This window comes from Shewanella sp. BF02_Schw (assembly GCF_014596695.2).
Taxonomy (GTDB): Bacteria; Pseudomonadota; Gammaproteobacteria; order Enterobacterales; family Shewanellaceae; genus Shewanella.
In genome coordinates this window covers 115344-173014 of sequence record NZ_JABKAW020000002.1, presented here as the reverse complement: position 1 = coordinate 173014, position 57671 = coordinate 115344, and the positions used below count along the sequence as shown (strand labels likewise).

Here is a 57671-nt window from a genome sequence, read left to right as displayed (position 1 = left end):
ATCGGCTGCTTTTGCCAAAAATGGCATCACTAGTTCGCTCATTGGCGCAACATCAACTCGGCCATAACTGAGCATTTTGAGCGATTGTAATTGGGATTTATCAGTACTGAGGTTAGTGAATCCTTGGGAATCCAAATAGGTGTGATCAGCATTACCAAGTACTACACCAACATTTCGGACACGTTTTAAGTCTTCTAAATATGCTAATGAGAGTCCGGAATTACGTTTTTGGTAAAAATACACTCCGCTGCTAATAATGGGACCTACCCATTTCATGTTTACTTCTCTTTCTGGCCTTTTAGCAATGACAAACAACGCAGTGTTTGGTTGTGATTTCAATATCTGAAATGCTCTATTAAAGGGATACATTTCAATGTTGGCTGTGTGCTGGGTATGTTGCATCATCGCTTGAACAATATCGATAGAAAAACCGCTTAAAAGATCATTGTCAAGATAACTAAATGGGGGTAAAGGATGGGTGATAAATCGAACTTGCGGATGGTCTTTTGCAAATAGATCGCCCGTTGGCGTGAGTGCAAAGCAAACGCTGAGGAAGATGATATAAAGCGTTAAAGGCAAGCGTTTCATTTATTGGTTTGCCAACGCTAATGACATTATCAAGCGGTTGTGTTGTGTCATTCAATCCATTCCTTGTGATTGTTAATTTTATGATTAATTGGAACATTAAATTGTTCAATAAATAACCTAGCATATGATGAAGTTATAGACAAATTTATAACCTCATCATATAAGGCGTTATTTTATCGCCAGACCACGGTTACTGGTCATTTTTAGTTGAGGCTTGAGATAATCTTGCTGGATCAGGAAAGGTAAAATTCTGATGTATTTGTGCCCAAGAATCATGGCTTTTAATTATGTGGCCAACGGCAACCAATACTGAACAGGCCAGAATTCCCCAACCAATAGCGTTATCACCCGCACTTGCCCAAATTGCCACCAGACTTGATGCCCCAAAAGAGATAGTAATCTGCAAAAAGTTTTGTAATCCTGCAGCTTTAGCCGCGTTATTGCTGAACTCTTGCAGAGCATTATTGACCACAATAGGATAAATTGCGCCATTGCTTCCTGCTAGCAAAGAGAATGCAATGAGCAGTGGCAATATTGTTTCTGTATCGAGGATCACACTGGAGGTGAAAATGGCCGCAACACACAAACCAAACAATATCAGTAAACAGTTTAGGCTGACTTTTGTGCCAAATTTGCGGATCAGTAATTTACTTGAGTAGCCACCGACAATAAACATGATGGTTTGGGGAATAAAACTTAAGCCAATTTCTGTCGCGGCGTAACCATACTGTTCCATCACAGCAGGCCACAACGTTAAGTAAGCAAAAAAAGCCCCAGAACACGCACCAAAAATTACTACATTACCTAGATATTGGGTATTGGCCAGTAGTTGCTTATAGCGGATATGAGTTTTGCTTTTGTGTACGCTAGCTTTTTCTTTTGGCACAAAAAAATACGTCATGGCAATGAGTAATACTGCAATGATACATAAGCTAATAAACACCGCACGCCAACCAAAACTATTCAGTATTAGTGCGCCAGCAATGGGCGCTAATGCTGGAGACAATGCCACTAAAGGCATAATATTAGAGAAAATATTTTGAGCTTTATCGGCTGGGTATTGTTCTATCACAATCGCTTGCCAAATGACGGCTGCACTACAAGCGCCAATGGCTTGGAAGAAGCGGGCAATATTCATCATCAACATGCTGTCACTGAACGCAATGAGTGCACTTGCCAGCATAAACAGGCTTAGACCCGCAAACAGTGAATTCCGTTTACCTATTTTATGCACTAACGGCCCATACAATAACTGTCCGATAGCGAGGCCAGCCAAAAAGCTGGTTAACGAGATGGCCACTTCTGAGGTACTTGCATTAAAAGTCCCTTCAATAGATTTGAATGATGGCAGGTACATGTCGGTAGCGACAAAACCTAACATACTCAGTAAGGCTAAATAAAACAGAAACAAATAGAATGTTATATTTGTTTTTTTTGTGTTGATTAATATATTGTTATTGTTCAAATTAGGCATATCTATTTTCGTCAGTTCAATAAAGGCCGCTAGCTTAATGGTTTACTAAATTAGCTGGAAACGTTTATTTTTGACAGCTGCTATCAAAAGTATTGATGCCACGATGTAATTAAAGGATCCTAGAGTTATGGCTTAAGTTCAATATTAAACCTCGAATGCGTTATTCATCTTGTGCTGTTACCGTACATTTTCTAGCGAGTTAAATTGATATGCTTTCACAGCAAGTTTTTGAGCTAATAGACGTTGTCGCCCAAACGGGCAGTTTTACCGCAGCTGCGAAAAAATTGCACAAAGTACCGTCAGCGATAAGTTATTCAGTCAAACAAATTGAAACTGAACTGGGGGTCGAGTTATTTATTCGTCATCATCGCAGTGTCAGCCTAACCCCAGCAGGAAGGCATTTCGCTGTCAAAGCTCGTCAGTTTCTTAACGAAATGGAGTTAATGAAACGAGATACTCAACGAGTGGCTAATGGCTGGAAGCCTACGCTCTCTATTGCATTGGATAATATTGTGAGAACGGATAGCGTTCATGCGTTAATTGCAGATTTTTATAGACAGTTTCAAGATGTTGAGCTGATTATTCGGATTGAAGTATTTAATGGCGTATGGGAAGCACTTGCCGCAGGAAGAAGTGATATTGCCATTGGTGCGACAACCGCAAATCCAGTCGGTGGGGCATTTAAATTCACTAATATGGGCAATATTGATTGGCTGTTTGTGGTCAGCCCTGATCATCCATTGGCAAATATTATGGGTCCACTTCATGATGATGAGTTGCGTGTTTTTCCGTCTATTTGTCTTGAAGATACCTCTCGTGATATTCCTAAACGGATTACGTGGTTGTTAAACAGTCAACGACGCTTAGTGGTGCCCGACTGGCACAGTGCCATTAACTGTTTTGTCGAAGGTTTAGGGATAGGCTACATGCCGCAGCATTTGGCTGGACCGTTAATTGAGTCAGGTAAGTTAGTCTGTAAAACGCTCCATAGAGTTAAACAACCTAGCGCCTGCTGTTTGGCGTGGAATGATGAACAAATGTCACCCGCACTAGCTTGGGTATTGGATTATTTAGGCGATGAAGAGCAGTTACATCGTCAATGGTTAGCCTAGTACAGATGGTTTTGAGAGTTTACTTTACAGGCTAATGTATTGACGTCTTCGACAATAAAAAAAGGGTAAAGCCTTAAGCTTTACCCTTTAATATGCGCCAAAGTTAATACTTATTCGCTAATTTCAACACCAGCACGATTAATTAAGAACTGGCTTAAAATGGGTACCGGACGACCAGTAGAGCCTTTGTTTGCACCGCTGTTCCAAGCTGTACCTGCGACATCTAAATGCGCCCAGTTGTACTTTTTAGTAAAGCGAGACAAGAAACACGCTGCAGTAATCGAACCTGCAGGACGACCACCTAAGTTAGTCATGTCAGCAAATGGGCTGTCTAGCATGTCTTGGTATTCATCCCATAACGGCATGCGCCATGCGCGGTCACCACTTTGCTCACCAGCATTTAGCATTTCGTGTGCAAGCGGGTTATGCGAACTGAATAAACCAGAAGCGTGCTTACCTAATGCAATAACACAAGCACCGGTTAAGGTAGCAGTATCAATCACTAATTCAGGGTCAAAGCGTTCAACGTAGGTTAATACATCACACAACACTAAACGACCTTCGGCATCGGTATTAAGCACTTCAACCGTTTGGCCCGACATAGTGGTTAAAATGTCGCCTGGACGATATGCGTTACCAGCAGGCATGTTTTCACAACCAGCTAATACACCAATAACGTTGATAGGCAATTTCATTTCACACAATGCTTTCATGGTGCCAATAACACCAGCAGCGCCACCCATGTCATATTTCATTTCATCCATGGCTTCGCCAGGTTTTAATGAAATCCCGCCAGAGTCAAAGGTTAACCCTTTACCGACAAGGACAATTGGCTTTTCAGTACTGTCAACGGCGCCCTGATATTCCATCACAGTCATGATAGATTCATTGGCACTAGCACGACCCACAGCAAGGTAAGCGTTCATGCCCAACTTGGCCATTTGCTCTTCGCCTATCGTCGTGACTTTAAGGTTTTCATACACTTCAGCCATTTGACGCGCTTGAGATGCCAAATACGCAGGGTTACAAATGTTAGGCGGCATGTTGGCCACGTCACGACATAAATGCATACCTGCAGATACGGCTGTTCCGTGTTCAATTGCGCGCTCACCAATGGTGAGTTCACGGCGTGTAGGCACGTTGAATACCATTTTACGTAATGGACGACGAGTTTCGCCTTTACGGGTTTTTAATGCATCAAACGAATACAGACTATTTTGGGTGCTCTCAATGGCTTGGCGAACTTTCCAGTAGGTGTCGCGGCCTTTGACATGCAGTTCAGTTAAGAAGCACACAGCTTCCATTGAACCGGTTTCGTTTAGGGTACTGATGGTTTTTGTGATAATTTGTTTGTATTGGCGCTCGTCTAACTCACGCTCTTTGCCACAACCAACCAGTAAAACTCGTTCGCTTAGTACGTTTGGTACGTGATGCAATAGCAACATTTGCCCTGGTTTACCTTCAAGGTCACCCCGACGAAGTAGGTTACTAATGTAACCTTCACTGATTTTATCCAATTGCTCTGCGATACCAGACAGACGGCGAGGTTCGTACACGCCGACAACGATACAGGCTGAACGTTGTTTTTCTGGGCTGCCGCTCTTTACGCTAAACTCCATGAGCACTCCTAGATTCTTAAAGACAAATTTTTATATTTATTAGATAATGTTTGCATTAGGCCATCTGGCATATAATCAACGAAAAGGTGATAACTGTTTGGGATTATTAACGAAAAAGAGGCGTAAATTGACAGCCAAAATAGATGTTAACCATGACCCCAAAGCACCTTCCGCGCTGGTCAGAAAACTAGCAAAACTGCTGAAAGTAGACAGTTTACATGAAAGTTGCTCTGATACCAGTAAAAAGATAAGTTTAGCCACCGGATCCTACTTGTGATTGTATTTAGATATCTTATTAGTGAAGTTTTAAAAGCACAATTTGCGGTACTTTTGGTGCTGTTAACTATTTTTATTAGTCAACAATTTGTGCGCGTTTTAGCCGATGCATCTGATGGTGAATTCCCCGCTTCGTTAGTGATGACATTATTAGGGCTAAATCTGCCTCAATTGACGGTGTTAGTGTTACCGCTGAGCTTCTTTTTAGCGATATTATTAGCTCATGGGCGAATGTATGCTGAAAATGAAATGGTGGTATTGCATGGCGTCGGCGTGAGTGAATGGTATGTCACTCGAGTAACCCTGTTGCTTGCTTTTGCCAATTTATTATTCACAGCTTATTTGTCGGTTTATGTCGGACCTTGGGCCGAAGAACGTCAGAATCAGGTATTAGAAAAAGCCCAATCTGAAGCTGGATTAGCAGCCTTAACACAAGGTCGTTTTCAAGCTAGTCCGAATGGTCGAGCCGTTTTGTTTGTTGAAAAAATAAATAAAGACAATAGCTTAGATAAAGTTTTTGTGGCGCAGCTTCCTGATCCTGAAGATGAAAATGGCCTGACAAATATTGTCGTCGCTAATAAAGGCCGTGTGATTGAAGATAATATTGGCAGCCAACAGTTACAACTTGAAAAAGGCTTCCGTTATCAGGGCAGTCCTAAATCACTCGAACTGCAAGTGATTGAGTTTGGTGGTTATAAAATGGAGATTAAAGAACAGGAAGTGGATGAGCGGCGACGTAAATTATCTGCAATGCCAGTTGATCAATTATTGGATACTCCAGGACCTGAAGCTGCAGCTGAATTTCAATGGCGCTTAGCTATCCCTATCGCGATCCCATTATTGACCTTGATTGCGGTGCCGTTAGCGCGGGTTAATGTTCGCCAGGGTAAGTTTGCTAAAATGGGTCCCGCTATTTTGCTGTATTTAGGTTACTTTGGATTAATGATTGCAGGCCGAAAAGCCCTGCAAGATGAGGTGGTGCCGCAGTATTTAGGCATGTGGTGGATCCATGGCTTTGCGCTGTTATTAGGATTGTTGTTACTTATTAAAGAGCGCCCGACAGGGATGAAGTTCTTAGGCTTATTTAAACGTAAGCAGGTGACGGCATGAAAATATTAGACCTTTATATCGCCCGTATGATCGTGAGTACATCAGGCTTGTGTTTACTTATTTTGACTGGGTTATCAGGCATCATTAAGTGGGTTGATCAATTACGTTTGGTCGGGCGCGGTGCTTATACCATGCTAGATGCCGGTATTTACGTGCTGTTTTTAGTGCCACGTGATATTGAAATGTTTTTCCCAATGGCGGTACTGCTTGGTGCGTTAATTGGTATGGGCATGCTGGCATCAAACTCTGAATTAGTGGTGATGCAAGTTTCTGGAATGTCACGTTTACAAATCACTCAATCTGCGATGAAAACGGCTATTCCGTTGATGATTATGGTCATGGCGCTGGGAGAGTGGGGCGCACCCATTGCGGAGAAAAGCGCAAAAGAGCTTCAAGCGACTAAAATATCCGGTGGCAGTTTGATTAAGTCTCATCGTGGTATTTGGGCAAAAGATGGTGATTTATTCGTTAATATTGGTGAGGTTCAAGACGTTAATACGCTCAGTAACATCAGTTTATATGAGTTTAACGATCAACAAGAATTAACCCGAGTGACCCATGCGAATACCGCGGTATTTATTGACGATGCTTGGCAGTTATCTGTGGTTGAAAATACCACGGTTAAAGATGATCGGGTTATTCGTGATCACCTTGATACTGATGTGTGGCAATCTTCGTTAACACCAGATAAGTTGAGTGTAGTGTCGGTTAAGCCAGAGGCATTATCCATTAGCGGCTTAATTGACTACCTCGATTATTTGAAGGTTAACCAACAAGATCCTAGTCGTTATGAACTGGCTTTATGGCGCAAGGTTATGCAGCCGGTAACGGTAGCTGTGATGATGCTGGTGGCATTATCGTTTGTGTTTGGACCGTTACGCACGGTGACCATGGGAGCTCGTGTACTACTGGGTGTTGTGGCAGGATTTAGCTTTTATATCAGTAATGAGATATTTGGCCCGATGAGCATAGTATATGAATTGCCAGCGGCGGTGGGTGCAATTGCGCCCAGCATGTTATTTACTGGTTTAGCTTTGTATTATATTCGTAAATAATCACTTGGTTGTTTAGTCTATATTGAAAGTGAAAGTGAAAGTGTAATAAAAATGGCAACCCAAGGGTTGCCATTTTTATTACTTGTTTGATGCGTGTTGATTCGTTTTGCAGGTAAGTTAGTTTGGTATGTGGCTTATTTATGCACCACGCCAGTTACGCATTTGATTGGCTTCTACTGATAACACGACAACCTCAGAACGAGTCATCATGTCTTGTAGTGCTAACTTATCAGCATTGATGATAATCCACAGATTACCAACACCTAATAAAGACCAAATGACGCGAGCACAGGCCGTAATAAAACTTAAGTTCTGACCATTAGGGTGTTGAACCTTAAGTCGCCAAGCTCGCATACCTAAAGTTTGTCCACCTCTGCTCCAAAACATGGCGTAAAACCCACCAACACAAATGGCTATCCAGAATTGATATATACCATGGTAAAGCGGGGTGTTGTTGAGCAAGTCTGACACATGCTCGTACTCACCCATCGCGATAAGTCCGGTGCTCTGCAGACCAAAGAAAAACCCAAAACCTAACGCACCAGCAAACATATAAACGGCAATAGCAAGCATTGAGTCATATGCCATTGCACCTAAACGTCGAACAAAACTCGCTCGTGGGAAATTAGCATGATCTGAATTCAACATAGTTAGCCCTTACGTAAACCAAAACGATTAAATCTCATCATCTTCACGAACAAATTTGATACTCGTAAAACCAAAACGTGCAAACTCGGTTTTACGAAATTCTTTCTCTGCTTTAGCGCCTTTTTTGGACGTTAACGCAATTTGCTTTTCTAAGATTAGAAACTTTTTTAAATCAATCCCTTCAGCTTCAGCTGCTGCTTCATAAAGATCATGATGTACGTCATAGCTAAAGGCGATAGTTTTGGTTTGGCCTTTAAAGGTATAGATCACTTGGCGCGCCATGGAGAACTCCTGAAATTAATGTAATTCACTTTTAAATATAAATAATACGGCACCTAAAAGGCATAACCCAGCCTATAAACAGTTAAGCTTTAAGGGGTGTTTGAGATATCTAACGGCAAAAGGGATAAATACACATAAGGTGATGACCTCTTGCACAATCTTTAATTGTCCCACGTTAATCACGGTATAACCAAGACGATTCGCAGGAACTTGCAATAAATATTCAAATAAGACGATACCTCTGCTCACTAAAGCCGCGATAATCCAGGGTTTGCTATTTAAGGTTTTTAAATGACCATACCAAGCAAAAGTCATGAAGATATAACTAATACCAATCTCATTAAATATCTGCTCAGTTCAGAGTCTCTCAGGTTTTTCAATTCAAGGCGCATTGATGTAGAAATGGTTGTTGCCTTTTAAATCGATGCAACACAGAAGTGGAATACCTGAGAGACTCCATTCTGGCGGGTTTCAAAGTACTTTATGCTGCGTTAGATGTTTTCAAAATACGACGGCATGGTCTATTTTTTTTCCATAAAAAATAAGATATTCCCACCATCCATGGCAGTCAGATGCTGGAGGTAGAGTAACGCAGGAGCTCGTTACCGAGAATCACTATTCGCTTCAATCATCTGCCTTGCCTACAGCACTTTGAACTCCCGCTGAAAGAGCACATATTTAATAGGATTGGTATAACACAATAAACCAATGGTGATGACAGATGGGCATGAGATAGACCTTATGATAAGGATAAATACAGGTAACATGCACCAGCAGGATAACTGTCGAGTGACTTTGTCAGTTTTGCTGAGGTGGTGCTTGGTGTAAACCCTTGTTGCTGCCAATAAGTTTGTGCACCTTGCACAGCCACTAGTCCAATGCCATTAACCGCCGCTGATTTAGCCTGATTGACGATATGATTAAACAGCTTTTTACCTATGCCTAAACCTTGAGCGTTGGGTGAGATGGCCATGTCATGTAAATACCAGCTATCGGCATTAATCTGGCCACTTATCTCGGTATCCAGCGATGGGGCATCGCCTTGCAACCAAGGATGAACAAGCGCGTAGGCTAGCATGTTACCTTGTTGTTCAAACACCACACAGCTAGCGGGCGAAGATCGCCATTTACTCTGCATGACAGATAGCGATTCTGGCGTGAGTTCGACATAGCATAGTGCTTGTATCGCCATAATAGCGGGCCAGTCTGTAGCGGTAATTGGGCGGATTGACATATCACTCAGTGTTCATATTATTTAAGTGACAATTATACTCAGAAACAGCCTAAAACCTAAGCGTTAATCTGTGCTAGAGTAAGTATAAAAAATAGATATAAGGAATATCAACATAATGAAACTCGGTTTACGTTCAATGAGTAAAAACCTGTTTACATCGACAATAGTGACGTTAATTGCATGTTCATCATTTACGGCAACAGCGGGTATTGATGCATTTAAATCGGGTTCTGTGATTAAAGACTATGGCAAAGTGGCTGAAGTAAATAGCGGCTTAGTCATACCAGCCGGTATGAAGTTTAAAGTCGCTTTTGATTTAAGTAGTGCATCTAAACCAGCAGAATTAAATCGTAGTATCGATACCCTGGCGCGCTTTATTAATATGCACGTCGCTGCTGGGGTTAAGCTTGAGGACATTTCTGTTGCGATGGTGGTGCATGGTAAAGCGGCTAATGATATGACTAAGGACAGTTTTTATCAGCAACTTAATGCAGGGCAAAAGAATGCTAATAAAGATTTAATTGCGCAGCTGATTAATAATCAAGTTAGGTTTTATGTGTGTGGTCAAACAGCTGCATATTACGGCATTACACCACAAGACTTATTACCAGGCGTTACCATGGCATTATCCGCGTTAACTGCACATGCAGTATTAGCCCACGAAGGCTACAGCGTAAACCCGTTTTAGCGTAATTGTCTTATTGAATTATCGATTAAATATATCTTGCTTGGTGTATTTGTCGATAATGCTTTGAGTTGTACCATTTAGTTCAAGTTCTGCTATAGCGGCATTAATTTGTGGCAGTAAGGCCGCATGCTCTTTACGAAGGCGCATAACTAAGTGGCCTTTTGAATGAATAGCAGCGAGGGTAATTGGGTTGTTGAGTTTTTTGGCCCAATACAACGCTGGTAAATCACCAGATATAGCAGCACCAACGCGATTTTTATAAAGTGCTCTTATGAGGTCGCGTTCAGAAGTAAAATCGACTCGAATAAATTCAGCATCATCATGGTACAAATAACCACGTACTGTGCCTATTTCTTTACCTTTAATGTTATCAATACTTTGCCAATCGTTGGCTTTTTCTTCTAAGGTAATAATGTTTTCTTGGATAGCGATAATTGGGTTTGACTGGACAAAAAGAGTGCCTAATTCTTGATTAGGAAACCAACCAGGGCTCACAAAGTCAAAGTCTAATAAGCCATTATCGAGTGCATAGTTTGTTCTTTTCGGCGGAAAATTGTGTTTTTCAATTTCAATATTAGCTTTGGCAAGCAGTAACGGAACCAACTCCCCTAATATTCCAGGCTCTTTTGGCGATTCTGTAATGTAGTAGGGCACCCAACTGCTTGAAGCGTTGACGTTGTACTTCAGCGCTGTGTTCGCTTGAACGGTGGGACCACAAAAAAACATCACAAGGCAGGTGAGTGCAATAAAGCATTTTTTCATGGTGTTTCCTTATTCTTACCGTTGTATTAATACTACACCAACTTTTAATACTTAATATAGATCAAGACACAGTAAGCATAAACTCTGGTGTAAATTGCTTGGCATTAATACGTAAGTTTTATGGTGTTTGATTAATGAGGTTTTTTTATTGCCTGGACTGAGTAATATACCTTGCTCTAGCGCTACACGAGCCACCAGCTTTTCATCACCACGAATGTACATTGAGATGGGTTTTACTATTTTGTCATCTACAATGTGTTGATTAAAATCTTTTGCTGAGATAATTAAACTGGATTTACCATCACTGTCGAGTTTCAGTTTTGCATCAATATCGGTATCGGTGATCACTACCCATTCTTGTGCTGTGAGCTCCGCTAACATGTTCTTAAGCCCAACACCTGTAGCGATGTCACTGTTGTTAGCCTGTTGGTATTGATCGGCAATACAGATTAATAATCGTTTTAGTTGAGCCCCAGCTCCTTGACTACGCGCTTGACGGATCCAGGCCGTTAAGTCGTCGGCCATTAGTTTTGAAAAACGTTTTGTTTTTAACGACTCAACCATCCAGTTACATAAAAAATGGCTTTCTTGTGCTGGCGTTCTGACCGCTTTGTGCTGTGACGCGGAGGTGTTTATGGCTTCTATTCCAGCTAGCGCAAGTGTTAATAAAGCTTGGTTATATGTTTCTGTCGTCATTTCAACTGGGTCAATAAAGTAGTGTGATGGCTAGTTTACCGTGTAGTGGCAAATTGCTAAATAGATATTTGTGTTTGGTCGCTTAGCTGAGCGGTAGTCTCTATTTGAATAAGCCGCAATTCACTTATGAGTAAGTTGCGGCTAAATCGATGGTAGATTATTTTTTGGGTGGAAATTGCGCCAAAATAGCAGCAACCGTTTGATTAATACCTTTGGCTTTATCTTCACCGCCCTCGTCAAAGTGGTACTGACCATTACCACGCCAAATGAGGCGTTTATCTGTGGGATCGATAATATCAATTTGAATGGTTTGAGTTTTAGCGGTGTCACTGCCTAGCGGGATACCAATACTGGTGCCAAGACTAATACCGCCACCAGACCCCCAAGTACCCGAACCTAAGCCAATAGATAATCCTGAATCTTTTTCTTTGTTTTCAGTCACAAAAGCATAGTTCACTACAAAGTCGGCATTATCGGCTTTAAATACATAACCTTGGCTAAGTAATGATTGTTTAATATCATCATTAATGCGATCTGCAGTTAACGGATCATCTGTTTGCTTTACAGTGAGTTGGTTGAATGTTTTGAGTGTTGAAAAATCATAATTAACATCATAATCTTGCTTTGGTTTTGTTGCACAAGATGCAAGTAGTACTAAGCCACTTAACAGTAAAATAGTTTTAATCCACATTGGTTTACGTGTTGAATCTTGCCCTGAACGTCTTAAATTTATCATGAGACCCTCCTTATTAACTTGCAATAATGTACAAAATTAGCTCAATTAGTATAACCTTAATATAACAATGTTTAATGCTGGCTTTGGTTGATATGGCAAGCGATGGCTTTCTATCTCAGTTACAAATAACTATATCGTGTATTTAAATGTTAAGTACCAAATTCAATATTAGCTGAGGTTAAGTATTCTAATGATGGAACAGTTAAGTTTTTTTGCGGTGCCCAGTCCATGTATCGGCGTTTGTCAGTCAGACAGTCGTGGGTATTGTATGGGCTGTCTTCGAAGCCGTGATGAACGTTTTAACTGGATGAGTTACAGCGAATTGCAAAAACAAGATGTGATCCGTTTGTGCACACAGCGCAAACGTCGCCGTCAATATGCCTTACATAAAGCTAAGCAGCTGGAGTTACAAACCCAGCAAACGTCACACACTCCACAATTAGATTTTGATAGTGCGTCAACACCTTCTGATGATGTTGATTTAACCAACTTTAGTTTAGATTAATACTTTCTATCACGCTTTCATTGCTTGCCAAAATAGTCTGAAACTGGCGTGTCTGTATATTTCGTCATCACCTAAATGCGGGTTGTCAGTAAAAAAGCGGATGGCAGCTAGGTATTGACCATGGCAATTTTCGAGCAATAAGGCGTTGGGAATGTCAGCGATAATTTGCTGTTGTTTACCTTGAGTAATCAATTCGACGACAAATCCAAGAATGCTGTTCATTGCTTGCTTTCTGACCTCAGCATCAATGTCTGCTGACATCGAGTATTGTAGAAAAAAAAGTTGCTTTAAGGGTTGTGCAATGGCCCAGTCGATGGCTTTTTGCCATAACGTATTGGCATCTTGTTCGATATCGCCACTAAAATCGGTACTGCTCACCATGTTGGTAGCAAACTCTTGTTTAATCGATAAAAAAAGCTGATTCATGATGTCTTTTTTTGTCGGGAAATGATGAAACAACGTGCCTGTTGCCACGCTCGCCGCTTTGGCTATGGATGCCGTCGATGTCGCATTGAAGCCTTTGTTAACAAACAGCTGTAAAGCCGCGTTTAAAATGGCTTGTTTTTTATCGGTGTTCACAATCGATTTACTGCTCATGGAGTCAACATACCTACTTTATCTATGGAGCTATTAATCTTTGGTCTATTTATCTATGGATCTATTAGGTTATGGATAATTTATCTAGTCTATTTTATGACAAACTTTGCTCAGCAAGTATCGCTAACAACAGCAATACTTGCAGTCGCGACTATGAGAGAGTTAACGTAAGAAAAACTTCATCAATAATTTTTGAATCACGCCGCCATAAGGAGGGTGAACAAAAATGCCGGTATTGATTTTGCCACTGTTCAATATGGTCTTAGCATGACTAAAGGTTAAGAAACCTTCCTTGCCATGATAGTGCCCCATGCCAGACGGACCAATACCGCCAAAGGGCGCGTCATCCGCGGCCACATGGAATACTGTGTCATTAATACAAACGCCACCAGAATGAGTTTGCTGCAATACTTGTTGCTGCGTTTGTTGTTCAAAACTCATGAGATACAAGGCTAATGGTCGGTCATTTCGGTTGATATAACCTATTGCTTCATCTATCGACTGATAGCTAATAATGGGTAATAAAGGGCCAAAAATTTCATCCTGCATAATGAGCATATCGTCTGTGGTATGTGTGACTAGTTGAGTGGCTATTTTTCGCTGAGTTGTCGATATTGGACCATCAATTGCGGAGGTGACTGTTGCACCTTTGGCTTTGGCATCTTCTAGCACCGCTAGCAGACGCTGGTATTGGCGATCATTAATGATATTGCCGTAATCTTGGTTGGTGTCGAATTTAGGGTACATTTTATTAAAGCGACGTTGATAAGCAGCAATAAACGCGTCAACTTTTTCCGCAGGGCACAACACATAGTCAGGCGCGACACAAATTTGGCCAGCATTTAAACATTTACCAAAAATAAGTCGTTCTACAGCGGTGTCGATTGGCATGTCGGGAGCGATGATGGCTGGAGATTTACCACCTAATTCTAATGTTACAGGTGTCAGGTTATCAGCTGCTGCACGCATAACATGGCGGCCAACAACGGTTGAGCCGGTAAACAGAATATGGTCAAACGGTAATGCTGAAAATGCAGCGGCTACATCAGCTTCACCTTCCACTAGCTCGACTTCAGTAGGGGCAAAAATAGTTGCTAACATTTTGCGTAATACGGTGTTGGTCGCCGGCGTAAATTCTGACATTTTCAACATTGCCCCGTTACCAGCAGCAATGGCGGTGGTTAACGGACCCATAGATAACATTACCGGGAAGTTCCACGGCACAATAATACCGATTACGCCCAGGGGCTGATATTGCACCGACACTTTGGCAGGGGAGAGTAATAAACCGGCATGACGACGACTGGGTTTCATCCATGTTTTAAGATGCTTGATAGTGTAATTGATGTTATTTACACAAGGCATAATATCCGAAATGATGGTGTCGTTTGGCGATCGGTGACCGTAATCACTAATTAATGCATCGATGATGGGTTGTTGGTAATCAAGTAAAGCTTGTTTTAGCTTGGTTAATTTATCTACCCGTGATTGGTAATCAGGTGCCGGATTGGACTGAAAACGTGCTCGTTGATCAGTCAGTAACTGTCGTAATTGAGTTTGATTATTATCAACGGCCATATTCATATTAAAGCTCCAGCAAAAATAACGATGTTGATTTGATAAACCCTACATGAATCGAGCTAACAAACCGACTGATTAGTCGGTCTGATATTATGCTTGTTTATGATCCAAAGCAAGTTTTCGCATTTGATTTGATTTTGATCACTAAGTAAGTTTTTAATACTGACTATACTTAATTTGTTGAGATGGATCCGAGTGTGTTCTAGTAAAGGGTGTCATGTCGTTGCAAAAGCACACTTTGCATTGTGGAGGATAATAATATGCGAACACGTAATATTTTATGGCCTACAGATTTTTCTGATACAGCGGCACATGCTTTACGATATGCCATTGAAATGGCGAATTTATATCAAGTGGGCATTCGTATTTTACACGTTGTAGATCAACCTTTCGGTGATGAGAATTATATGATTCTTGCGATAACGCCCGAAGAGTTGGCTAAAAGTATGGAAGATGCAGCGGCGAGTAAAATGCACGAGTTATTAGGTCAGTTGAATACTAATTTAAAGATTGAAACGGTTATTCGACGTGGTGATGCCATTGATGAAATTTTGGCCGAGGCCAACAGCGGTGACATTGGTATGGTGGTTATTGCCAGCCATGGTCGAAGCGGACTGTCTCATTTTTTGCATGATAATGTGGCTGAAGCGATTGCCAATAAAGCTGATTGCCCGGTGTTAGTGGTTAAATAAAATCGACATTTATCGTTTATGTCGTGGTGATTTTCGTCTGCTTAAAAGCGAGAACCGGGTTGAGTTAAAAATGTGAGTTCGGCAGCCGTAGACTCGCGGCCTAATAAGGCATTGTGGTGTGGATAGCGATTAAATTGAGCAATAATCGCTTGGTGTTGTCGCTGGCTGCGTAAATTGTCGGGTGCATATTGTTCAAATAAAGGCAACGCTTGCTGGTGGATCACTATTGATTCGCTATGCATGTAGGGCATGATTAAAAATGCAGCCTGTTGAATGGGTAACTCTGCTAAACAACCTAGTGCAACGGCTTGTTGCGCAAGCTCTAACGCGATATTGTCAGCGGCAAACGCGGTTGGAGTATCGCGATAAATGTTTCGCGAAAATTGGTCTAATACGATTATTTCGGCCAATCGGCCTTGGGCATCTTTACGCCAATGTTGTAACTCACCCTTGATGGCCGCCTGTATCGTGGCGCCATATGTGTTTTTTATGTGCAAATCTAACTCGATATCTTTTACCCACCATTGTTTAGGGGATATTTGAACAAACCAAAAGTCGATAACATCGTCGACGCTGACATTTGTTGTGTGTATTTCATTCATTATATTAAATCCAATTGTGATTATTATGGACCGTGGCATTGAGCGACTGGGCCACTATTTGTTGTGCAACCGATATGGGAATATACGGGAATATCACACTGCCACTGGCTAATCCGATTTCAACATAGGCTAGCTGAGCATGTTTTTGGCCTTTAGTTTGGGTAATTTTAACATGTTGAACTTTGTCAAATGCGACCCGTTTCCATTGTTGACCGAAAAAGCCGCTATGCTGCCAAATAACCTTATCTGCTAATACATATCCCCATTGTTTATAACGAATATAAATCGCTAACATCATCATTGTTGTAGCAAACCAAGTAAACTCAAAAAACTCATGGCTATGATGACCACTGTAACCCACAATGGTAAGTACGATGGCTACAAACAGCGGTAAAACGATTCGCTTTGTGAGCCAATTAATATGGATAGGCTTATAACTACTGTGTAATGCACTTGCACCGCCACTAATATTTGGAATGCTAGCCAAGAGTGATGCTATTTCAGCTGACTTTACACTAGGAACTAGCATGTGCTGCTTGGTTTTTTGTTCAACCTCATGGCCTTTGACTTGTTTAAAGTATAAGGTCCAGCGGTTAAATAAACGTGCAATAGCAGGTTGTTGAACCTGGATTAGTTGAATGCGTTTTATGGCCAACGCATCTTGTTGATGTGAAATGACACCGCCACTTCGCTGTATGGTTTCATCATGTTTGTCGAGCTGATATGGATGATATTTTAAAATGGCTGCCACAATTGAAATTAACGAAAACAAGCTGTAAATCGCAAATAACCCCACGATGACCATGATGGTTTGTAAACCAATGTTTTGATGGGTTTGCTGCTGGACCCATAACCAAAACTGCTGCGCGAGCGGTGAGTCGAATATTTTATCCCAATCTATTTGGCCAGCAATGGGACCAGCGATAACCGCAAACCAAATAAAATTGTTTTGATAAAAACCAAATAAGACTAAATCAGCTAAACTTTTACGCACAATGGGTTGGGTGTTATCAACGTTTTGTTGACTGTTTACGTTTGGAAGCTCATCTGTCGAGGTTGCTTTTGTATGGCTTAAATTTAACAGTAAACGTTTTAACGTTTGTGCCTGTAATGTATCTAAGGCTGCTAAATGAGCTTCGTCTTTTTTAGAACCAGCGGTTTCAATCACTAGAGTGCCGAGTGACAGCGGCTTAAAGTAAAACGGCTGTTCATAACGAATATTTTGTATTCGGCTTAGCGGTATTTCATCCTTTTTGATAAATATTAAACCACGTTTAACTTCAAGCTGATGGTTATGAAGACGAAAACGAAATTTACGCCATTCTATTATCGCGAAAATTGTCACCAGTAATAATAAAACACTCGACGCCAATATGCCCCACTGCATATCAAAACCTTGCTGCCATCCGGTATAGGCAATTGGCACGATAGCGAAACCATTACTAAGAATGTTTTTCAAGGTACTGAAAATATTGCTGACAATGGACCAAGCCGACAGTGCTTGCCATTGTTGTAAATCACTTATTGAATTGCTGTTCTGCTCCCTTGTATCGGCGCTATTGTTTTCTATTGTCGTATCAAGGGTATTGGCCACCTCGGCAATATTGGCATCGGATGAACTATTCGTTGCGATGCCATTGGTATCAACAGGCTGGGCATCATCTGATGATGTTGATGACTTATCCATTGTGATTATCCTGTTGAGGAGGTTGAATGGATAACGGATCCGTTTCAGCGTCAGATGGCGTTGGATCAACAATTTCTGTTTCGGTGCTGAGTAATTGATGACTTGCTGCTGCTTGGCTCAATAAATGTTGACGTAAATGTTCAGCTAAATCGGCATTAAGACCTGGCAGATCTATCTCAGCTAATCCGCTGCCGGCACTGAAGCATTTTAAGGTGACTAAGTTGTATTTTCGCTCGAGCGGCCCTTGAGACAAATTAACATGTTGCAGCCGAGTGTAAGGTAGTGCCGTTGTTGATACCCAAAATAAACCCTCACGAAACACCATTTCATGTTTAAACAATCCGTAAGCAATTTTATGTGCTTTAAGGTGGATAAGTTTAATCATCACAACGGCCAATAACATGGCTGAAACCAAACCAACTGAAGCTATCATCAATGGCAGCGGTTTAGTGATTAATAGAAATGCGCTTAAAACAGTTATGATTATCACCGCCACGACACTGCTAATGATCAATAATAGTTTAGGGTAATTAGGATCAGTATTGCTCAGTGGTAACTCGGTAAGTTGAATATACTCATCTTGGGATAAACGTGGCCCATGGTCATAAACGTGCGCTAATGTGTCTCCTGCAGAGGACGTAGCTGAGTTTGTATCACTTACCGCTGACGGATCAGTTGATTGCGGTTGTGCTATTGGGCTCTTTGACTGCGGCGGGGTATCCATGTCTATTGGTTTTCCATCTTTGATGCTATCGATTGTTAAAAACTATAACCAGATTGTCTCTACTTAGGTAGCGTTAATCATAATGGGTTATTGATAAATCAATCAATTATCCTTTGATCCATGATTAATTCAGTCGCAATGCTGCGATTAATTCAGTCACAATCGACTGACACTGGCAATAGTGCTTGCGTGATTGGCTACAGATGCAGTAATTTCTATTAAGTGATGAAGAGGTAATAGGGCGTGTGAAGGATGTTTTCGAATAATTACGTGATCAATAAATCGCAAAAAGCATTTTTACGAAAATTGTATTTAGCGCACCTGCTGGATGAAGAACAACACAACTTATTAAGCTTACATAAACTGACTTTTATGCCAAGAAGGACATTGCAAGATGCGATAGCTGCATTTGCTGATATTGGTATTGAAGTGGATTTTGTGCAGCAAGGTCAGCGTCATAATGAAGGTTATTATCGCATTTCAACTTGGGGCCCAATCAGTAGTGCTTGGGTCAATAGTCATTTTGAGCAGATTAAACAACACATTGAAACGGCTGGCGAGTCAGAGATGATCAGTTAGGCCATATATAGAGTAATAATGGGTTGTTGAAAGGGTTTTCATGGCGATACAAATACTATTATTTAATGGGCAAGGTCAGTTGATATCACAAGGTGATGAGACTCTCATGAGCCAGTATGACCCGCAACAGCAGCTAATATGGGTCGATATTTCAGGCCAGCACAGCCAAGCGTTTTTCAAGCAATATCCTTTGTTTGGGATTGACCACCTCGATTTTGAAGAAGCACAACGGGAGCGTCATCCCCCTCAGTTTGAAGAATATGATTCACATTCATATTTGTTAACCCACGAGCTTATGGCTAGAGATGAGTATCTTCTGCTCGAGCGCAGCCAGTTGTTATTGCATGTAAATGACCGTTTTTTAGTCACTCAGCACCTGAAACCTTCTATCAGTGTGAACAAAGTTATCCAACGCATTAGTGCACAAGGTAGCCTCGAAAGTTCAGAGATGAGCCGAGTCAGTTTTGAATTGATGCGCCAAATTGTGATTGATTATCTGGCGGTGATGTTGGCATTAGAAGAGCGTTTAGGGGAAATAGAAGATGAAATTTTTGATGTGTCTACAGATGATTTATTAGCAGAGCTAATCGCTTATAGCAGTAAGCTACAAAAAGCCAAACGTTCGTTTAGTTACCACGAAGAAATCTTGCAACAATTATTAGGCGATGACACCCATCTGCATATTAAGATGGACTATGAACAGTTGAGCTATTTATATAATCAGTTTGAACGCCTATCGAGTCGCGCCAGCCTTTACCAAGGTTTAGTGGACAGTTTAATCAATGGTTATATTTCGGTGAGTGCCCATAAAACTAACCGCGTGATGATGACATTAACAATGGTCACCGCGATTTTTTTACCATTAACATTAGTCGCCGGCATTTACGGAATGAACTTTGACAATATGCCTGAGTTAAAATGGCATTTTGGCTATTTTTCGGTATTAATCTTAATGGCAGTCATTGTGGTTTCAGGTTTATGGATTGCGAGAATCAAACGTTGGTATTAATTAAGGTAAACGAGATAAAAGGGTGATCGGGTGACAGGATTTCAACATGGATTAGATTTTGGTGAGCCACAAAGCGGCTTCACTCAAGATACCGTTGTTGTGCCAACAGCGATGAACCAAATCAGTCCACCAGTTACTTGGATTAAAGGTTTTTTGTCACCCAAGCAGCAACAGTTGTTAATGATGGAAGTAGAACAATACCCATTAGATCGCGTGGCGATTGAAGTCTATGGCAAGCAGCATTTTATTCCTCGCACCCAAGCTTGGTTTGGCGATCTGGGTTGCGATTATCACTATTCCAAATTGCACATCACCGCGCTCGCTTGGCCAAAAGTATTAAGTCGATTACGTGCAAAATTACGTAACGATCATCAAATAGACAGTAATTCAGTGTTAGTTAATCGCTATGCCGATGGCCGTGACTGTATGGGCTGGCACAGTGACGATGAACCTGAAATCGTCACGGGTTCGGCGATTGCGTCTATCACGTTAGGCGCCTGTAGAGATTTTGTTGTGCGCCATAAACCGACGCAAACCAAAGTTACTTTTCCCTTGGCATCCGGCGACTTACTGATTATGCATCCCGGTATGCAGCAACACTGGCAACATGCGTTACCTAAGCGTCTTAAGGTAACTGAACCGCGTATTAATTTTACTTTTCGACACATTATCCCTAATTACTATGGTTAACAAATCTCGTTAATGGCCATAGCTAAAAGCTAAAAGCTAAAAGCGAAAGGCCTAGAGGCTAGGACGCTGCGCGGCTAGATGCTATAAAACCTTAGCAGCCAAGCGGTTCCTATCCTATAAATGACAAGCGATAATAAGCGAAAAGCTAAGCACCTAGGATGCTGCGCGATTAGGTGCTATAAAATCTTAGCAGCGAAGCTGTTCCTAGAAGCGAAGCGCTCTATCCGCGAAGCGACTCTAGGACCTCGAAGACCGAAGGTCTAGCTAGTTTGGGGATATCGCTAAAATGGATCATTATTGAACCGTTAACCGCTATGTATACGTACTCATTAGCATTAGTACAAGCTGTGGTAATGAATAGATGAATAATGCTGATGGGCAAACTTTCGAAGAAACGAATTTACAATCGACATCACACTCTACTGTCAATGCACTTTATTGGTTAGGTGATGATCTGCGGGTAGCAGATAATGCCATCTTTGCAGATATAGCCCTGCATGCACAACAGTTGATGGTGGTGTACTGCATCGACCCTAACTGGTTTCGCCAAGCTCAATATCAGGCTGAGTATGTCGGTAAGTACCGACTGCGGTTTTTATTAGAATCATTGCGGGCTTTAGATGAAACGCTTAATCAATATGGTCAACAAGTGCATATTGTTTATGCCTCAGCGCAAAAATCGTTACCTTATATAATTCAAGCCCATAATATTTCAAGGGTATATCGTAGTAACCATAGTGGTGTTGATGAGCAATCGGCTTGGCAAGTCATTCAGCAGCAGTGCCCCAATGTTGAATATTCGACGATTACCACCCAAACTCTGTTTGATCTGCAGCAACTGCCTTTTGAATTAGCCGATCTGGCTCCGACATTTAGTCAGTTCCGTAAAAAGGTCGACAACGTTAATATCAGCCCTGCCATTGATGCAGTATCTTGGCTCCCGTCTACGGTCGCACTTAAGCCACAAGACAAACAACTTCAGTCTTGGCTGGCTTATCCTAGCTGGTTGCCACAAACTCAAACGATGAATAATGTCTTTTGCGGTGGTGAAGCACAAGGAAAATTGCAACTAGACAGTTACTTTTCGTCAAATTTAGCCCATAACTATAAAGCCGTACGAAACGAACTTGATGGCTGGGAATGTTCAACAAAGTTTTCGCCTTGGTTAGCCAATGGTTGTCTATCGGCAAGACAAGTCGTCGCAGCATTAAAGCAATTTGAGTTACAACAAGGTGCTAACGAATCGACCGAGTGTATTTTGTATGAGCTGCTTTGGCGTGAGTATTTCCATTTTTACGCGCATAAATTCAATACGTTGGTGTTTAGATTTTCAGGCATTAATGGACGTAAACCATTAACCAGTTTTTACGCCCAACGCATTCGAGCTTGGAAAACCGCCACTACACCTTATCCGTTTGTGAATGCATTGATGAAGCAGTTAAATGACACTGGCTATATGTCAAACCGCGGCAGGCAAATTGTAGCAAGTTGCTTGGTCAATGAACTGCAATGTGATTGGCGTTATGGGGCGGCGTATTTTCAACAGCAATTAATTGATTATGATTCAGCTGTGAATTGGGGTAATTGGCAGTATCTAGCCGGTGTTGGTGCCGATCCACGCGGTTCGAGACGTTTTAATCTGCAAAAACAGCAGCAGACATACGACCCACAAGGATTATTTATTAATGCATGGTTGGGACGTGAGGCATTACAGCAACACAATGAGAGTCATGCGTCATATTGTATCGATAGTGTTGATATAACCGATTGGCCAAGGAGTTAATTTCAGATCGACTTGAGAAAGTTGTGCTCAAACGTTAACTTTTACCCTGCTTGTTTGACCTTTATTCGGCAAACCAGTACCCTTTGATTTAATCGATATGGATTAATAAGAGTATCACTATGTCTGTCGAACAAATCATTACCGATAAATTGAATCACGCCTTTTCGCCTTTGCATCTTGAAGTGATTAATGAGAGTAATCGTCATCATGTGCCGCCTAACTCAGAAACCCATTTTAAAGTGGTTGTAGTTAGCGATCAATTTAGCGAACAGCGCTTACTTGCCCGTCACCGGTTGGTAAACCAAGCGCTAGCAGATGAATTAGCCAATGGCGTTCATGCGCTTTCCATAAATGCTTATAGCCAGCCAGAATGGCAAGCTTTGGATGAAGTGCCTAGGACTCCTAATTGTAAGGGATAACGATAAAGGTTAATTGTTATTAACTTGCTGACAGAACTATACAAAAAACCTCACATGTCCTGTGAGGTTTTTTATTTTGTATTGTAGTGAGGTGATGTTTGTCACTGGTTATGATTATGTTACAGTTATGAAAATAAGCGTGCGATTGAGATAGGATATTTACATGAGCAAGGTGATACAAACCTGCTGGTTGCTGGGCTTAACGTTATTGTTAGGCTGTCAACAAGATACGCCTTCGAAGACAAGTTCTGTTGCGCAAAATGATTATATTCCTCATCAAGTGATTGAATGGCGTTTAGCCACCTCATGGCCAAAAAACTTGCCCGGTTTAGGCATGGCTCCAGAAAGATTTGCTCAATTGGTCGAGCAAATGTCTAACGGTCGCTTAGTGATTTCCGTTTATGGTGCCGGCGAATTAATGCCAGCGTTGTCGGTTTTTGACGGTGTGAGTAATGGCACGATTGAAATGGCTCATAGCGCGTCATATTATTGGAAAGGTAAAGCGCCTGCCGCTCAGTTTTTTTCATCAATACCATTTGGATTAAATGCACAGCAAATGAATGCGTGGCTTCATTATGGCGGTGGCATGGAATTATGGGAGGAAGTTTATCAGCCTTTTGGCGTATTGCCGCTTGCTGGTGGAAATACTGGCATGCAAATGGGCGGCTGGTTTAATAAAATCATTGCAACCCCAGAAGATTTTAAAGGCCTCAAGATGCGCTTACCAGGCATAGGAGGTGAAGTGCTCAAGAAGCTCGGCGGCGTTCCCGTTGATGCACTCGCTGGCAGAGAATTATATGGCGCACTGCAAACTGGCGCGATTGATGCTGCTGAGTGGGTAGGGCCTTATAATGATTTGCCGCTCGGGTTGGATCAGGTGGCTAAATATTATTATTACCCTGGCTGGCACGAGCCGGGTTCGACGATGGAGTTTTTGATTAACAAACAGGCATTTTCCACTCTGCCCAATGATTTGAAAATGATTGTTAAAGTTGCAGCCAGAGCCATTAATCAAGATATGTTAGATGATTATACTCAAGGCCATATTGCTGCAATGGACGTATTGCTTAACGAGCATAATGTGCAAGTTAAACCTTTTCCCGACACTGTGATACGCGCATTAAAATATGCAAAAGATGATGTGCTTAACAGTGAAGCGGCTAAAGACCCGTTATTTAATAAAGTACTGAAGTCTTACATGGCAAACGAGAAGTCAGTAAAGCGCTACTTTAGTTACACAGAAGACGCCTTAAGTCGCTTTGAGTTAGATGGCAAACATCAACCGTAAACTCTCACTGTGACCATGCATAAATAGTGATATTATCGTGTTATTAGGCTTTATATTGTCAGATTATTATTTACTTTGGAGAAAGCAATGCCTTTATTAGACAGTTTTACCGTAGATCATACACGTATGAATGCTCCAGCGGTTCGCGTTGCCAAGCACATGAGCACCCCTAGTGGCGATGCCATTACGGTATTCGATTTACGTTTCTGTGCACCCAATAAAGATATCCTCAGCGAACGTGGCATCCATACACTTGAACATTTGTTTGCAGGTTTTATGCGTGAACATCTAAACGGTGATGGTATAGAGATTATTGATATTTCTCCGATGGGATGCCGTACCGGTTTTTACATGAGCTTAATTGGTCAACCGACAGAAAGTAAAGTTGCAGATTCCTGGCTAGCGGCAATGGTTGATGTAACCAATGTGATTGATCAGAAAGATATTCCTGAGTTAAATGAATATCAATGTGGTACTTACGAAATGCATTCATTAGAACAAGCGCAAGATATTGCTCGGATGATCATTGCTGCAGGCGTGAGCGTCAACCAAAACGATGATTTGAAACTGAGTGACGAAATTTTAGGGAATCTTTAATCTAATCGATTAACTGATATCTTGATAAAAAAGCGGCTTTAGCCGCTTTTTTTTGCGAAGCAACGATTAATATGTCGAGTAAACGTTAACAGTACGCTATTTTTATGTAACTGAAACCGTTATTGTAATGAACGATTTTTACTAAGTGATTCGCCATTTTAGCGATTTTTTGCGTGAACAGACACATATACGGAGATTAATATGTCTAACCACCCATTTAGCCTGTCAGTGATAGCAGCCGCAGTGCTTTATGTTTGCCATTCTACCAATGCCGTTGCAGAAACGGTGACCGAGTCTATTGATAACCTTAATAATCAACTCGATTTACAACAGTTATCGATAAGCCAATTTCATTATCGCCAAAGTGATATTGCACTAGGGTTGACGGGCGCGACAGTGTTACCTACCGGACCACATCAGGATGTGACGATCACACATGCAGGTGCCACTGACGGTGTTGCCATTTTACAAGATGGTATATTCTTTTCTCCAGCGCCGTATTCTGGACAACATTTAGTATTGCAGCCCAATTTATTGCACCAGCAAAAAGTGTCTTTTTCAAGCATGACCAGTGTGACTGAAAGTTCACAAGCTGCTTTTGGTAAGCTTGATTATCAGTCTGTACAAATTAGTCCGCAAAAATATGCAACCGATATCAACGTTGAAGGCAGTGACAATAATGCCATCAATGGTGGGGTTGTGCTAAGTGGTACTTCGAAGCAAAATGGCATGTTATTAGCCGTGGATTATCAATCTGCAGCTGACGATGTGGGTTATCGTGTCGCCCGAGATGCCGACACGACACAAAAAGATATTCTGTTCAAAATCGCTGCCGATAGTTTACCCGGAGCACGCAATGAACAAATGACCGAATTTAGTTATCAGTACTCATCGCAAGAAGCTGACCGCGGAACGTTGGGGTTAACCAGTGTTGATTTTTCGGTAAATCCGACTCAATTATATTCAGCAGCCAGCACCGACAATACTGAAGGCGAGCGTCAACGCTACGTGTTAGCACATAAGCTAATCATGTCATCCACTTCGACGATGGCTACCGACTTTTATTATCAAACCTATTCACAACAATCTCAAGCAATGCAATTTGTTGATGGCGAACAAATTAATAGTGCGTTGCTGTCTCGGATTGCCATGTTTGAAGCAACACCTACCGCCGATGGGATAAACTTAGGATCGTTAACCCAAAATAACGATTTTGCTGGGTTTGGTATGCAAACTAAAGGTGTCAGCATGTACGGTCAGCATCAGGTGACTTATAGTGCGCGCTACCATACAGATAAAGCTGAAATGCGTTTAGGTCAACGTGATTGGTCTTGGAACAATGATTTATCATTGACGCCGACAACAGATGATGAATATGCACTGACGTATACTGATGATGCTTCGGCATTTTCATCAGCGGTAGACACTAAATTAAATTATGGTCAGTGGTCTATTAATCTCGGTTTAGGTTATGAGCATGTCAGCGTTTCTCGTGAGCTTGGTGATGTAAATACGAGCCTTAATGCTGCAGACTTTTCTGATGATGGCTGGTCGCCTTCTATTGAAGTGGCTTATCAGAGTGGGCCATGGTTAGCCGCGTTACAAGCTAAACAAGCTTGGACAGCTGCTTCAGCCGGCAATATTGAGCAAACAGCGCAAGAAGCGCTGCAATATCAATTAGCATTAAGCTACCAACAAGATGCTTTATCGATTGCCATGACGGCTTATATGCATGATTACGATAACCAACATGTAAGCTGTATGCAGGGCATGATATGTGATTATGAACAAATATCATTACAAGAGAATATTAAGGATGTCTCTGTTGTCGGCGCAGATTTGAGCATAGCGTATGGACTAACATTTGATCACTTTTCAATTCCATTCAAAGCCAAATACCAATATACCCAAGCAGAAACAGACAGTGCTAATTGCAATGAATTGATGGCATGTTTTGCTGCCAATAGCCAACTACCTTGGGTGTCAGAACAGCAACTGGCGTTAAGTTCTGGTGTTGTTTATGGTGATATGTCCGTTATGGCGCAAGCTTTATATCAATCTGAGTTAGGTTATCAAGGTGGGTTCACCAATGAACGTGCTATTGATAGTCAGTGGAAGGTTGATATCGCTGCAACTTACCGTTTGACTGAGCAGCACGAGTTGTATTTACGTGTAGAGAATTTGTTAGACGAAGAGTTAGTGGCAAATAGCACCGCAATGGGATTTCAAGCACAATCTGAAATGACTACGTACTTTGGTTACCAAGGCCATTTCTAAGTGGTTTTTTCCAGACATAGGCAGTGTTGAACACTATTTGAACGCTGCTTGCTGTGCCTTTTATTCCCAAATACTAATACTGCTCAAGTGATGACTCATTTGGGCGGTGTTATTTGAGGCGCAACTGTTCTTGTAAACAAACAACTAAAATTATTTCTTTAAAAATTAATGCTATATTTTTTTTAAATCAGAATTCAGCAGATAACATTCACTCCTAGGTTCTAATTTAATTAGTCTGATCTAAAAGCCACCGATTGTGTTAGGTATTGGTTTGAAAACACCTATAATTTTCGTGGCGATAGTCTCATATTTGCGGTAAAATGCGCGCGACCAGCGTGATTATGATCGCATTTTCGAGTTAAATCTGCGCTAGCTCAAATGGCAAGTGTTTGTTAACACTTTGTTTTTGTAGCGGAACGTGGCGCATTGTCTTTCCTTCAAACGTAGTGCTTGTGGATATGATTACAATTAAGAAAGGATTGGAACTGCCTATAGCAGGCGGACCAGAGCAAGTTATCCATAATGGCCCAGCCATTAGACACGTAGCGACTTTGGGTGAAGAGTATATTGGCTTACGTCCAACGATGAAAATCAAAGTGGGCGACAAAGTACAAAAAGGCCAAGTTCTTTTTGAAGATAAAAAGAATTTAGGCGTTAAATATACGGCTTTAGCCAGTGGTACTATTTTAGAAATCAACCGAGGTGCAAGACGTGTACTTCAGTCAGTTGTTATTGCTGTGGAAGGTGACGATAGCGTTGCTTTTGCTCAATACGATGCTGATAAGTTAGACACGTTAGACGCACAAGTTGTTCGTGATAATCTGATTGATTCAGGTTTATGGACTGCTTTGCGTACACGCCCTTTCAGTAAAGTGCCAGCTGTAGATGCTACTGCTGCGGGTATTTTTGTGACTGCAATTGATACTCAACCTCTTGCTGCCGATCCTGTGGTAGTCATAGCTCAACATAAAGAAGATTTTGCAAATGGCCTAAAGGTCCTAGCACGATTAACTGAAGGTAAAGTTTACCTATGTAAAGCTCAAGGTGCCGATATCCCTGCAGCTAATGCCCAAGTTCAAGAGTTTGCGGGTAAACACCCAGCAGGTCTTGCAGGTACGCATATTCACAACGTTCTACCAGCTTCTGCAACACGTACTGTTTGGCATATTGGCTATCAGGATGTGATTGCTTTTGGTCAACTGTTCACTCAAGGTGTGTTAAACACTGAACGTGTGGTTGCTATTGGTGGTCCTAAAGCGAAAAACCCTCGTCTAGTTCGTACCGTTTTAGGTGCTAGCATGACTGAACTGACTGCTGATGAAACAGTTGGTGATGGTGTTCGTGTGATTTCGGGTTCAGTGTTAAGCGGCCGTACTGCGGTAGGACCTCAAGCTTATTTGGGGCGTTATCATCAGCAGGTGAGTGTACTGGAAGAAGGTGATGAAAAAGAATTATTTGGTTGGGCTATGCCTGGTGCTGACAAATTCTCTATTACACGTGCATTCCTAGGCCATTTAAGCCCATCGCGTCTATTTAATATGACCACTAGTACTGGCGGTTCAGACCGTGCAATGGTACCTATTGGTAACTATGAACGCGTGATGCCTCTAGACATTCTACCTACTATGCTACTTCGTGATTTACTCTCTGGCGACTTTGATGGCGCAGTCCGTTTAGGCGCATTAGAGTTAGATGAAGAAGATTTGGCATTGTGTACGTTCGTATGTCCAGGTAAGTATGACTATGGTTCATATTTACGTGATTGTTTAGATACGATCGAGAGGGAAGGCTAATGAGTTTGAAAGATTTTATCGAACGTATTGAGCCGCAATTTGAAAAAGGCGGCAAGTACGAAAAGTGGTATGCCCTTTACGAAGCGGCAGCCACAGTATTTTATACTCCAGGTAAAGTGAACAAAGGGGCAACCCACGTTCGCGATAATGTCGACCTAAAACGTATTATGATTACGGTTTGGGCATGTACATTCCCAGCAATGTTTTTTGGTATGTACAACGTAGGTTTACAGGCTCAAGTAGCGATGGTGGCCGGTTTCGGTACACCAGATGTTTGGCAAGTAGGCTTATTTGAATTATTTGGCGCTCAACTCTCTGCAGACTCGGGCATTACGTCTCTGATGTTCTATGGTGCGTGTTTCTTCTTACCTATCTATGCAGTGACTTTCATTGTTGGTGGTTTTTGGGAAGTACTCTTTGCGTCAGTGCGTGGCCATGAAATTAACGAAGGTTTCTTCGTTACTTCAGTGCTATTTGCATTAACTCTACCGCCAACAATTCCTTTATGGATGGTCGCTTTAGGTATTACCTTTGGTGTGGTTGTAGCAAAAGAAATCTTCGGTGGCACAGGGCGTAACTTCTTAAACCCTGCATTAGCTGGTCGAGCTTTCTTGTACTTTGCTTACCCATTAAGCATGTCTGGCGATACCACGTGGGTTGTTGCTGACGGTTATTCTGGGGCAACGGCCTTAAGCCAAGCAGCGCAAGGTACATTTGACTACGCCTCAACGGCTAACTGGATTGACTCATTTATGGGCTTCATTCCAGGTTCTGTTGGTGAAGTGTCTACCTTTGCTATCTTGCTAGGTGGTCTAGTTATCATTTACGCCCGTATTGCCTCTTGGCGAATCGTTAGTGGTGTTTTCTTAGGTATGGTCGCTATTGCGACGTTGCTTAATATGATAGGTAGCGACACCAACCCGATGTTTGCAATGCCTTGGTATTGGCACTTAGTGTTAGGTGGATTTGCATTCGGTATGATGTTTATGGCGACAGACCCGGTTTCTGCGTCGTTTACCAATACTGCAAAGTGGGCATACGGTTTCCTCATTGGTGCAATGGTGGTGTTTATCCGTGTGGTTAACCCTGCATTCCCAGAAGGTATTATGTTAGCTATTTTGTTTGCTAACCTATTTGCTCCATTATTTGACCACTTTGTCGTACAGTCAAATATCAAGCGGAGGATTGCTCGTGGCTAGTAATAAAGATTCGTTCGGTAGAACGCTATTTGTTGTTGTCGGCTTATGTCTTGTTTGTTCAGTACTGGTTTCGACTGCTGCCGTGGTGTTAAAGCCTATTCAGCAAGAAAATAAGTTACTCGATAAGCAAAAGTATATTCTTGAAGCGGCGAGCCTGATAAACACCAAAGAAGGCAAAGTCACAAAGAAAGAAATTCTAAGCAAGTATGAGCAATATGTTGATGCTCGCTTAGTTGACCTTAAAACCGGTGAGTTTGTTGAGGGTAATGCTAACCTTTACGATCAACGCAAAGCGTCTCGTGATACTGACACTTCGTCAGTGCCAGAAAACGATATTGCTTCGATCAAACGTGTTGCAGATACCGCCGTTGTATACCTTGTTCATAATGATGAAGGTAAACTGACTAGCGTCATTCTTCCTATTCACGGCTATGGTTTGTGGTCAACGATGTATGCACTTTTGGCACTTGAGGCTGACTTAAACACAGTTCAAGGACTTGTTTACTATGACCAAGGTGAAACACCTGGTTTGGGTGGCGAAGTTGAAAATCCAAAATGGAAAGCATTGTGGAAAGGTAAAAAGTTATTTGATGAGCAAGGTAACTTGGCCATTAGTGTAACTAAAAACCCTACAGTGGCTAGTTCTGTTCATGGTGTCGATGCTCTTTCAGGTGCAACACTTACCAGTAACGGTGTACAACACTCATTGACGTTTTGGTTAGGTAAAGAAGGCTTCGCAAACTTTATCGCTAAAGCACGCAACGGAGGGTTAAGCTAATGGCTGACGTTAAAGAACTTAAACAGGTTCTGACCGGACCGATTATCAATAATAACCCAATTGCATTGCAAATTTTGGGTGTGTGTAGTGCTCTTGCTGTTACTAGTAAATTAGAAACAGCATTAGTAATGACGATTGCATTAACTGCGGTAACAGCGTTTTCTAACCTGTTTATCTCACTTATTCGTAACCACATTCCAAGCAGTGTGCGTATTATTGTACAGATGACCATTATCGCTTCATTAGTGATTGTAGTTGACCAAGTATTACAAGCTTATGCTTATGCCATTTCTAAACAGTTATCGGTATTCGTAGGTTTGATTATTACTAACTGTATTGTAATGGGTCGTGCTGAAGCTTACGCAATGAAAACCCCTCCAATGATGAGCTTTATGGATGGTATCGGTAACGGTTTAGGTTACGGTGCAATTCTATTGTCTGTTGGCGTTGTGCGTGAACTATTTGGTAATGGTTCATTATTTGGCGTAGAAATCCTCAGCAAAATCTCTGACGGCGGTTGGTATCAGCCTAACGGTTTATTACTACTGCCACCGAGTGCATTCTTCTTGATCGGTGGTCTGATCTGGTTGATCCGTACGTATAAGCCAGAGCAAGTTGAAGCAAAAGGGTAAACGCAATGGAACATTATATTAGTTTATTAATTCGCTCCGTTTTCATTGAAAACATGGCGCTAGCGTTCTTCTTGGGTATGTGTACTTTCTTAGCGGTATCAAAGAAAATCACTACTGCAATGGGCCTAGGTGTTGCAGTTATCGTGGTACTGGCTATTTCGGTTCCTGCTAACCAAATTATTTATCAAGGTTTATTAGCTCCAGGCGCATTAGCTTGGGCTGGTTTTCCTGATGCTGATTTGAGCTTCTTGAAGTTCATCACCTTTATCGGTGTGATTGCAGCACTTGTACAAATTTTGGAAATGGCTTTAGACAAGTACTTTCCACCTTTGTACAACGCGTTGGGTATTTTCTTACCTTTGATTACTGTGAACTGTGCGATTTTTGGTGCAGTATCTTTCATGGTTGAGCGTGATTATAACCTTGGCGAGAGCGTAGTATTTGGTATTGGCTCTGGTATTGGTTGGGCGTTAGCAATTGTATTGTTAGCCGGTATCCGCGAAAAGATGAAGTATTCTGACGTGCCAAATGGCTTACGTGGCTTAGGTATTACCTTTGTTTCTGCAGGTCTTATGGCTCTAGGTTTCATGTCATTCTCAGGTGTTTCTCTTTAAGAGACCTTGAGAAGACGCATTAATTTGAACCTTTAAGGATAAGTGAATGGGTATTCTTGAATCTACTCCGCTAGATGTCTATCTAGGTGTGAGTATGTTTACTGTGATTGTCTTGGTTTTGGTGTTAGTGATTTTATTTGCTAAATCAAAACTAGTGGCAAGCGGTGATATCATGATTGGTATTAACGGCGACGCAGATAAAGCAATTAAAACAGGTGCTGGTGGCAAACTACTTAGTGTTTTAGCTGACAACGGTATCTTTGTATCGAGTGCGTGTGGCGGTGGTGGCTCATGTGGCCAGTGTCGTGTACACATTAAGTCTGGTGGTGGTGATATTCTACCTACTGAGCTTGATCACATTAGTAAAGGCGAAGCACGTCAGGGTTGTCGTTTATCTTGTCAGGTAAATGTAAAAACTGACATGGAAATCGAACTTGATGAAGAAATTTTCGGCATCAAGAAATGGGAATGTGCGGTTCTATCTAACGATAACAAAGCGACGTTCATTAAAGAACTTAAGCTGCAAATTCCTGACGGCGAATCTGTGCCTTTCCGTGCTGGTGGTTATATTCAGATTGAAGCTCCTGCTCATCATGTTAAATATGCTGAGTTTGAAGTGCCTGATAAATACCGTGGCGACTGGGAACACTTTGGTTTCTTCAAGTTAGAGTCAAAAGTAGACGAAGAAACCATTCGTGCCTACTCAATGGCTAACTACCCAGAAGAGTTCGGCATTATTATGTTGAATGTGCGTATTGCTACGCCACCGCCACGTAATTTAACCTTGCCTTGCGGTAAAATGTCTTCGTACATTTGGAGCTTAAAAGCCGGTGATAAAGTGACGATTTCTGGTCCATTTGGTGAGTTTTTTGCTAAAGACACTGAAGCAGAAATGGTATTCATTGGTGGTGGTGCTGGTATGGCTCCAATGCGCTCACACATTTTTGACCAATTAAAACGTCTTAAATCTAAGCGTAAAATGAGCTTCTGGTACGGTGCGCGTTCGCAACGTGAAATGTTCTATGTTGAAGATTTTGACGGCTTAGCGGCTGAAAATGAAAACTTCAAATGGCACGTGGCGTTATCAGATCCGCAAGCTGAAGATAACTGGACTGGTTATACCGGTTTCATTCATAACGTATTGTATGAAAACTACTTACGTGACCATGATGCGCCAGAAGATTGTGAGTTCTACATGTGTGGACCTCCAATGATGAACGCAGCAGTTATTGGTATGCTAAAAGATTTAGGTGTCGAAGACGAAAACATCTTACTAGATGATTTCGGTGGTTAATGAGTTAATCCATAACATCGACATGTAAGTCATGAGATTGCAGCAGTGCAGACAGGGTGGTTAAACACTGGTCTTGCACGCTGCAATTTTTTTTGTTTATTTATTACAAGTGTAAATTTGACATGACTGTAAATTCAATCAAGTTATTGCTATTGCCGGCGTTATTGCTATTGGTGAGTGCTTGCAGTTCACCAGAGCCCATTATTTCATTATCTGGTAGTACGATGGGGACCACTTATCATATTAAAGTAGTCAACAATGACCGCTTGCCAGAACCGCAGTTACTGCAAGCTGAAATTGATATGGCATTGGAAGTGGTAAACGATCAAATGTCGACTTATCGTTCGGACTCAGAACTGTCTAAGTTCAATCAATTACAAGTTCAACAAAGCGTTAAAGTATCCGCTGATACCATTAAGGTTATCGAAGAAGGTATGCGTCTTTATCAAGAGACTGATGGGGCGTTAGATATCACCTTAGGACCAGTGGTTAATTTGTGGGGCTTTGGTCCCGATAAACGACCTACAACCATCCCGACGCAAGCTCAAATCGATAACGCTAAAGCTAAAATGGGCATCAAGGAACTGTCGATAAAAGGCTTAACATTAACTAAGCATAATGCAGACCTGTATGTTGATTTATCTTCAATAGCAAAAGGTTTTGGTGTCGATAAAATTGCCGCGCTATTAGACAAATATCATGTGTCTGGTTATTTAGTCGAAATAGGTGGTGAGCTTAATGTTAAAGGTACTAAAGCCGATAAAACTCCATGGCGAGTGGCTGTTGAGCAACCTACGAGTGAAGGACAAGCCGTTCAGCAAGTGATTGAACCCGGCACCATGTCATTAGCAACATCGGGTGATTACCGTAACTTTTATCAAGAGAATGGCGAACGTTTTTCACATTTAATCGATCCTCGTAACGGTTATCCTATTAAGCATCAACTTGCCTCTGCAACCGTGTTACACTCTAGTTGTATGACCGCAGATGGATATGCCACCGCTATGATGGTGTTAGGTACTGAGGCTTCATTGGCACTTGCTAAAGAGAAAAATTTAGCAATAATGTTGATTGAGAAGCAAGAACAGGGTTATCAGGTCTATTACAGCGATGCGTTTAAATCGTATGTTAAGTAGGTTCTTTATTTTAAACTGATTGATTAAAAAAGTATTATACCCTTATCTGAATGAGTAATTGGAGTTTGTAATGAGTACATTTATAGCAGCATTTGTAGTGTTATTATTGTTCTTTTTGTTAATGTCTATCGGCTATATCGTAAAGAAGAAAGCGGTAGAAGGTAGTTGTGGTGGTTTAGGTGTTTTAGGAATTGAAAAAGCGTGTGACTGTGATGATCCATGTGACAAACGTAAACGCCGTATGGAAAAAGAGCAAGCTCGCAATGAGTTGCTAAATCAAAATCGAATTATTTAACACCGTTAATTGCCTAAAGCTTAAGTTAATAAACTGATGCTTTGTAAAGAGCCTTCATTTTGAAGGCTTTTTTTATGTTTATGTATTGCTAACGAGTTACAAAGCTTAGTTATAATGATAATGGTTATCAATTGTAAGTGTGTGAAAATAAAGGAAAATTTGCAATTACCCCTATAGTGTTTTATCCTGTTTGTAATTGATCGAGATCACATTATTTATCGAGGGACATTACTATGAAAGGTCATCCTAAAGTCATCAGCCAACTCAATCGTGTACTTACCTGTGAGCTGACCGCCATTAACCAATACTTTTTACATGCTCGCATGTTTAAGCATTGGGGATTGGAAAAGCTTAATGAGAAAGAGTATAAAAAATCGATTGAAGACATGAAGCATGCTGACAAGCTGATTGAACGTGTATTGTTTCTTGAAGGTTTACCTAACCTACAACAGTTAGATAAATTGCGCATTGGTGAACATGCTGAAGAAATGCTTAGCTGTGATCTAACTGCAATTACGGAACAAATTGCCATTTTGCGTGAAGCCATTAAGGTATGCGAAACTCAGCAAGATTATGTTAGCCGCGATTTATTTGAAGATTTACTCGAAGACGAAGAAGAACATCTAGATTGGATTGAGTCGCAGCAAGAGCTAATCAATCAAACCGGTATTCAAAATTATCTTCAATCACAAATTAACGACTAATAGGAAATTATCATGAAAGGCCATCCAGAAGTCATCGACGCTTTAAATAGTTTATTAACCGGCGAATTGTCTGCCATGGATCAATATTTTGTCCATGCTCACATGTATGAAGACTGGGGGTTCAATGAACTGTATACCCGTATTCTGCATGAGTCAGACGACGAGAAGTTGCATGCAGCTAAATTAGTTCAACGCATTTTGTTTTTAGAAGGCACTCCAGATGTTGGCAGCCGTGAAGCGTTGAATATTGGTAAAGATGTGCAAGAAATGCTGAGAAATGATCTTGCATACGAATATCATGTAGCTGATCATTTGCGTAAAGTTATCGCGCTATGTGAAGAAAAAGCTGATTACCAAAGCCGTGAAATTTTAGAAGTGTTATTAGATGACACTGAATCTGATCACATGTACTGGTTAGAAAAGCAACTCGGTCTAATTGAACGTATTGGTTTACAAAACTATTTACAGACCAAAATGTAATGTCTTAATTGATATGTTACATGTTAATAAAGCCCAACTGCGTTTGGGTTTTTTTGTGTCATTTCAACACTCATGTGGAGGCTCTGGAAGACAGGTTAACCGCATTAGTGCTTGCTTTTTGAACTATTCGTTTAACCTGCAAACAAAAAATAGTCCAAGCCATGAAGATTTTATGGGTTATAACAACTCATTAAATAAACTATTTTTGTTTAAAAAACGTTTGGGGTCTTCACCCTGCTCTGGAAGAGATACATTAAAAGTGATAATGGTTTTTTTCTAATTAAATTGATATATTTAGTTTTTAATAGGACGTATTTTAAACTATATGGAAATGGAAATGGAAATGGAAATGGAAATGGAAATGGAAATGGAAATGGAAATGAATAGAAATGTACACCTTAAAAACTTCAAAAGTAGTGAACTCATATTTGATAATGATGAAACTATAATTATTTTAAAGTTCATATTTTCCAGTCAACATTCGATTATAGATGAGTTAGATATTACTGATGAAGTTCGTGAGTTTGCTCAAGGTTTGTTAGTTGAGGCTGTCGATGCATCTTATGCGATGGGATTTATCGACTCTTTATTTCGATCAACAATGAATCCTCAAGATGGTGCTAAAAAAGTCATAATAAAATTTGGGCGCAGCGCTGCAAAACATTGGTTTAGTCATGCAACAGCTAAAGACTTAATGCAAATAAAAATCCATGACAGAGTGAGAGAACAACTATCATATAGCTTCGGTCGTGTTTTAGTGTTGTATTTAAATGGAATAGCAAAAACAAACAGTCGACATTTTGGTGTTTTAGCTTTTAACCTAAATAACAAAGTTATATGGAGTTAAAATGAAACTTAAGTTACTAATTGGATGCGCTTTTACTATTATTATTATGTATTCATTAGGTGCTATTTATTCTCTTGAAAATAGCCGTGTTGAAGATGTTGTATTATGCAGTGTCGAAGATAATACGCATTACATACCAAATTCGTTCTGTGAATTTTATTTGTTTAATTTTAGATTAACGAAACAAGACTTAGATGATCTTCAGTCTGTAGGTGGTATAGCATTTTTATTTGGCATTTCTAATCAGAAAAAAAGATATGTTTATTTAGATAAATTTATCGACAATGGTGCCTCCGTTAATACTAAAAGTAAGATTGATGGACTACCGCCTCTTCATGCCGCAATCTTACTCAATGATAAAAAATTAGTTGAATACTTACTGAGCAAAGGCAGTGACCCTCAACTGCTAGATAGTCAATTACGGTTAAATGCTTATGATTTTGTACTGCTTTTGAAAAGAAAGAATGACTCAATAAATCGAATTGAAGTCATAAGAATGTTGTCTACAATCAATTTATAAATTGAATAATTTGCTAGATGATTTAGCTTTTTTTCAGAATAATATTTTATTGCGTTTTAGGATGGCTTGAAGCTAGCTTTTGACATTTAAAAATATCTTGAGTCACATTTATTCATTATATTAATAATAAGCAACGATTGAATACTGTTTATATATACAGTACCATCATGGTAATTGAGTTAATGATAATGGTTATAGAATGCGTAAAATCATTCACATCGATATGGATTGTTATTTTGCTGCGGTAGAAATGCGTGATTTTCCTGAGTTAAGAGGAAAGCCCATTGCTGTTGGCGGCAGAAGTGATCGCCGTGGTGTGATAAGTACTTGCAGTTATGAAGCCCGCAAATTTGGGGTGCGAAGTGCTATGTCCAGTTATCATGCGTTGCAGTTATGTCCGCAGTTAATTTTAGTGCCTGGACGGATGGAAGTGTATAAATCAGTGTCACTCCAAATACGTGAGATTTTTCATCGATATACTGATCTTGTCGAACCCTTGTCTTTAGACGAAGCTTATCTTGATGTCACAGATTGCGATTCTCATCAAGGCAGTGCGACATTAATTGCCAAAGCGATACGTGATGACATTTATGAGGTCACTGGATTAACGGCTTCAGCAGGTATTGCACCCATTAAGTTTTTAGCCAAAATTGCATCCGATTTAAATAAGCCTAATGGACAATATGTTATCACCCCAAATCAAATTGCTGATTTTGTAAAAGACCTACCTCTGAGTAAAATTCCTGGCGTCGGTAAAGTCACTTCAAAAAAGTTAGCCGATATTGGCTTAACCACTTGTTATGACGTGCAACAATACCCTAAAGTGCAATTAATTGAGGCCTTTGGTAAGTTTGGCCATGTGTTGGCTGAGCGTGCACAAGGTATCGATTCAAGGCAAATTAGCCCGCACCGAGTGCGTAAGTCAGTAGGGGTTGAAACCACGTTAGCTAAAGACATTTTTACGTTAGAGCAATGTCATCAAGTATTACCACAGCTTATTCAAGAGCTGAGTGCTCGGGTTCATCGGAGTGCGAAAGATAGACAGATCCATAAGCAGGTTGTAAAACTGAAATTTAATGATTTTAAGCAGACCACCATCGAGCATCGCAGTGATGAGATTTCAATTAACCTGTTTCATGAATTATTACTGCAAGCATTACAACGAAGCCAAGGGCGAGGGATTCGGTTACTCGGTGTGAGCGTTGGCCTAGCGGATGTGACGTTGGTTTCTTCCGAGAATAGTGCCGATCAAATTACTCAACTCGATTTACAATTTTAGGCGCCCATTTTATAACGGAAACCATAGAGAGCAAAAAGGCGACATTGCTGTCGCCTTTGATTTATAGCTTATCCGCCAATTATAATCTTGGCCATAATCACTTGATTGATTACGCCTCTTTAGCAGGAATACGCTCTAATACAGCTAGCAGTAATTCCCAATATTGACCAACCGTGGTGATGTTAACCATTTCATCTGGGCTGTGCGGATAGCGAATCGTCGGACCAATCGATACCATGTCCATATGTGGATAAGGTTCTTTAAATAAACCACATTCAAGACCCGCATGAATAACCATCACAGTAGGATCTTTTTTATAAATATCGTTATAGGTGTCACGCACAATTGCCATAACAGATGAGCTAGTGTCTGGTTTCCAACCTGGATAAGCACCGCTTAAATCAATGCTAGCACCCGATAGATTTGATAGTGCGGTTAGCATACCGGTGACTTCTTCACGCCCCGAATCGATTAATGAACGAATAAGGCATAATATTTCTACGCTTTCATCTTCAGTACTGATCACGCCTATATTTAGTGATGTTTCAGTCACACCCTCCACTTCATCACTCATGCGCATTACGCCGTTAGGGCAAGCATGTAATAAATCGATTAAGGTATTTTGCGCTTCTTCGCCCATGACTTTTGTTGGTGCATCAATAGCGGCTAATGTGAGTAACATCGATGGGTCAGCTACGGCTAACTCTTCACGCACTAACGCTTGAAATGACTCAATAGCTTGTTTTAATGCTTCAACATTTTCAGCTGGCAACATCAATTGAACGTTAGCTTCACGTGGAATAGCATTACGCAGCGAACCACCACTAAAGCTGACCAGCTCTAAGGCTAATTCGTCACTGTATTTAAATAAAAATCGCGCTAATAACTTGTTAGCGTTACCACGACCAAGATGAATATTGACACCAGAATGGCCGCCTTTTAAACCCGACATAGTCAGTGAAAAGCTGGCGTTGCTTTGTTCTGGTGCTTGCCAAGACATTGGTATACTTATCTGTGCATCAACACCGCCGGCGCAACCCATGTAGATTTCACCTTCTTGCTCTGAATCAGTATTAATTAAAATTTCAGCATCAAGGTAACCGGCTTCTAAACCAAAAGCGCCCGTCATGCCGGCTTCTTCATCAATGGTGAGCAGCACTTCGAGTGGCCCGTGCTTAATGTCTTTACTGCCTAAAACGGCCAGCGCCGAAGACATACCAATACCGTTATCTGAACCTAAGGTAGTGCCTTTGGCTTTAACCCAATCACCGTCTACATAGGCTTCTATCGGATCGGTTTCAAAGTTATGTACTTTGTCGGCATTTTTTTGCGGCACCATATCAATGTGCGCTTGTAACACCACTATTTTGCAGTTTTCCATTCCTGCAGTAGCAGGCTTACGGATGATTAAATTACCCACTTTGTCTTCAACAACCGCAAGGCCTTGAGCTTTTGCCCATTGTTGAATATGTTGTGATAACGCATGTTCATGTTTTGATGGATGTGGAATAGCACAAATTTGTTCAAACCATTGCCATAGAGGCTGAGGATATAATTGAGTTAATGCAGTCACGAAACGCCCTCTAAGATGAAATCAAGTCGATATACGACACAAAATATTACTGCCACTATTTTAACATATTCTGCGCAGTTACTTGATATTGCGATAGCGATTTGCCAAGGTTTAGTCCACAAATCTGTAAATAATTATGAACCCACTAATTTATCTATATTCCTAAAGAGTAAGGATCTTGTATGACCCAAGTGAATAAAGCGGTTACCGCGTACCAAGTGCCAATTATTGATGTCACAAGTGATGAGGCTATTTTTGAAGGCGAAGGTTGGGACGCTGTTGTTGTGATAGCGACGAGTTTAGCTGAGATCAAACAAGATGAAGTGAGTTTGCTTGCTGCACACGCTAGTCAAATAGATTTCCGTGTCGGTAACAGTGCCACGCTCCTTTTTGCGCCAGGGTTAGCCGGTGGTCGTTTGATTATCTCCCCAGTGACAGATAGCGACAATGAGTATAGCGATGTCAGGATTTTTGCCAAAGCCGCTCGAGAAGGTATTGCCATTGCTAAAGCCGCAGGTGCCACTAAACCTTTACTTGTTGTTCCAAGGGTAACTGACAATCGCTTTGCCAATGCAGAACAAGTTGCCGCACTGGCGTGTGGACAAGAGCTTTGGCAACCGTTAGAGGCGCGAGAAGCAAAGTCTTTACAACCGAGTTTTACCGCGATTGGACTATTGAATACTGCCACCCATAGTTTATTACTTAATGCGGCAGAATCTGGACGAGTATTGGCGCGCGATCTTTGTGGTACAGAACCTGAGCGTATGTCGGCTATTGGGTTTGCACAATATTGTGTTGATGCTTTTGCTGATAGCGATTTGGCTGTATCTGTGGTTGATCAAGTCGAGCAGTTAAAAGCGCAATACCCATTACTCTGTGCAGTGGGCAGAAGCTCTTTTGATGTTGCACGTCATCATCCACGAGTGGTAAAGCTTGAATATGCTGGTGAAGGCCCTATTACAAAAACCTTATTCTTTGCTGGCAAAGGTGTGGTTTACGACACAGGTGGCGCTGATATTAAAGTTGCAGGATCTATGGCTGGAATGAGCCGTGATAAAGGTGGCGCGGCAGCAGTTGCCGGTTTAATGAAAGCACTATCAATACTGAAACCTAAAGGTATTAAAGTCATTGCTGAACTCGGATTAGTAAGAAACAGTATTGGCAGTGATGCATTTGTCACCGATGAGATCATTACTAGCCACGCAGGTGTGCGAGTCCGTATTGGTAATACTGATGCAGAAGGTCGCTTAGTATTGGCTGACTTATTATCGCATTTGCGAATACAGGCTCAAACCGCAGTGAATCCACAATTATTTTCGGTGGCGACGTTAACCGGTCATGTTGTGCGAGCCTACGGTGGTTACCCTGCATTAGTTGAAAATAGCGCGGCTAAAAAGCAAGGGGTTGCAGCAACACTCGCTGAAGTGGGTCAGTTATGCGGTGAACCATTTGAGGTTTCACGATTACGTCCAGAAGACTTTGATAAAGTTGCCGATAAAAATGGCGCTGCAGATGTGGTGTCATCGAATAATGGTCCGTCTTCAATTACGGCTCGTGGGCATCAATATCCTGCCGCTTTCTTGATAAAAGCCTCTGGATTAGCTCAAACAGAGCTGGCATTTACCCATATTGATATTGCAGGCAGTGCGGTGGAGGGCGATCCTCTATATGGAAAGCCAACTGCAAGCCCTTTGGTTGCTTTATTACAGTTTTCAAAGGTGTAGTCATATTATATTTAATTACTTGTTTTATAATGGATTTATTTATAGTTTACATGTTGATAACAATAGTTATACATAGTTTTAATACGAAGTAATTGTAATTAAATCACTTTTAATGATGTTTTTGTGAATTAAAGCAAATAATACTTGTAATTAAATTACAGTTTTGTATAATTCACTTCGTCGACAAGCAATGTGTTTGTCGACTCTAGTTAATCCAGGATGGATATAACCTCCAAGGATCTGAGTGACAAGTTGTCTCAATGGATTTGAGAAATGTACGTTCCAGGGAACCGAGCCAAGCTTTACTAGGTTTATACAACTTTACTTTAATCAGGAGCATGACTATGTCTTATACAGGTAACAGCAAATTTTATTGGCAAAACACTTGGTTTGCCGACGTAACAGTTTTACGTGGCGGTATATTCGCCATGAAACGTTAAGAATTGACCCTCTTTACGTAGTGTTAATATCCATCAACCTTTTGTTCGTCTCGTTTGACGGTTTTAGACAGGGTGGTAAATTAATTAATTTATCGCCACATCACGTTAAGTGGTGCTAGCTTTCCTTTCCCCATATGGGATGCTTGTAACATGTCTGCCTACTCTATTGAGTAGGCTTTTTTTTGTCTTAAATTCAGCTAGCTTTTAGTTAGATTCAAGCTAATTGGTTAGTAGCTAATTGGTTAGTAGCTAATTGGTTAGTCGCTAATTGATTAGTGCGCTATATAAAAAACTGAAATCTTTCAACAAAAAGGCTATTGATAGCTATCAAGGTCGTAAGTATTTATAATTCCCCGCAATAAAGTAAGCCCTCTGTAATGATGTCGACTCAGCGAGTATGGTCAGTAGCACAAGGCTTACCGCATCCTCATCTGTAGCAATTTAACCATTAATCCAATGTTAACCTTTGCCCAAGGAACCCCGTTCCATGTTAGAAAAACTATTTAAACTTAAACAGAACAACACCAGTCTTAAGCAAGAGGCTGTGGCCGGTCTGACTACTTTTTTAACGATGGCCTACATCATTTTTGTTAACCCTATGATGCTTGCTGATGCAGGGATGGATCATGGTGCAGTATTTGTTGCCACATGTTTAGCTGCTGCCATCGGTTGCTTAGTTATGGGGTTATTAGCTAATTACCCGATTGCATTGGCTCCGGGTATGGGACTGAATGCTTTTTTTACTTACACCGTTGTTGGTGAAATGGGTTACAGCTGGGAAACAGCACTTGGCGCGGTCTTTATGTCAGGAGTGTGCTTCTTAATTTTATCCTTAGTTAGGATCCGCGAGTGGATAGTCAACAGTATTCCAATGTCGTTACGTTTTGGTATCGCAGCTGGTATTGGATTATTTTTAGCCTTAATTGGCTTAAAAAATGCCGGTATTGTAGTGGCTAGCCCTGCAACATTAGTGACTATGGGCGATATCACCTCATTTCCTGCATTGATGGCTGCGTTAGGTTTCTTCTTAATTATTGCTATGGTTCAACGTGGCTTAAAGGGTGCTGTTATTTTCAGTATCCTAATTGTGACTGTTCTGGGAATGATATTTGGCGATGTGCAATACCAAGGCTTAATTTCAATGCCACCGTCTATTGCACCGACATTTATGAAGATGGACTTGTCTAGTGTATTAGACGTGAGCATGTTATCGGTGGTTTTTGCCTTCTTGTTTGTCGATTTATTTGATACATCAGGTACCTTAGTCGCTGTTGCTCAACGTGGCGGACTGCTTGATGAAAAAGGCCGTTTACCTCGAGTAAAACGTGCCTTAACCGCAGACAGCGTCGCCACGATCACTGGTGCTGCATTGGGTACATCAACTACCACTAGCTATATTGAAAGTATCGCAGGGGTGAGTGCAGGTGGTCGCACAGGTTTAACTGCCGTTGTAGTTGGATTACTGTTTTTAGCGGCGTTATTTGTGTCGCCATTAGCGGGTATGGTGCCAGCGTATGCCACAACTGGAACCTTGTTTTATGTTGCTATTTTAATGATGTCTGGCCTAGTCAATGTTGATTGGGAAGACTTAACTGAAGCCGCTCCTGTTGTCGTGACTTGCTTATTAATGCCGTTAACCTTTTCTATTGCCAATGCTATTGGGCTTGGGTTTATTTCTTATGCTGCGATCAAATTGATGACAGGGCGTTTTAAAGATTTAAATCCAGGTATTTTAGTGGTGGCCGCATTGTTTATTGCCAAGTTTATTTACGGTTAATTAGCTGTCCATGAGTACAGTGAGTTAATAAATTGGCTAAAGCCAATATAAAAAAGGGCTATTAGCCCTTTTTTTGTTTTTCTAATAAGGCGCCAATAACTACCCTATTGCAGCTCAATGCAACTGAGTTAGCAGAATTAAGGACTGTTTGATAACTATTTATTAACCTGAAAATGGTTAATCTAGACAAATATTCCAGTATTAGCGGCTTTCACTATGAATTATCGAGTGAATTGGGTATAAAAATGAACTGAATATTTTTTGTAAGCTGAGTAATACAAATGGGTTATCGCCGCGTAGTAGTTAAGTTAGGCACCAGCGTGCTGACATCGGGCAGTAAAAAGCTTGATAAAGCACATATGGTTGAATTAGCCAGGCAAATGGCCTCGCTTATGCGTTCAGGCGTTGAAGTCGTATTGTGTACATCAGGCGCTATAGCTGCTGGGCGAGAGCATTTACAATATCCAGTGTTGCCAGACACTATGGCCAATAAACAGTTACTTGCAGCTGTGGGTCAAAGTCAGTTAATTTTGGCTTGGTCACAATTGTTCAGTATTTACGGGTTGCATGTTGGCCAGTTATTGTTAACTCGTGCTGATTTACAAGATCGTGAACGTTACCTTAATGCGCGCGACACCTTAAATGCATTATTAGCTCATAATATTATCCCGATAATTAATGAAAATGATGCAGTTGCAACCAATGAGATTAAAGTGGGTGATAATGATAATTTATCAGCCCGTGCAGCCTTACTTTGCGATGCTGATTTACTTATCTTACTGACCGACCAAAAAGGCTTATTTGATGCCGACCCACGCACCCATCCCGACGCACAGTTAATTAAACAAGTTGTCAATATTGACGACAGTTTACGTTTATTGGCTGGCGGTTCAGTGTCAGGACTTGGAACGGGCGGAATGGCGACTAAACTTGAAGCGGCGGATGTGGCTCGACGAGCGGGCATAGAAGTTGTCATCGCTTCCGGTCATCACCCTGATGTTATTGCCAAAGTGGCGGCGAGGGAGTCTGTCGGTACTCATTTTAGTGCAATCGAAAATCCATTAGAAAGTCGCAAACAATGGATCTTGGCTGGTCCTGCTTCACAAGGTAAATTAGTTGTAGATGCTGGAGCATCGGTTGCCGTTGTTGCTAATGGTCGTAGTTTATTATCTAAAGGCATTGTCGATGTTGAAGGCAATTTTGAGCGCGGGGCGACCTTACTGATTGTGAATCAAACCGGTAAGATTTTGGCTAAAGGCATTAGCCGATATTGCGCCAATGATTTAACCAAAATTAGCGGTAAACATTCTGATGATATAGAAAGTCTACTGGGCTATAACTACGGCGATGCCGTGGTTCATCGCAATGATATGGTCGTACTTGATAATTAAGGATAAACATATGTCAGCCACAGAAACAGAATATTTAACTCAATTAGGGCAACGTGCTAAGGCTGCAAGTTTTATCTTAGCGAGTTTAACAGCGAAACAAAAAAACGTATTGTTAGCTACGATTGCAGACCACTTAGCGCAGCGGAAAAATGATATTTTACAAGCGAATGCACAAGATATCATTGCAGCGAAGCAAAGTGGTTTAACCGAAGCCATGATCGATAGGTTGATGCTGGACGAAGGGCGGCTAGGCGGAATTATAGCTGACATTGATAATGTCATCGCACTAGCCGACCCTGTCGGCAAAGAAGCTGACAGTCGGGTATTGGATAACGGCTTACGCTTAACTCGTCGCAGTGTCCCATTAGGTGTGGTGGGGGTTATTTATGAGGCTCGGCCAAATGTCACCGTTGATATTGCCGTGTTGGCGTTAAAGACCGGTAATGCAGTGATTTTGCGTGGCGGTAAAGAAACCCTAACCTCAAATAAAGTGCTAAGTGAAGTTATCCGTGATGCATTGGTGAGTTTAGATTTACCTAAAGATGCCGTGCAGCTCATTGATTCACCAGAGCGGAGTCTTGTCAGTGGCTTACTAAGACTCGACAAATATGTTGATATGATTATCCCTCGTGGTGGACAAAACCTGCAGCGATTGTGTGCTGAGCAATCGAGTATTCCTGTCATTTTAGGCGGCATTGGCATCTGTCATTTATTTGTCGATAAACAAGCCGATTTAGTGCGTGCAATCGATGTAATTGCCAACGCTAAAGTTCAACGCCCGACTGTGTGTAATGCCTTAGATACATTATTAATACATCAACAGGTTGCTGCCGAATTTATTCCTAATATTGCCTCACATTTACACTCACTTGGGGTTCATTTCCATGCTTGTGCAATAACTTTACCTTATCTCGATGGGTTAGGTTTTGATGTTACACCTGCACATGATGAATCGTTTTCAACAGAGTGGTTATCGCTCACGTTAGGGATCAAAGTGGTTAATGATATTGACGAAGCCGTGGAGCATATCCGTCATTATTCTACAGGGCATTCTGAAGCCATTTTAACGGATAACATTCACACAGCGAGTGACTTTATGAATCAAGTTGATTCCGCCGCAGTGTATGTGAATGCCAGTACTCGTTTCACCGATGGTTCACAATTTGGTCTTGGCGCTGAAGTGGCCGTGAGCACCCAGAAATTACATGCCCGTGGTCCAATGGCGTTAGATGCACTGACCACATACAAGTGGCTAGCTTGGGGTGATTACACCTGTAGGCAATAATGCATTTTGTTGTACTTATAATAATAAAGGGCGCAAATAAGCGCCCTTTATTGTTTGTGCTGAGAGACGCTATAACAGAGCGCTATAAATTATAAATAAGATGACTGGGCGTTACTGGCTCAACCAAACGTTCATAGGTGGTTAATAACCAAATTGCAAAAAAGGCACAAGTCATTAATATCGCCACAATTCTAAATGCTTGCGCGTATTCCATCACATAAGTGAAATATCGACGTTGTACTGCATTGGTCATAAAAGTGGCGATAAGTGAAAATACACACAAATACATAGCTGGATATTGTGTGGTACTTACGCCATAAAACTTTTCATAAACTAGAATTACCATAACAATTGCTAAGGTAACAATGCGTATCTTACGTTCGGTATTATCACTGAAATTCCATCTTGGCAGTCCCATTGCCTTACTTCCTCTACAATCATTTGAATTTTTAGTACTTTTTTAAACATCTATATACTTTTATAACGCTAGTTGTATTTTTTATCAAATGATTAGCGTTATTTAATGCTTTTGTTTGCAGTGTGACAGCAAAATACGACTAACACCGCTGAAATGCCAAGCAGGTTAATATGATATAAACCAATGTCGATTGAAAATGAACGATGTGCTTAATAAGTTCAATACTGGTATGAGTAACGATTATATCGCTATTACAATCTAACTCATCATTAGAGTGGGTGCCTTTCGGTAAAGTATTACCGTGTCTACGCTTTGTTACTGCACTATTCCGGCTGCTTTTACTGTTTTTTTTCACTATTTCGCTTATTTTGGCTGTGGTTGTGACTTATTGTTCACCCACCTTACATTATTGGTATGGCCCGCATAAAAAAATCCATAAAACAGGATAAATATTTACTTATCCCCTTGTAATTCACTTTGTTGTCCCAATATAGGTATCAAGGCTGATATGAGTGGTTAATTTTGAATCTCAAGTTAAGCAACAAAATGCTTGAAATACTTGTTGTTCATCCCCATATCAACATCAAATAACATATTTGTGACGACTAACGTCAATTTCGGAGGACCCCATGGGCAAAATTATTGGTATCGATTTAGGCACAACAAACTCGTGTGTAGCAGTCCTTGATGGCGGCAAAGCACGCGTAATTGAAAACGCAGAGGGTGATCGCACAACCCCATCAATTATCGCTTATACCGATGATGAAATTATTGTAGGCCAGCCAGCAAAGCGTCAGGCTGTAACCAATCCAACAAACACATTCTTTGCCATCAAGCGTTTAATCGGTCGTCGTTTTAAAGATGACGAAGTTCAACGTGATGTGAACATCATGCCATTCAAAATTATCGCAGCTGATAATGGTGATGCATGGGTTGAGTCACGTGGTAACAAAATGGCACCACCACAAGTTTCAGCTGAAATCTTGAAAAAGATGAAAAAGACTGCTGAAGACTTTTTAGGTGAAGAAGTGACTGAAGCGGTTATTACCGTTCCTGCTTACTTTAACGATTCACAACGTCAAGCCACTAAAGATGCTGGTCGTATCGCAGGTCTTGATGTTAAGCGTATTATCAACGAACCTACTGCTGCTGCACTTGCATACGGTATCGACAAGAAACAAGGCGACAACATTGTTGCTGTATACGATTTAGGTGGTGGTACATTCGATATCTCTATCATCGAAATTGACAGCAACGATGGCGACCAAACATTTGAAGTACTAGCAACCAATGGTGATACTCACTTAGGTGGTGAAGACTTTGATAACCGTATGATTAACTATTTAGCTGATGAATTCAAAAAAGACCAAGGCTTAGATCTTCGTAGAGATCCTTTAGCAATGCAACGTTTGAAAGAAGCCGCTGAAAAAGCAAAAATCGAGCTTTCAAGCACTAACCACACTGAAGTTAACTTGCCTTACATCACTGCTGATGCATCAGGTCCTAAGCATTTAGTGGTTAAAATTACTCGTGCTAAGTTAGAGTCATTAGTTGAAGATTTAATTCAACGTACTCTAGAGCCGCTTAAAGTTGCACTAGCTGATGCTGATTTATCAATATCAGATATCAATGAAGTGATTCTTGTGGGTGGTCAGACTCGTATGCCTAAAGTACAAGAAGCAGTAACTAACTTCTTTGGCAAAGAGCCTCGTAAAGATGTTAACCCTGATGAAGCGGTTGCTGTTGGTGCGGCGATTCAGGCTGGCGTACTTTCTGGTGAAGTGAAAGACGTACTTCTACTTGACGTTACCCCACTATCTCTTGGTATTGAAACCATGGGCAGTGTGATGACAAAGCTTATCGAGAAGAACACCACTATCCCGACTAAAGCTCAGCAAGTATTCTCAACAGCTGACGATAACCAAAGTGCCGTGACTATTCACGTACTTCAGGGTGAACGTAAGCAAGCGAGTGCTAACAAGTCATTAGGTCAATTTAACCTTGAAGGTATTGAGCCAGCACCACGTGGCCAACCACAGGTTGAAGTGATGTTCGACATTGATGCTGATGGTATCTTACATGTGTCTGCAACAGACAAGAAAACAGGTAAGAAACAAAACATTACTATCAAAGCTTCTTCAGGTTTATCTGATGAAGAAGTTGAACAAATGGTACGTGATGCTGAAGCTCATGCTGATGAAGATGCTAAATTTGAAGAGTTAGTTAAAGCGCGTAATCAAGCAGATGGTTTAGCTCATTCAACTAAAAAACAAGTTGAAGAAGCTGGCGATGCACTAGCTAGTGACGAAAAAGAAAAGATTGAAGCAGCAATCGCAACTTTAGAAACTGCCATAAAAGGCAAAGATAAAGAAGCCATTGATACAGCAACTCAAGCGCTAATCGAAGCGTCTGCTAAGTTAATGGAAATTGCTCAAGCTAAAGCTCAAGGTGAAGCAGAAGGTCAAGCGCACGATGCTGGCCAAGAAAAGCCTGCTGATGATGTTGTTGATGCTGAGTTCGAAGAAGTTAAAGACGACAAAAAGTAATTAGCAATTTCAGCTGGTTACCGTTAAAGCGGGCGTTGGGGTTATCCTCAAACGCCCGTTTGTATAATTTAAGTTTAACAATTTACTCACACCTTCGAGAAACAGAACACTATGTCAAAGCGTGATTATTACGAAGTTCTCGGTGTTGGACGTGACACCAGTGAACGCGAAATTAAAAAAGCGTACAAACGCTTAGCGATGAAGTTTCACCCAGACCGTAATCCGGGTGACAAAGCCGCAGAAGCTAGCTTTAAAGAAATTAAAGAAGCGTACGAAATTTTAACCGACAGCGACAAAAAAGCGGCTTACGATCAATTTGGTCATGCTGGCGTCGACCCTAATCGTGGTGGACACGGCGGTGGCCAAGGTGATTTTGGCGATATCTTTGGAGATGTATTCGGTGATATTTTTGGTGGTGGTCGCCGTGGTGGTGGTCAACGTCAAGCTGCGCGCGGTAGTGACTTACGATACAACCTTGAATTGTCTTTAGAAGAAGCCGTACGCGGCTTAACCAAAGAACTGCGAATTCCTACTTTAGCTGCCTGTGATTTATGTGACGGGAGTGGCGCTAAAAAAGGCACATCTGCAACCACATGTGGTACGTGTCATGGCCAAGGCCAAGTGCAAATGCGTCAAGGTTTCTTTGCTGTTCAGCAAGCGTGTCCTACTTGTCATGGTCGCGGTAAAATCATTAAAGATCCTTGCGGCAAGTGCCATGGTGAAGGTCGAGTTGAGAAAAGCAAAACCTTATCAGTTAAAATTCCTGCCGGTGTCGATACAGGCGATCGTATTCGTCTTACTGGCGAAGGTGAAGCAGGCGAGTTTGGTGCTCCACCAGGTGATTTATACGTTCAAGTTAGTGTGCGAGAACACGCTATCTTTACCCGTGACGCCAATAACCTTTACTGTGAAGTACCTATTTCATTCAGTAAAGCAGCATTAGGCGGCGAGATTGAAGTACCGACATTAGACGGTAAAGTTAGCCTTAAAATCCCAACAGAAACCCAAACAGGGCGCATGTTCCGCCTACGCGGCAAAGGGGTTAAGTCGGTCCGTAGCCATGCAGTAGGTGACTTACTGTGTAAAGTGGTAATGGAAACACCGGTTAACTTGAATGAAAAACAAAAAGAGTTATTGCGTGAGTTTGAAGCAACGTTAACTGGCGAATCAAAAAAGCACAGCCCTAAAGCTGAAGGCTTCTTTGATGGCGTTAAAAAGTTCTTTCAGGATTTAAACAGTTAATCGCGATGATCTAGCGACCTCGTTAAAGGCTGTTTACTTTGGGTAAGCAGCCTTTTTTATTGGCGAATATCGTCAATTTATCCTATTAACATTAGGCGTTAACATGTCATTTTCAGCGTTATCACTCGATTCAAGTTTATTAGCCGCATTACCACCGACAGTGAATCAGCCGAGTCGTATTCAGCAACTGGCTATTCCAACTATATTGGCGGGGCAAGATGTGTTGGCATTAGCCCAAACCGGCAGCGGTAAAACCTATGCTTATGGTTTGCCTGTATTGCAACGCATTAGTCTGCTTCCAACGGCTCATTTGTCTGCCGTGATCATCGTACCGACCAGAGAGTTAGCATCACAAGTATCGCAAAACTTAGTGCCGCTGGCACAATCGCTTAATTTGCGCGTAGAGGTACTGTGTGGCGGTGAAGCAATAGAGCTTCAAATTGATCGCTTAGCTCAACCGGTTAACATCGTCGTTGCTACACCGGGCCGTTTACTCGCATTAGCACAACAAGGTGTTATTGATTTTGAACATCTGCAGAGTTTGGTCCTTGATGAAGCAGACCGATTACTGGACATGGGATTTATCGCCGATATTAATGCGCTGATTACATTAATGCCAAGTGGCCAACGGTTATTATTTTCGGCGACGTTACCCGAATCTTTGGTCGCATTAGCTCAAAAAGTACAGTCTGCATCTTGCGTACGAATTGAAGCGCATGCTTTAAATAGTACAGTGGCTGATATTGATCAAACTCTCTATCACGTCAATAAAGGCAGCAAAGCCAAAGCGCTGATTCATTTAATTGCTTTACATCAATGGTCGCAAGTATTGGTGTTTGTGAATGCTAAAGATGATGCTGATGCATTGTGTAAAAAGTTAATTAAAGCGGGTATTAACGCTGCGGCGCTTCATGGCGATAAAGAACAAGCGCTGCGAAGTAAGACCTTAGAGCAATTCAAAACGGCACAACTGACTGTATTAGTCGCAACCGATGTATTAGCGCGCGGTATTCATGTCGACGCATTGCCAGTAGTCATTAATGTTGATTTGCCTGCCCAAGCAGCAGTATATGTTCATCGTATTGGACGTACTGCACGGGCGGGATTAAGCGGCGTGGCATTATCATTAGTCGGTCATTCTGAATTACTCAGTTTAGAGGCTATTCGAGAATTAACCGGACAGGCATTACCATTAGTTGAATTAGCTGGTTTTGCGGTAACAGACAAACCGATTAGCGAAAACAGTAAGCGAGCGCCGCGCGATAAGCAAGCTAATCGTCGTACCGCCAATAAACGCAGTATTAGTGATTTCGCTAAACGTAAATCAACACGTTAATCAACACATGAATGCTGGCTGATGTTTAATATCGCAAATGGTGCATTGGTCCAGTTGATTGGTATAAAATAAATGAATGATCGATTAGCTTTTTGGCTAAATGAATTTTAAGGGATGACAACATGAAACCTCTCGCGCTAACCCTACTCGCTTCTGCTTTATTAGTTGGCTGTGTTAATAGTCAATCGCCAACAGGGCGAGGGCAAACCTTGTTGTTTTCTGATACCCAGATGCAGCAAATGGGTGCTCAGTCGTTTGAGACCATGAAGCAAAGTGAAAAAATAAGTCAAAACCAAGCGCAAACTCAATATGTGAACTGTGTTGCCAAACGTATCACTGCGGTGTTGCCCGACCAATCGCAGCAATGGGATGTCGTGTTGTTTGAATCAGATCAAGTCAATGCGTTTGCGCTACCTGGTGGCCATATTGGTGTCTATACCGGTTTACTAAATGTGGCGACGAATCAAGATCAGTTGGCTACGGTTATGGGACATGAAGTGGCGCACGTTTTAGCACAACATGGAAACGAGCAAGTATCTAGAGCGCAGATAACGGGTCTTGGCATGCAAGCTGCGGATGCCGCATTAGGAGCATCGGGTATTGCCAATAAAGATTTGTACATGGCCGGACTGGGGCTCGGGGCGAATGTGGGCATTATTTTACCTTTTGGCCGCAGTCAGGAATCTGAAGCTGATATTGTTGGTCTTGAGCTAATGGCCAAAGCAGGTTTTAATCCAGCTCAAAGTGTTAATTTGTGGCAAAACATGGCTAAAGCGGGCGGAGCCCAAGGCCCTGAACTGTTATCGACTCACCCGTCACACAGTCACCGAATTGAAGACTTGCAAGCGGCACAGAATCAAGTGATGCCGCTTTATACACAGGCAAGAAAACAGTCTTTGGCTGAGTGTAAAATTGCTCAAGTTAAATAGCGTTTTTTGCCAACATTTACGGGGTTTATTGTGATAAACTCTTGTGCGAATTTTTTATGTTTATTGAGAGAAAATTATTATGTCAGATTTGTTCAGCACTATGGAACAGCATGCTAGCTACGGTGTAGGTCGTCAAATGGGCGAGCAACTAGCAGCAAACTCTTTTGAAGGTATTGATATCCCTGCTGTTCAGGCTGGTCTTGCTGATGCATTTGCCGGTAAAGAAAGCGCAGTATCAATGGAAGAGCTTCAAGTTGCATTTACTGAAATTAGTCGTCGTTTACAAGAAGCACAAGAAGCTGCTGCAGAAGCTGCTGCCGCTGAAGGTGATACATTCCTAGCTGAAAACGCTAAGCGTGACGGTATTACGATAACTGAGTCTGGTCTTCAATACGAAGTGCTTGTACAAGGCGACGGTGAAACACCAACGTATGATTCAACCGTACGTACTCATTACCATGGTACTTTCATCAGTGGTGATGTGTTCGACAGCTCTGTTGCTCGTGGCCAACCTGCTGAATTCCCAGTATCTGGTGTTATCGCTGGTTGGACTGAAGCATTACAGTTAATGCCAGTTGGCACTAAGCTAAAATTATATGTCCCGCATCACTTGGCTTACGGTGAGCGTGGCGCGGGTGCTTCAATCCCGCCTTATTCAGCTTTGGTCTTCGAAGTTGAATTGTTAGAAATTATCTAGTTGTTAAAAACGCCTAAGTTATCTTAGGCGTTTTTGTATATGCTGTTTGTGTGTTTACCTTTAGTTAACACTGGGAGAATGAAATGACTGCAAAAGTGAGAATTGCTGTAGTTGGTGCCAGTGGCCGTATGGGCCGTACACTGATTGAATCTGCTAAACAGCAACAAGTCATAATACTTGGCGCAGCTATTGAACGTACAGGTTCAAGTTTAATCGGTATTGATGCTGGTGTACTTGCTGGTGTTGGCGCGATGAATGTTGCCATTACCGATTCACTGGATAAAGTGGTTGACGACTTTGACGTATTAATTGATTTTACGTCACCTGAATCTTCCATTATTCATCTCGATTGGTGCGCAAAAAATCACAAAGCTATTGTCATTGGTACCACAGGTTTTAATCATGCTCAAAAAGAGCAAATTGGTGCCTATTCAGAACAAGTGCCAGTGGTATTAGCGCCTAATATGTCTGTCGGTGTTAACGTGATGTGGAAGTTGCTCGCACTGGCTACAGAGGTGATGGGTGATTATACCGATATCGAAATAATCGAAGCGCATCATCGGCATAAAAAGGATGCACCGTCAGGTACTGCACTTAAAATGGGTGAAATTATAGCCCAAACATTAGGTCGTGATTTAGACCAATGTGCGGTATTTGGGCGTGAAGGTATTACTGGTGAACGTGATCCTAATACCATAGGTTTTGCAACGGTTCGTGCTGGTGACATTGTCGGTGAACATACCGCAATGTTCGCTGACATAGGCGAACGGCTGGAAATAACCCATAAAGCATCGAGTAGAATGACCTTTGCTAATGGGGCAATGAGGGCGGCTTTTTGGCTCTCCGATCAAAATGCAGGTCTGTATGACATGCAACAAGTATTAGGATTGAACTAGATAATAAAAACACCATTCGTTGGTGTTTTTTTTTGAAAACAATCCTACAAAATATAGACGTAAAAACGAATTTCTTATACAATCGCTAGAATTTGTCAAAATTTCGTAATTTATCGAAAATTGGTATTTTAGTGCAAAATAAAAACACATAATTTTAAGTGGCTTGGCTCTTTTCTGGAGGTCGCGTTGACACAGTCTGCCTTACTCGTACTCGAAGATGGATCAGTATTCTCTGGCACCGCAATTGGTGCTACCGGTATCTCTGTTGGTGAAGTGGTATTTAATACTTCAATGACAGGTTATCAAGAGATCCTTACAGATCCTTCATATTCACGCCAAATAGTAACATTAACCTATCCTCACATCGGTAACACAGGTACTAATGATGAAGACACAGAATCGGATTCGGTTCATGCATGTGGCTTAATTATTCGTGACTTACCGCTTATGGCGAGTAATTTCCGCAACCAACAATCATTAAGCGATTATTTAAAAGCGAATAATGTGGTTGGTATTGCTGATATTGATACCCGCAAACTAACTCGAATTTTGCGTGAAAAAGGCGCCCAAGCCGGTTGTATTATGGTCGGCGACCTAGATGAAGCGAAAGCTCTGGCAGCTGCGAAAGCGTTCCCAGGTCTAAAAGGCATGGATTTAGCCAAAGAAGTGACCACCGATAAAGCTTATACATGGCGTAACGGTAGCTGGAAATTAGTCGGTGGTTTACCGTCTGAAACACCAGCAGCGGAACTCAAATATAAAATTGTCGCGTACGATTACGGTGTAAAACGTAATATTTTACGTATGTTGGTTGACCGTGGTTGTGATGTGACGGTAGTGCCTGCTCAAACATCTGCTGCAGATGTCCTTGCCATGAACCCTGATGGGGTCTTCCTATCAAATGGTCCTGGCGACCCTGAGCCATGTGATTATGCTATTACTGCTATCCAGCAAATATTAACAACTGATATTCCAGTGTTTGGTATTTGTTTAGGTCACCAGTTACTTGCATTAGCCTCTGGTGCGAAAACCTTAAAAATGAAGTTTGGTCACCATGGTGCAAACCATCCAGTGAGTAATGTTGAAAATGGTCGCGTGATGATCACCAGTCAAAACCACGGTTTTGCTGCTGATGAAACCACATTGCCAGCAAACATCAAGGTGACGCATAAGTCGTTATTTGATGGTTCGTTACAAGGTATTCACCTAACGGATAAGCCAGCATTTAGCTTCCAGGGACACCCTGAAGCGAGTCCTGGGCCAACCGATGCCGCACCGCTGTTCGATCATTTCATCGAGCTAATTGAACAATACCGTCAGCACGCCAAGTAGTTATCTGGGAGAAGACAGAAGCAATGCCAAAACGTACAGATATAAAAAGTATTCTTATCCTAGGTGCCGGTCCAATTGTTATTGGTCAGGCGTGTGAGTTTGATTATTCAGGTGCGCAAGCTTGTAAAGCACTTCGTGAAGAAGGCTATCGCGTTATTCTGGTCAACTCTAATCCAGCAACGATTATGACCGACCCTGAAATGGCCGATGCAACCTATATCGAGCCTATTCATTGGGAAGTGGTTCGCAACATCATCGCCAAAGAACGTCCTGATGCAATTCTACCGACGATGGGTGGACAAACTGCACTAAACTGCGCGCTTCAGCTTGAAGCACAAGGCGTACTAAAAGAGTTTAATGTTGAAATGATTGGTGCGACAGCGGATGCGATTGATAAAGCTGAAGACCGTAGTCGTTTCGACAAAGCGATGAAATCCATTGGTTTAGACTGCCCGCGTGCGGGTATTGCTCATAACATGGATGAAGCGTATGGCGTATTAGATATGGTGGGCTTCCCCTGTATCATTCGTCCGTCTTTCACCATGGGTGGCAGCGGCGGTGGTATTGCCTACAACAAAGAAGAGTTTGAAGAGATTTGTTCTCAAGGCTTGGACTTGTCGCCAACTAACGAATTATTGATCGATGAATCATTAATTGGTTGGAAAGAATATGAAATGGAAGTGGTTCGTGATCGCAACGATAACTGTATTATCGTGTGTACTATCGAAAACTTCGATGCGATGGGTGTTCACACCGGTGACTCAATTACCGTTGCACCGGCACAAACGCTAACCGATAAAGAATATCAATTAATGCGTAACGCTTCTTTAGCGGTACTGCGTGAAATTGGTGTTGAAACCGGTGGCTCAAACGTACAATTTGGTATTTGTCCTAATACTGGCCGTATGGTTATTATTGAGATGAACCCACGTGTATCACGTTCATCTGCTTTAGCCTCTAAAGCAACCGGTTTCCCGATAGCTAAAATTGCTGCTAAGTTAGCGGTTGGTTTTACGCTTGATGAGCTTAGCAACGACATTACTGGCGGTAAAACACCAGCGTCGTTCGAGCCTGCAATCGATTACGTTGTGACTAAAATCCCCCGTTTTAACTTTGAAAAGTTTGCCGGTGCAAATGACCGTCTAACAACCCAAATGAAATCTGTGGGTGAAGTAATGGCCATTGGCCGTACTTTCCAAGAGTC

The 57671-nt window shown here is 41.5% G+C and carries 56 protein-coding genes (2 of these 56 cut by a window edge); 39 read left to right on the top strand and 17 right to left on the bottom strand.

The annotated features are described in order from the left end of the window. Both HNW13_RS09210 and punC read right to left on the bottom strand, forming a co-directional pair. On the bottom strand, window positions 1–588 hold the 5' portion of the coding sequence (locus HNW13_RS09210; RefSeq protein WP_192115808.1) for a transporter substrate-binding domain-containing protein. Its footprint begins 195 nt before the window's first position; the window shows 588 of its 783 coding nt (coding positions 1–588); its start codon is at window positions 586–588; its stop codon lies off the left edge, out of view. A 190-nt stretch (window positions 589–778) separates the two neighbouring features. Continuing rightward, complete coding sequence (punC, locus tag HNW13_RS09205) at window positions 779–2062, bottom strand: purine nucleoside transporter PunC (RefSeq protein ID WP_192115809.1); 1284 nt, start codon at window positions 2060–2062, stop codon at window positions 779–781. A gap of 209 nt (window positions 2063–2271) precedes the next feature. Here punC and punR point away from each other — a divergent pair, with 209 nt between their 5' ends. Next, window positions 2272–3174: a DNA-binding transcriptional activator PunR gene (punR, locus tag HNW13_RS09200; RefSeq protein ID WP_192115810.1), complete on the top strand. Its 903-nt coding sequence runs from the start codon at window positions 2272–2274 to the stop codon at window positions 3172–3174. 110 nt (window positions 3175–3284) lie between these two features. Here punR and pepA read toward each other — a convergent pair whose 3' ends face one another. Further along, the gene (gene pepA / locus HNW13_RS09195) at window positions 3285–4793 is read right to left on the bottom strand and encodes a leucyl aminopeptidase (RefSeq protein WP_101085823.1); all 1509 of its coding nucleotides are present in this window, start codon (window positions 4791–4793) and stop codon (window positions 3285–3287) included. Between the two features lie 273 nt (window positions 4794–5066). On the opposite strand from pepA, the gene lptF reads away from it, so the two are divergent. Continuing rightward, window positions 5067–6179 carry an LPS export ABC transporter permease LptF gene (gene lptF, locus HNW13_RS09190; protein ID WP_101085822.1) on the top strand — a complete coding sequence of 371 codons (1113 nt, stop codon included), beginning with the start codon at window positions 5067–5069 and terminating at the stop codon, window positions 6177–6179. Further along, window positions 6176–7234, top strand: a complete 1059-nt coding sequence (gene lptG / locus HNW13_RS09185) for an LPS export ABC transporter permease LptG (protein ID WP_101085821.1) — start codon at window positions 6176–6178, stop codon at window positions 7232–7234. Before lptF ends, lptG begins: the two co-directional genes overlap by 4 nt. Window positions 7235–7372: 138 nt before the next feature. Here the strand turns inward: lptG and HNW13_RS09180 are convergent, their stop codons facing one another. From HNW13_RS09180 to HNW13_RS09165, 4 genes are all read right to left on the bottom strand, one after another. Next, window positions 7373–7882, bottom strand: coding sequence for an RDD family protein (locus HNW13_RS09180; RefSeq protein ID WP_101085820.1), 510 nt, complete (start codon window positions 7880–7882; stop codon window positions 7373–7375). A gap of 27 nt (window positions 7883–7909) precedes the next feature. Then, window positions 7910–8164, bottom strand: coding sequence for a DUF2960 domain-containing protein (locus HNW13_RS09175; RefSeq protein WP_011636402.1), 255 nt, complete (start codon window positions 8162–8164; stop codon window positions 7910–7912). Between the two features lie 72 nt (window positions 8165–8236). Beyond that, a complete protein-coding gene (locus HNW13_RS09170) occupies window positions 8237–8512 on the bottom strand; it encodes a DMT family protein (RefSeq protein WP_335690489.1) in 276 nt (91 codons plus the stop codon). 391 nt (window positions 8513–8903) lie between these two features. After that, complete coding sequence (locus HNW13_RS09165; RefSeq protein WP_192115812.1) at window positions 8904–9398, bottom strand: GNAT family N-acetyltransferase; 495 nt, start codon at window positions 9396–9398, stop codon at window positions 8904–8906. A gap of 115 nt (window positions 9399–9513) precedes the next feature. Between HNW13_RS09165 and HNW13_RS09160 the strand changes: the two genes are divergently transcribed. Next, complete coding sequence (locus HNW13_RS09160) at window positions 9514–10086, top strand: DsrE family protein (RefSeq protein ID WP_101085817.1); 573 nt, start codon at window positions 9514–9516, stop codon at window positions 10084–10086. Window positions 10087–10104: 18 nt separating this feature from the next. On the opposite strand, the gene HNW13_RS09155 is transcribed toward HNW13_RS09160, so the two are convergent. The 3 genes from HNW13_RS09155 to HNW13_RS09145 form a co-directional block, all read right to left on the bottom strand. After that, window positions 10105–10848 carry a transporter substrate-binding domain-containing protein gene (locus HNW13_RS09155; RefSeq protein WP_162022502.1) on the bottom strand — a complete coding sequence of 248 codons (744 nt, stop codon included), beginning with the start codon at window positions 10846–10848 and terminating at the stop codon, window positions 10105–10107. A 51-nt stretch (window positions 10849–10899) separates the two neighbouring features. Next, a complete protein-coding gene (locus tag HNW13_RS09150; RefSeq protein WP_192115813.1) occupies window positions 10900–11544 on the bottom strand; it encodes a DUF2913 family protein in 645 nt (214 codons plus the stop codon). Window positions 11545–11701: 157 nt separating this feature from the next. Further along, entirely contained in the window at window positions 11702–12235 is a 534-nt protein-coding gene (locus tag HNW13_RS09145; protein ID WP_162024288.1) for a DUF4136 domain-containing protein, read from the bottom strand. 238 nt (window positions 12236–12473) lie between these two features. On the opposite strand from HNW13_RS09145, the gene HNW13_RS09140 reads away from it, so the two are divergent. After that, on the top strand, window positions 12474–12785 hold the full coding sequence (locus HNW13_RS09140) for a DUF1289 domain-containing protein (RefSeq protein ID WP_192115895.1): 312 nt from the start codon (window positions 12474–12476) through the stop codon (window positions 12783–12785). Window positions 12786–12794: 9 nt separating this feature from the next. Here the strand turns inward: HNW13_RS09140 and HNW13_RS09135 are convergent, their stop codons facing one another. Together HNW13_RS09135 and HNW13_RS09130 are read right to left on the bottom strand one after the other, a co-directional pair. Continuing rightward, on the bottom strand, window positions 12795–13382 hold the full coding sequence (locus tag HNW13_RS09135; protein WP_101085812.1) for a TetR/AcrR family transcriptional regulator: 588 nt from the start codon (window positions 13380–13382) through the stop codon (window positions 12795–12797). 162 nt (window positions 13383–13544) lie between these two features. After that, window positions 13545–14966, bottom strand: coding sequence for a coniferyl aldehyde dehydrogenase (locus tag HNW13_RS09130; protein WP_182744836.1), 1422 nt, complete (start codon window positions 14964–14966; stop codon window positions 13545–13547). A gap of 257 nt (window positions 14967–15223) precedes the next feature. Here HNW13_RS09130 and HNW13_RS09125 point away from each other — a divergent pair, with 257 nt between their 5' ends. Then, window positions 15224–15655, top strand: coding sequence for a universal stress protein (locus HNW13_RS09125; RefSeq protein ID WP_101085810.1), 432 nt, complete (start codon window positions 15224–15226; stop codon window positions 15653–15655). A 41-nt stretch (window positions 15656–15696) separates the two neighbouring features. On the opposite strand, the gene HNW13_RS09120 is transcribed toward HNW13_RS09125, so the two are convergent. The 3 genes from HNW13_RS09120 to HNW13_RS09110 are packed head-to-tail and all read right to left on the bottom strand — an operon-like array spanning window position 15697 to window position 18668. After that, a complete protein-coding gene (locus tag HNW13_RS09120) occupies window positions 15697–16257 on the bottom strand; it encodes a DUF924 family protein (RefSeq protein WP_192115814.1) in 561 nt (186 codons plus the stop codon). Between the two features lie 4 nt (window positions 16258–16261). Continuing rightward, window positions 16262–17944 carry a PH domain-containing protein gene (locus HNW13_RS09115; protein WP_192115815.1) on the bottom strand — a complete coding sequence of 561 codons (1683 nt, stop codon included), beginning with the start codon at window positions 17942–17944 and terminating at the stop codon, window positions 16262–16264. After that, a complete protein-coding gene (locus HNW13_RS09110; RefSeq protein WP_182744833.1) occupies window positions 17937–18668 on the bottom strand; it encodes a PH domain-containing protein in 732 nt (243 codons plus the stop codon). Before HNW13_RS09110 ends, HNW13_RS09115 begins: the two co-directional genes overlap by 8 nt. A gap of 252 nt (window positions 18669–18920) precedes the next feature. On the opposite strand from HNW13_RS09110, the gene HNW13_RS09105 reads away from it, so the two are divergent. The 21 genes from HNW13_RS09105 (at window position 18921) to dinB (ending at window position 38881) form a co-directional block, all read left to right on the top strand. Continuing rightward, window positions 18921–19247, top strand: a complete 327-nt coding sequence (locus HNW13_RS09105; protein WP_182744832.1) for a winged helix-turn-helix domain-containing protein — start codon at window positions 18921–18923, stop codon at window positions 19245–19247. A 40-nt stretch (window positions 19248–19287) separates the two neighbouring features. Further along, entirely contained in the window at window positions 19288–20256 is a 969-nt protein-coding gene (locus HNW13_RS09100) for a magnesium transporter CorA family protein (RefSeq protein WP_162022509.1), read from the top strand. Between the two features lie 111 nt (window positions 20257–20367). Next, on the top strand, window positions 20368–20946 hold the full coding sequence (locus HNW13_RS09095; protein ID WP_194956155.1) for an alpha-ketoglutarate-dependent dioxygenase AlkB: 579 nt from the start codon (window positions 20368–20370) through the stop codon (window positions 20944–20946). Window positions 20947–21307: 361 nt separating this feature from the next. Continuing rightward, a complete protein-coding gene (locus HNW13_RS09090; RefSeq protein ID WP_182744831.1) occupies window positions 21308–22729 on the top strand; it encodes a DASH family cryptochrome in 1422 nt (473 codons plus the stop codon). A 119-nt stretch (window positions 22730–22848) separates the two neighbouring features. Continuing rightward, entirely contained in the window at window positions 22849–23148 is a 300-nt protein-coding gene (locus HNW13_RS09085; RefSeq protein ID WP_101085802.1) for a BolA/IbaG family iron-sulfur metabolism protein, read from the top strand. Window positions 23149–23311: 163 nt separating this feature from the next. Continuing rightward, complete coding sequence (dctP, locus tag HNW13_RS09080; RefSeq protein ID WP_162022512.1) at window positions 23312–24436, top strand: TRAP transporter substrate-binding protein DctP; 1125 nt, start codon at window positions 23312–23314, stop codon at window positions 24434–24436. An 87-nt stretch (window positions 24437–24523) separates the two neighbouring features. Beyond that, the gene (gene luxS / locus HNW13_RS09075; protein WP_011636421.1) at window positions 24524–25033 is read left to right on the top strand and encodes an S-ribosylhomocysteine lyase; all 510 of its coding nucleotides are present in this window, start codon (window positions 24524–24526) and stop codon (window positions 25031–25033) included. Window positions 25034–25234: 201 nt separating this feature from the next. Beyond that, entirely contained in the window at window positions 25235–27310 is a 2076-nt protein-coding gene (locus HNW13_RS09070) for a TonB-dependent receptor (RefSeq protein WP_192115816.1), read from the top strand. Between the two features lie 458 nt (window positions 27311–27768). Then, the gene (locus tag HNW13_RS09065) at window positions 27769–29103 is read left to right on the top strand and encodes a Na(+)-translocating NADH-quinone reductase subunit A (protein ID WP_101086299.1); all 1335 of its coding nucleotides are present in this window, start codon (window positions 27769–27771) and stop codon (window positions 29101–29103) included. Further along, window positions 29103–30302, top strand: coding sequence for an NADH:ubiquinone reductase (Na(+)-transporting) subunit B (locus HNW13_RS09060; RefSeq protein ID WP_101085799.1), 1200 nt, complete (start codon window positions 29103–29105; stop codon window positions 30300–30302). The genes HNW13_RS09065 and HNW13_RS09060 overlap by 1 nt, the downstream gene beginning before the upstream one ends. Then, window positions 30295–31080: a Na(+)-translocating NADH-quinone reductase subunit C gene (locus HNW13_RS09055; RefSeq protein ID WP_101085798.1), complete on the top strand. Its 786-nt coding sequence runs from the start codon at window positions 30295–30297 to the stop codon at window positions 31078–31080. The genes HNW13_RS09060 and HNW13_RS09055 overlap by 8 nt, the downstream gene beginning before the upstream one ends. After that, entirely contained in the window at window positions 31080–31712 is a 633-nt protein-coding gene (locus HNW13_RS09050; protein WP_101085797.1) for an NADH:ubiquinone reductase (Na(+)-transporting) subunit D, read from the top strand. The genes HNW13_RS09055 and HNW13_RS09050 overlap by 1 nt, the downstream gene beginning before the upstream one ends. Before the next feature lie 5 nt (window positions 31713–31717). Then, window positions 31718–32326, top strand: coding sequence for an NADH:ubiquinone reductase (Na(+)-transporting) subunit E (nqrE, locus tag HNW13_RS09045; protein ID WP_101085796.1), 609 nt, complete (start codon window positions 31718–31720; stop codon window positions 32324–32326). 46 nt (window positions 32327–32372) lie between these two features. Then, the gene (nqrF, locus tag HNW13_RS09040) at window positions 32373–33620 is read left to right on the top strand and encodes an NADH:ubiquinone reductase (Na(+)-transporting) subunit F (RefSeq protein ID WP_101085795.1); all 1248 of its coding nucleotides are present in this window, start codon (window positions 32373–32375) and stop codon (window positions 33618–33620) included. Window positions 33621–33742: 122 nt separating this feature from the next. Further along, a complete protein-coding gene (locus HNW13_RS09035) occupies window positions 33743–34756 on the top strand; it encodes an FAD:protein FMN transferase (protein ID WP_101085793.1) in 1014 nt (337 codons plus the stop codon). A 70-nt stretch (window positions 34757–34826) separates the two neighbouring features. Continuing rightward, window positions 34827–35051, top strand: a complete 225-nt coding sequence (gene nqrM / locus HNW13_RS09030; RefSeq protein ID WP_011636430.1) for a (Na+)-NQR maturation NqrM — start codon at window positions 34827–34829, stop codon at window positions 35049–35051. A gap of 233 nt (window positions 35052–35284) precedes the next feature. Next, window positions 35285–35755, top strand: coding sequence for a bacterioferritin (gene bfr, locus HNW13_RS09025; RefSeq protein ID WP_101085791.1), 471 nt, complete (start codon window positions 35285–35287; stop codon window positions 35753–35755). Between the two features lie 12 nt (window positions 35756–35767). After that, entirely contained in the window at window positions 35768–36235 is a 468-nt protein-coding gene (bfr, locus tag HNW13_RS09020) for a bacterioferritin (RefSeq protein ID WP_059746496.1), read from the top strand. Window positions 36236–36572: 337 nt separating this feature from the next. Continuing rightward, the gene (locus tag HNW13_RS09015; protein WP_243756228.1) at window positions 36573–37082 is read left to right on the top strand and encodes a hypothetical protein; all 510 of its coding nucleotides are present in this window, start codon (window positions 36573–36575) and stop codon (window positions 37080–37082) included. A 1-nt stretch (window position 37083) separates the two neighbouring features. Beyond that, complete coding sequence (locus tag HNW13_RS09010; RefSeq protein WP_192115817.1) at window positions 37084–37602, top strand: ankyrin repeat domain-containing protein; 519 nt, start codon at window positions 37084–37086, stop codon at window positions 37600–37602. Between the two features lie 199 nt (window positions 37603–37801). Continuing rightward, window positions 37802–38881 carry a DNA polymerase IV gene (gene dinB / locus HNW13_RS09005; protein ID WP_182743595.1) on the top strand — a complete coding sequence of 360 codons (1080 nt, stop codon included), beginning with the start codon at window positions 37802–37804 and terminating at the stop codon, window positions 38879–38881. Window positions 38882–38990: 109 nt separating this feature from the next. On the opposite strand, the gene HNW13_RS09000 is transcribed toward dinB, so the two are convergent. Then, the gene (locus tag HNW13_RS09000) at window positions 38991–40454 is read right to left on the bottom strand and encodes an aminoacyl-histidine dipeptidase (protein ID WP_101085788.1); all 1464 of its coding nucleotides are present in this window, start codon (window positions 40452–40454) and stop codon (window positions 38991–38993) included. A 182-nt stretch (window positions 40455–40636) separates the two neighbouring features. Between HNW13_RS09000 and HNW13_RS08995 the strand changes: the two genes are divergently transcribed. From HNW13_RS08995 to HNW13_RS08980, 4 genes are all read left to right on the top strand, one after another. After that, window positions 40637–42178: a leucyl aminopeptidase family protein gene (locus HNW13_RS08995; protein ID WP_192115818.1), complete on the top strand. Its 1542-nt coding sequence runs from the start codon at window positions 40637–40639 to the stop codon at window positions 42176–42178. 927 nt (window positions 42179–43105) lie between these two features. Next, the gene (locus HNW13_RS08990) at window positions 43106–44395 is read left to right on the top strand and encodes an NCS2 family permease (RefSeq protein ID WP_192115819.1); all 1290 of its coding nucleotides are present in this window, start codon (window positions 43106–43108) and stop codon (window positions 44393–44395) included. Window positions 44396–44676: 281 nt separating this feature from the next. Next, complete coding sequence (gene proB, locus HNW13_RS08985; RefSeq protein ID WP_162022517.1) at window positions 44677–45786, top strand: glutamate 5-kinase; 1110 nt, start codon at window positions 44677–44679, stop codon at window positions 45784–45786. A 10-nt stretch (window positions 45787–45796) separates the two neighbouring features. Continuing rightward, complete coding sequence (locus HNW13_RS08980) at window positions 45797–47071, top strand: glutamate-5-semialdehyde dehydrogenase (RefSeq protein ID WP_192115820.1); 1275 nt, start codon at window positions 45797–45799, stop codon at window positions 47069–47071. An 82-nt stretch (window positions 47072–47153) separates the two neighbouring features. On the opposite strand, the gene HNW13_RS08975 is transcribed toward HNW13_RS08980, so the two are convergent. Beyond that, on the bottom strand, window positions 47154–47489 hold the full coding sequence (locus HNW13_RS08975; protein ID WP_101085776.1) for a hypothetical protein: 336 nt from the start codon (window positions 47487–47489) through the stop codon (window positions 47154–47156). 629 nt (window positions 47490–48118) lie between these two features. Between HNW13_RS08975 and dnaK the strand changes: the two genes are divergently transcribed. The 8 genes from dnaK to carB form a co-directional block, all read left to right on the top strand. After that, window positions 48119–50035: a molecular chaperone DnaK gene (gene dnaK / locus HNW13_RS08970; RefSeq protein WP_101085774.1), complete on the top strand. Its 1917-nt coding sequence runs from the start codon at window positions 48119–48121 to the stop codon at window positions 50033–50035. 111 nt (window positions 50036–50146) lie between these two features. Next, on the top strand, window positions 50147–51277 hold the full coding sequence (gene dnaJ, locus HNW13_RS08965; protein WP_011636444.1) for a molecular chaperone DnaJ: 1131 nt from the start codon (window positions 50147–50149) through the stop codon (window positions 51275–51277). A 103-nt stretch (window positions 51278–51380) separates the two neighbouring features. Beyond that, window positions 51381–52613 carry a DEAD/DEAH box helicase gene (locus tag HNW13_RS08960; protein ID WP_182743600.1) on the top strand — a complete coding sequence of 411 codons (1233 nt, stop codon included), beginning with the start codon at window positions 51381–51383 and terminating at the stop codon, window positions 52611–52613. A 122-nt stretch (window positions 52614–52735) separates the two neighbouring features. After that, window positions 52736–53542, top strand: a complete 807-nt coding sequence (locus HNW13_RS08955) for a M48 family metallopeptidase (protein WP_182743601.1) — start codon at window positions 52736–52738, stop codon at window positions 53540–53542. 79 nt (window positions 53543–53621) lie between these two features. Then, window positions 53622–54239: an FKBP-type peptidyl-prolyl cis-trans isomerase gene (locus HNW13_RS08950; protein ID WP_101085769.1), complete on the top strand. Its 618-nt coding sequence runs from the start codon at window positions 53622–53624 to the stop codon at window positions 54237–54239. Window positions 54240–54322: 83 nt separating this feature from the next. After that, window positions 54323–55135, top strand: a complete 813-nt coding sequence (dapB, locus tag HNW13_RS08945; protein WP_101085767.1) for a 4-hydroxy-tetrahydrodipicolinate reductase — start codon at window positions 54323–54325, stop codon at window positions 55133–55135. A gap of 174 nt (window positions 55136–55309) precedes the next feature. After that, the gene (gene carA / locus HNW13_RS08940) at window positions 55310–56467 is read left to right on the top strand and encodes a glutamine-hydrolyzing carbamoyl-phosphate synthase small subunit (RefSeq protein ID WP_101085765.1); all 1158 of its coding nucleotides are present in this window, start codon (window positions 55310–55312) and stop codon (window positions 56465–56467) included. Between the two features lie 23 nt (window positions 56468–56490). Continuing rightward, window positions 56491–57671, top strand: the start of a protein-coding gene (carB, locus tag HNW13_RS08935) for a carbamoyl-phosphate synthase large subunit (protein ID WP_192115821.1). 2041 nt of this gene lie beyond the right edge of the window; only the first 1181 of its 3222 coding nucleotides appear in the window; the start codon lies at window positions 56491–56493; the stop codon falls past the right edge of the window.

What these genes read in the sequence shown, in the direction of transcription:
- dapB (WP_101085767.1), top strand. Translation starts at nt 54,323, where the DNA reads ATGACTGCAAAAGTGAGAATTGCTGTAGTTGGTGCCAGTGGCCGTATG.
- HNW13_RS09095 (WP_194956155.1), top strand. Translation starts at nt 20,368, where the DNA reads ATGAACCAAATCAGTCCACCAGTTACTTGGATTAAAGGTTTTTTGTCA.
- HNW13_RS09105 (WP_182744832.1), top strand. Translation starts at nt 18,921, where the DNA reads ATGTTTTCGAATAATTACGTGATCAATAAATCGCAAAAAGCATTTTTA.
- HNW13_RS08955 (WP_182743601.1), top strand. Translation starts at nt 52,736, where the DNA reads ATGAAACCTCTCGCGCTAACCCTACTCGCTTCTGCTTTATTAGTTGGC.
- HNW13_RS09050 (WP_101085797.1), top strand. Translation starts at nt 31,080, where the DNA reads ATGGCTGACGTTAAAGAACTTAAACAGGTTCTGACCGGACCGATTATC.
- bfr (WP_101085791.1), top strand. Translation starts at nt 35,285, where the DNA reads ATGAAAGGTCATCCTAAAGTCATCAGCCAACTCAATCGTGTACTTACC.
- dnaJ (WP_011636444.1), top strand. Translation starts at nt 50,147, where the DNA reads ATGTCAAAGCGTGATTATTACGAAGTTCTCGGTGTTGGACGTGACACC.
- HNW13_RS09145 (WP_162024288.1), bottom strand. Translation starts at nt 12,235, where the DNA reads ATGTGGATTAAAACTATTTTACTGTTAAGTGGCTTAGTACTACTTGCA.
- HNW13_RS08995 (WP_192115818.1), top strand. Translation starts at nt 40,637, where the DNA reads ATGACCCAAGTGAATAAAGCGGTTACCGCGTACCAAGTGCCAATTATT.
- HNW13_RS09165 (WP_192115812.1), bottom strand. Translation starts at nt 9,398, where the DNA reads ATGTCAATCCGCCCAATTACCGCTACAGACTGGCCCGCTATTATGGCG.
- HNW13_RS09130 (WP_182744836.1), bottom strand. Translation starts at nt 14,966, where the DNA reads ATGAATATGGCCGTTGATAATAATCAAACTCAATTACGACAGTTACTG.
- HNW13_RS09135 (WP_101085812.1), bottom strand. Translation starts at nt 13,382, where the DNA reads ATGAGCAGTAAATCGATTGTGAACACCGATAAAAAACAAGCCATTTTA.
- HNW13_RS09175 (WP_011636402.1), bottom strand. Translation starts at nt 8,164, where the DNA reads ATGGCGCGCCAAGTGATCTATACCTTTAAAGGCCAAACCAAAACTATC.
- HNW13_RS08975 (WP_101085776.1), bottom strand. Translation starts at nt 47,489, where the DNA reads ATGGGACTGCCAAGATGGAATTTCAGTGATAATACCGAACGTAAGATA.
- HNW13_RS09110 (WP_182744833.1), bottom strand. Translation starts at nt 18,668, where the DNA reads ATGGATACCCCGCCGCAGTCAAAGAGCCCAATAGCACAACCGCAATCA.
- HNW13_RS09150 (WP_192115813.1), bottom strand. Translation starts at nt 11,544, where the DNA reads ATGACGACAGAAACATATAACCAAGCTTTATTAACACTTGCGCTAGCT.
- luxS (WP_011636421.1), top strand. Translation starts at nt 24,524, where the DNA reads ATGCCTTTATTAGACAGTTTTACCGTAGATCATACACGTATGAATGCT.
- HNW13_RS09160 (WP_101085817.1), top strand. Translation starts at nt 9,514, where the DNA reads ATGAAACTCGGTTTACGTTCAATGAGTAAAAACCTGTTTACATCGACA.
- dinB (WP_182743595.1), top strand. Translation starts at nt 37,802, where the DNA reads ATGCGTAAAATCATTCACATCGATATGGATTGTTATTTTGCTGCGGTA.
- HNW13_RS08960 (WP_182743600.1), top strand. Translation starts at nt 51,381, where the DNA reads ATGTCATTTTCAGCGTTATCACTCGATTCAAGTTTATTAGCCGCATTA.
- pepA (WP_101085823.1), bottom strand. Translation starts at nt 4,793, where the DNA reads ATGGAGTTTAGCGTAAAGAGCGGCAGCCCAGAAAAACAACGTTCAGCC.
- HNW13_RS08980 (WP_192115820.1), top strand. Translation starts at nt 45,797, where the DNA reads ATGTCAGCCACAGAAACAGAATATTTAACTCAATTAGGGCAACGTGCT.
- proB (WP_162022517.1), top strand. Translation starts at nt 44,677, where the DNA reads ATGGGTTATCGCCGCGTAGTAGTTAAGTTAGGCACCAGCGTGCTGACA.
- punC (WP_192115809.1), bottom strand. Translation starts at nt 2,062, where the DNA reads ATGCCTAATTTGAACAATAACAATATATTAATCAACACAAAAAAAACA.
- HNW13_RS09125 (WP_101085810.1), top strand. Translation starts at nt 15,224, where the DNA reads ATGCGAACACGTAATATTTTATGGCCTACAGATTTTTCTGATACAGCG.
- punR (WP_192115810.1), top strand. Translation starts at nt 2,272, where the DNA reads ATGCTTTCACAGCAAGTTTTTGAGCTAATAGACGTTGTCGCCCAAACG.
- lptG (WP_101085821.1), top strand. Translation starts at nt 6,176, where the DNA reads ATGAAAATATTAGACCTTTATATCGCCCGTATGATCGTGAGTACATCA.
- HNW13_RS09180 (WP_101085820.1), bottom strand. Translation starts at nt 7,882, where the DNA reads ATGTTGAATTCAGATCATGCTAATTTCCCACGAGCGAGTTTTGTTCGA.
- HNW13_RS09085 (WP_101085802.1), top strand. Translation starts at nt 22,849, where the DNA reads ATGTCTGTCGAACAAATCATTACCGATAAATTGAATCACGCCTTTTCG.
- HNW13_RS09140 (WP_192115895.1), top strand. Translation starts at nt 12,474, where the DNA reads ATGGAACAGTTAAGTTTTTTTGCGGTGCCCAGTCCATGTATCGGCGTT.
- HNW13_RS09120 (WP_192115814.1), bottom strand. Translation starts at nt 16,257, where the DNA reads ATGAATGAAATACACACAACAAATGTCAGCGTCGACGATGTTATCGAC.
- dnaK (WP_101085774.1), top strand. Translation starts at nt 48,119, where the DNA reads ATGGGCAAAATTATTGGTATCGATTTAGGCACAACAAACTCGTGTGTA.
- HNW13_RS09065 (WP_101086299.1), top strand. Translation starts at nt 27,769, where the DNA reads ATGATTACAATTAAGAAAGGATTGGAACTGCCTATAGCAGGCGGACCA.
- HNW13_RS09155 (WP_162022502.1), bottom strand. Translation starts at nt 10,848, where the DNA reads ATGAAAAAATGCTTTATTGCACTCACCTGCCTTGTGATGTTTTTTTGT.
- HNW13_RS09100 (WP_162022509.1), top strand. Translation starts at nt 19,288, where the DNA reads ATGGCGATACAAATACTATTATTTAATGGGCAAGGTCAGTTGATATCA.
- HNW13_RS09115 (WP_192115815.1), bottom strand. Translation starts at nt 17,944, where the DNA reads ATGGATAAGTCATCAACATCATCAGATGATGCCCAGCCTGTTGATACC.
- nqrF (WP_101085795.1), top strand. Translation starts at nt 32,373, where the DNA reads ATGGGTATTCTTGAATCTACTCCGCTAGATGTCTATCTAGGTGTGAGT.
- HNW13_RS08990 (WP_192115819.1), top strand. Translation starts at nt 43,106, where the DNA reads ATGTTAGAAAAACTATTTAAACTTAAACAGAACAACACCAGTCTTAAG.
- HNW13_RS09070 (WP_192115816.1), top strand. Translation starts at nt 25,235, where the DNA reads ATGTCTAACCACCCATTTAGCCTGTCAGTGATAGCAGCCGCAGTGCTT.
- HNW13_RS09090 (WP_182744831.1), top strand. Translation starts at nt 21,308, where the DNA reads ATGAATAATGCTGATGGGCAAACTTTCGAAGAAACGAATTTACAATCG.
- nqrE (WP_101085796.1), top strand. Translation starts at nt 31,718, where the DNA reads ATGGAACATTATATTAGTTTATTAATTCGCTCCGTTTTCATTGAAAAC.
- HNW13_RS09035 (WP_101085793.1), top strand. Translation starts at nt 33,743, where the DNA reads ATGACTGTAAATTCAATCAAGTTATTGCTATTGCCGGCGTTATTGCTA.
- bfr (WP_059746496.1), top strand. Translation starts at nt 35,768, where the DNA reads ATGAAAGGCCATCCAGAAGTCATCGACGCTTTAAATAGTTTATTAACC.
- HNW13_RS09060 (WP_101085799.1), top strand. Translation starts at nt 29,103, where the DNA reads ATGAGTTTGAAAGATTTTATCGAACGTATTGAGCCGCAATTTGAAAAA.
- dctP (WP_162022512.1), top strand. Translation starts at nt 23,312, where the DNA reads ATGAGCAAGGTGATACAAACCTGCTGGTTGCTGGGCTTAACGTTATTG.
- HNW13_RS09010 (WP_192115817.1), top strand. Translation starts at nt 37,084, where the DNA reads ATGAAACTTAAGTTACTAATTGGATGCGCTTTTACTATTATTATTATG.
- HNW13_RS08950 (WP_101085769.1), top strand. Translation starts at nt 53,622, where the DNA reads ATGTCAGATTTGTTCAGCACTATGGAACAGCATGCTAGCTACGGTGTA.
- HNW13_RS09015 (WP_243756228.1), top strand. Translation starts at nt 36,573, where the DNA reads ATGGAAATGGAAATGGAAATGGAAATGGAAATGGAAATGGAAATGAAT.
- nqrM (WP_011636430.1), top strand. Translation starts at nt 34,827, where the DNA reads ATGAGTACATTTATAGCAGCATTTGTAGTGTTATTATTGTTCTTTTTG.